Annotated in this window: 52 protein-coding genes; 36 read left to right on the forward strand and 16 right to left on the reverse strand. The window is 46.3% G+C overall.

From position 1 onward, the window contains the following. Positions 1-696: 696 nt before the first annotated feature. Complete coding sequence (gene queG / locus R7D93_RS22540) at positions 697-1,824, reverse strand: tRNA epoxyqueuosine(34) reductase QueG (protein ID WP_225497155.1); 1,128 nt, start codon at positions 1,822-1,824, stop codon at positions 697-699. Between the two features lie 276 nt (positions 1,825-2,100). Here queG and tsaE point away from each other — a divergent pair, with 276 nt between their 5' ends. The 8 genes from tsaE (at position 2,101) to hflC (ending at position 11,248) form a co-directional block, all read left to right on the forward strand. After that, complete coding sequence (gene tsaE, locus R7D93_RS22545; protein WP_005381372.1) at positions 2,101-2,565, forward strand: tRNA (adenosine(37)-N6)-threonylcarbamoyltransferase complex ATPase subunit type 1 TsaE; 465 nt, start codon at positions 2,101-2,103, stop codon at positions 2,563-2,565. Continuing rightward, positions 2,559-4,268 carry an N-acetylmuramoyl-L-alanine amidase gene (locus R7D93_RS22550; RefSeq protein ID WP_005381374.1) on the forward strand — a complete coding sequence of 570 codons (1,710 nt, stop codon included), beginning with the start codon at positions 2,559-2,561 and terminating at the stop codon, positions 4,266-4,268. The genes tsaE and R7D93_RS22550 overlap by 7 nt, the downstream gene beginning before the upstream one ends. An 18-nt stretch (positions 4,269-4,286) precedes the next feature. Then, positions 4,287-6,299 carry a DNA mismatch repair endonuclease MutL gene (gene mutL, locus R7D93_RS22555; RefSeq protein ID WP_017633727.1) on the forward strand — a complete coding sequence of 671 codons (2,013 nt, stop codon included), beginning with the start codon at positions 4,287-4,289 and terminating at the stop codon, positions 6,297-6,299. Then, positions 6,296-7,228: a tRNA (adenosine(37)-N6)-dimethylallyltransferase MiaA gene (gene miaA / locus R7D93_RS22560; RefSeq protein ID WP_005381378.1), complete on the forward strand. Its 933-nt coding sequence runs from the start codon at positions 6,296-6,298 to the stop codon at positions 7,226-7,228. The genes mutL and miaA overlap by 4 nt, the downstream gene beginning before the upstream one ends. A 194-nt stretch (positions 7,229-7,422) precedes the next feature. Beyond that, a complete protein-coding gene (gene hfq / locus R7D93_RS22565; protein WP_005381379.1) occupies positions 7,423-7,686 on the forward strand; it encodes an RNA chaperone Hfq in 264 nt (87 codons plus the stop codon). A 38-nt stretch (positions 7,687-7,724) separates the two neighbouring features. Then, the gene (gene hflX, locus R7D93_RS22570) at positions 7,725-9,014 is read left to right on the forward strand and encodes a ribosome rescue GTPase HflX (protein ID WP_005381380.1); all 1,290 of its coding nucleotides are present in this window, start codon (positions 7,725-7,727) and stop codon (positions 9,012-9,014) included. Between the two features lie 45 nt (positions 9,015-9,059). Further along, a complete protein-coding gene (gene hflK / locus R7D93_RS22575; RefSeq protein WP_005381381.1) occupies positions 9,060-10,265 on the forward strand; it encodes an FtsH protease activity modulator HflK in 1,206 nt (401 codons plus the stop codon). Positions 10,266-10,267: 2 nt separating this feature from the next. After that, positions 10,268-11,248 carry a protease modulator HflC gene (gene hflC / locus R7D93_RS22580; RefSeq protein WP_005381382.1) on the forward strand — a complete coding sequence of 327 codons (981 nt, stop codon included), beginning with the start codon at positions 10,268-10,270 and terminating at the stop codon, positions 11,246-11,248. Between the two features lie 63 nt (positions 11,249-11,311). Here hflC and R7D93_RS22585 read toward each other — a convergent pair whose 3' ends face one another. After that, positions 11,312-11,497 (reverse strand): DUF2065 domain-containing protein, encoded by a 186-nt coding sequence (locus R7D93_RS22585; RefSeq protein ID WP_005381383.1) that lies wholly within the window; start codon positions 11,495-11,497, stop codon positions 11,312-11,314. 172 nt (positions 11,498-11,669) lie between these two features. Here R7D93_RS22585 and R7D93_RS22590 point away from each other — a divergent pair, with 172 nt between their 5' ends. Both R7D93_RS22590 and motX read left to right on the forward strand, forming a co-directional pair. Then, positions 11,670-12,986 (forward strand): adenylosuccinate synthase, encoded by a 1,317-nt coding sequence (locus R7D93_RS22590; protein ID WP_005381385.1) that lies wholly within the window; start codon positions 11,670-11,672, stop codon positions 12,984-12,986. Positions 12,987-13,202: 216 nt separating this feature from the next. Continuing rightward, positions 13,203-13,838 carry a flagellar protein MotX gene (gene motX / locus R7D93_RS22595; RefSeq protein WP_005381388.1) on the forward strand — a complete coding sequence of 212 codons (636 nt, stop codon included), beginning with the start codon at positions 13,203-13,205 and terminating at the stop codon, positions 13,836-13,838. Positions 13,839-13,918: 80 nt separating this feature from the next. On the opposite strand, the gene hmpA is transcribed toward motX, so the two are convergent. Then, entirely contained in the window at positions 13,919-15,103 is a 1,185-nt protein-coding gene (gene hmpA / locus R7D93_RS22600) for an NO-inducible flavohemoprotein (RefSeq protein WP_186584610.1), read from the reverse strand. 157 nt (positions 15,104-15,260) lie between these two features. Here hmpA and nsrR point away from each other — a divergent pair, with 157 nt between their 5' ends. From nsrR to trpS, 5 genes are all read left to right on the forward strand, one after another. Then, positions 15,261-15,686 (forward strand): nitric oxide-sensing transcriptional repressor NsrR, encoded by a 426-nt coding sequence (gene nsrR / locus R7D93_RS22605; protein ID WP_017633731.1) that lies wholly within the window; start codon positions 15,261-15,263, stop codon positions 15,684-15,686. Between the two features lie 115 nt (positions 15,687-15,801). Beyond that, positions 15,802-18,309, forward strand: coding sequence for a ribonuclease R (gene rnr / locus R7D93_RS22610; protein WP_017821742.1), 2,508 nt, complete (start codon positions 15,802-15,804; stop codon positions 18,307-18,309). Between the two features lie 70 nt (positions 18,310-18,379). Further along, the gene (rlmB, locus tag R7D93_RS22615) at positions 18,380-19,123 is read left to right on the forward strand and encodes a 23S rRNA (guanosine(2251)-2'-O)-methyltransferase RlmB (protein WP_017633733.1); all 744 of its coding nucleotides are present in this window, start codon (positions 18,380-18,382) and stop codon (positions 19,121-19,123) included. A 110-nt stretch (positions 19,124-19,233) separates the two neighbouring features. After that, on the forward strand, positions 19,234-19,920 hold the full coding sequence (locus R7D93_RS22620) for a phosphoglycolate phosphatase (RefSeq protein WP_005382834.1): 687 nt from the start codon (positions 19,234-19,236) through the stop codon (positions 19,918-19,920). A gap of 116 nt (positions 19,921-20,036) precedes the next feature. After that, on the forward strand, positions 20,037-21,053 hold the full coding sequence (trpS, locus tag R7D93_RS22625) for a tryptophan--tRNA ligase (RefSeq protein WP_005381398.1): 1,017 nt from the start codon (positions 20,037-20,039) through the stop codon (positions 21,051-21,053). Positions 21,054-21,110: 57 nt separating this feature from the next. Here the strand turns inward: trpS and R7D93_RS22630 are convergent, their stop codons facing one another. After that, a complete protein-coding gene (locus R7D93_RS22630) occupies positions 21,111-21,485 on the reverse strand; it encodes a hypothetical protein (RefSeq protein ID WP_005381401.1) in 375 nt (124 codons plus the stop codon). A 543-nt stretch (positions 21,486-22,028) separates the two neighbouring features. On the opposite strand from R7D93_RS22630, the gene R7D93_RS22635 reads away from it, so the two are divergent. Together R7D93_RS22635 and R7D93_RS22640 are read left to right on the forward strand one after the other, a co-directional pair. Beyond that, positions 22,029-24,983: an ExeM/NucH family extracellular endonuclease gene (locus R7D93_RS22635; RefSeq protein ID WP_213868916.1), complete on the forward strand. Its 2,955-nt coding sequence runs from the start codon at positions 22,029-22,031 to the stop codon at positions 24,981-24,983. A gap of 167 nt (positions 24,984-25,150) precedes the next feature. Next, positions 25,151-26,065 (forward strand): LysR family transcriptional regulator, encoded by a 915-nt coding sequence (locus R7D93_RS22640; RefSeq protein WP_213868918.1) that lies wholly within the window; start codon positions 25,151-25,153, stop codon positions 26,063-26,065. A gap of 6 nt (positions 26,066-26,071) precedes the next feature. Here the strand turns inward: R7D93_RS22640 and R7D93_RS22645 are convergent, their stop codons facing one another. The 4 genes from R7D93_RS22645 to R7D93_RS22660 form a co-directional block, all read right to left on the reverse strand. Next, the gene (locus R7D93_RS22645) at positions 26,072-27,583 is read right to left on the reverse strand and encodes an AbgT family transporter (RefSeq protein WP_213868919.1); all 1,512 of its coding nucleotides are present in this window, start codon (positions 27,581-27,583) and stop codon (positions 26,072-26,074) included. A 52-nt stretch (positions 27,584-27,635) separates the two neighbouring features. Then, positions 27,636-28,808, reverse strand: coding sequence for a M20 aminoacylase family protein (locus R7D93_RS22650; RefSeq protein WP_213868926.1), 1,173 nt, complete (start codon positions 28,806-28,808; stop codon positions 27,636-27,638). Between the two features lie 147 nt (positions 28,809-28,955). Continuing rightward, positions 28,956-29,549 (reverse strand): NAD(P)H-dependent oxidoreductase, encoded by a 594-nt coding sequence (locus tag R7D93_RS22655; RefSeq protein WP_213868920.1) that lies wholly within the window; start codon positions 29,547-29,549, stop codon positions 28,956-28,958. 39 nt (positions 29,550-29,588) lie between these two features. Continuing rightward, positions 29,589-30,461, reverse strand: coding sequence for an EamA family transporter (locus R7D93_RS22660; RefSeq protein ID WP_213868921.1), 873 nt, complete (start codon positions 30,459-30,461; stop codon positions 29,589-29,591). A 121-nt stretch (positions 30,462-30,582) separates the two neighbouring features. Here R7D93_RS22660 and R7D93_RS22665 point away from each other — a divergent pair, with 121 nt between their 5' ends. The 6 genes from R7D93_RS22665 (at position 30,583) to R7D93_RS22690 (ending at position 36,947) form a co-directional block, all read left to right on the forward strand. Further along, the gene (locus R7D93_RS22665) at positions 30,583-31,062 is read left to right on the forward strand and encodes a MarR family winged helix-turn-helix transcriptional regulator (protein WP_213868922.1); all 480 of its coding nucleotides are present in this window, start codon (positions 30,583-30,585) and stop codon (positions 31,060-31,062) included. A 69-nt stretch (positions 31,063-31,131) separates the two neighbouring features. Further along, positions 31,132-31,719, forward strand: a complete 588-nt coding sequence (locus R7D93_RS22670) for an aminodeoxychorismate/anthranilate synthase component II (RefSeq protein ID WP_033907164.1) — start codon at positions 31,132-31,134, stop codon at positions 31,717-31,719. A 361-nt stretch (positions 31,720-32,080) separates the two neighbouring features. After that, positions 32,081-33,292, forward strand: a complete 1,212-nt coding sequence (locus R7D93_RS22675; RefSeq protein ID WP_005381420.1) for an aspartate aminotransferase family protein — start codon at positions 32,081-32,083, stop codon at positions 33,290-33,292. A 109-nt stretch (positions 33,293-33,401) separates the two neighbouring features. After that, on the forward strand, positions 33,402-34,421 hold the full coding sequence (gene astA / locus R7D93_RS22680) for an arginine N-succinyltransferase (RefSeq protein WP_213912456.1): 1,020 nt from the start codon (positions 33,402-33,404) through the stop codon (positions 34,419-34,421). 28 nt (positions 34,422-34,449) lie between these two features. Then, complete coding sequence (gene astD, locus R7D93_RS22685; RefSeq protein ID WP_005381424.1) at positions 34,450-35,907, forward strand: succinylglutamate-semialdehyde dehydrogenase; 1,458 nt, start codon at positions 34,450-34,452, stop codon at positions 35,905-35,907. Between the two features lie 248 nt (positions 35,908-36,155). Next, entirely contained in the window at positions 36,156-36,947 is a 792-nt protein-coding gene (locus R7D93_RS22690) for a DUF1338 domain-containing protein (RefSeq protein ID WP_005381426.1), read from the forward strand. Between the two features lie 136 nt (positions 36,948-37,083). Here R7D93_RS22690 and crp read toward each other — a convergent pair whose 3' ends face one another. The 6 genes from crp to R7D93_RS22720 form a co-directional block, all read right to left on the reverse strand. Beyond that, positions 37,084-37,716: a cAMP-activated global transcriptional regulator CRP gene (gene crp, locus R7D93_RS22695; protein ID WP_005381432.1), complete on the reverse strand. Its 633-nt coding sequence runs from the start codon at positions 37,714-37,716 to the stop codon at positions 37,084-37,086. 240 nt (positions 37,717-37,956) lie between these two features. Further along, positions 37,957-38,826 carry a phosphoribulokinase gene (locus R7D93_RS22700; RefSeq protein ID WP_005381434.1) on the reverse strand — a complete coding sequence of 290 codons (870 nt, stop codon included), beginning with the start codon at positions 38,824-38,826 and terminating at the stop codon, positions 37,957-37,959. A gap of 125 nt (positions 38,827-38,951) precedes the next feature. After that, positions 38,952-39,164: a YheU family protein gene (locus R7D93_RS22705; protein WP_005382815.1), complete on the reverse strand. Its 213-nt coding sequence runs from the start codon at positions 39,162-39,164 to the stop codon at positions 38,952-38,954. A 33-nt stretch (positions 39,165-39,197) separates the two neighbouring features. After that, a complete protein-coding gene (locus tag R7D93_RS22710) occupies positions 39,198-40,208 on the reverse strand; it encodes a hydrolase (protein WP_225497153.1) in 1,011 nt (336 codons plus the stop codon). A gap of 87 nt (positions 40,209-40,295) precedes the next feature. Next, positions 40,296-40,784 (reverse strand): TIGR02444 family protein, encoded by a 489-nt coding sequence (locus tag R7D93_RS22715; RefSeq protein ID WP_033907158.1) that lies wholly within the window; start codon positions 40,782-40,784, stop codon positions 40,296-40,298. After that, entirely contained in the window at positions 40,781-42,700 is a 1,920-nt protein-coding gene (locus tag R7D93_RS22720) for an ABC transporter ATP-binding protein (protein ID WP_225497157.1), read from the reverse strand. The genes R7D93_RS22715 and R7D93_RS22720 overlap by 4 nt, the downstream gene beginning before the upstream one ends. Before the next feature lie 209 nt (positions 42,701-42,909). Between R7D93_RS22720 and kefG the strand changes: the two genes are divergently transcribed. The 5 genes from kefG to R7D93_RS22745 all read left to right on the forward strand — a co-directional run bounded on the left by kefG (position 42,910) and on the right by R7D93_RS22745 (position 47,234). Further along, positions 42,910-43,503 (forward strand): glutathione-regulated potassium-efflux system ancillary protein KefG, encoded by a 594-nt coding sequence (kefG, locus tag R7D93_RS22725; protein ID WP_005381444.1) that lies wholly within the window; start codon positions 42,910-42,912, stop codon positions 43,501-43,503. Then, entirely contained in the window at positions 43,487-45,283 is a 1,797-nt protein-coding gene (gene kefB / locus R7D93_RS22730; protein ID WP_017633740.1) for a glutathione-regulated potassium-efflux system protein KefB, read from the forward strand. Before kefG ends, kefB begins: the two co-directional genes overlap by 17 nt. Positions 45,284-45,316: 33 nt before the next feature. Continuing rightward, positions 45,317-45,517: a YheV family putative zinc ribbon protein gene (locus R7D93_RS22735; RefSeq protein ID WP_005381449.1), complete on the forward strand. Its 201-nt coding sequence runs from the start codon at positions 45,317-45,319 to the stop codon at positions 45,515-45,517. A gap of 92 nt (positions 45,518-45,609) precedes the next feature. Further along, the gene (slyD, locus tag R7D93_RS22740) at positions 45,610-46,161 is read left to right on the forward strand and encodes a peptidylprolyl isomerase (protein ID WP_005381451.1); all 552 of its coding nucleotides are present in this window, start codon (positions 45,610-45,612) and stop codon (positions 46,159-46,161) included. A 131-nt stretch (positions 46,162-46,292) separates the two neighbouring features. Next, the gene (locus R7D93_RS22745) at positions 46,293-47,234 is read left to right on the forward strand and encodes an isoaspartyl peptidase/L-asparaginase family protein (protein WP_115386342.1); all 942 of its coding nucleotides are present in this window, start codon (positions 46,293-46,295) and stop codon (positions 47,232-47,234) included. 83 nt (positions 47,235-47,317) lie between these two features. On the opposite strand, the gene R7D93_RS22750 is transcribed toward R7D93_RS22745, so the two are convergent. Beyond that, on the reverse strand, positions 47,318-47,545 hold the full coding sequence (locus R7D93_RS22750; protein ID WP_005381455.1) for a SlyX family protein: 228 nt from the start codon (positions 47,543-47,545) through the stop codon (positions 47,318-47,320). Then, a complete protein-coding gene (locus R7D93_RS22755; protein ID WP_017633742.1) occupies positions 47,542-48,528 on the reverse strand; it encodes a WD40 repeat domain-containing protein in 987 nt (328 codons plus the stop codon). The genes R7D93_RS22750 and R7D93_RS22755 overlap by 4 nt, the downstream gene beginning before the upstream one ends. A gap of 128 nt (positions 48,529-48,656) precedes the next feature. On the opposite strand from R7D93_RS22755, the gene fkpA reads away from it, so the two are divergent. From fkpA to fusA, 8 genes are all read left to right on the forward strand, one after another. Continuing rightward, positions 48,657-49,439 carry an FKBP-type peptidyl-prolyl cis-trans isomerase gene (gene fkpA, locus R7D93_RS22760; protein ID WP_017821751.1) on the forward strand — a complete coding sequence of 261 codons (783 nt, stop codon included), beginning with the start codon at positions 48,657-48,659 and terminating at the stop codon, positions 49,437-49,439. A gap of 143 nt (positions 49,440-49,582) precedes the next feature. Further along, positions 49,583-50,305 carry a transcriptional regulator gene (locus tag R7D93_RS22765; protein WP_005382804.1) on the forward strand — a complete coding sequence of 241 codons (723 nt, stop codon included), beginning with the start codon at positions 49,583-49,585 and terminating at the stop codon, positions 50,303-50,305. After that, positions 50,302-50,697 (forward strand): sulfurtransferase complex subunit TusD, encoded by a 396-nt coding sequence (gene tusD, locus R7D93_RS22770; RefSeq protein WP_017821752.1) that lies wholly within the window; start codon positions 50,302-50,304, stop codon positions 50,695-50,697. Before R7D93_RS22765 ends, tusD begins: the two co-directional genes overlap by 4 nt. Beyond that, the gene (gene tusC / locus R7D93_RS22775; RefSeq protein WP_054702275.1) at positions 50,694-51,050 is read left to right on the forward strand and encodes a sulfurtransferase complex subunit TusC; all 357 of its coding nucleotides are present in this window, start codon (positions 50,694-50,696) and stop codon (positions 51,048-51,050) included. The genes tusD and tusC overlap by 4 nt, the downstream gene beginning before the upstream one ends. A 7-nt stretch (positions 51,051-51,057) precedes the next feature. Continuing rightward, on the forward strand, positions 51,058-51,333 hold the full coding sequence (gene tusB, locus R7D93_RS22780; RefSeq protein ID WP_115386340.1) for a sulfurtransferase complex subunit TusB: 276 nt from the start codon (positions 51,058-51,060) through the stop codon (positions 51,331-51,333). Positions 51,334-51,510: 177 nt separating this feature from the next. Beyond that, positions 51,511-51,885, forward strand: a complete 375-nt coding sequence (gene rpsL, locus R7D93_RS22785) for a 30S ribosomal protein S12 (protein WP_004399892.1) — start codon at positions 51,511-51,513, stop codon at positions 51,883-51,885. Between the two features lie 101 nt (positions 51,886-51,986). After that, on the forward strand, positions 51,987-52,457 hold the full coding sequence (gene rpsG, locus R7D93_RS22790) for a 30S ribosomal protein S7 (RefSeq protein ID WP_005382796.1): 471 nt from the start codon (positions 51,987-51,989) through the stop codon (positions 52,455-52,457). Positions 52,458-52,532: 75 nt separating this feature from the next. After that, positions 52,533-54,632: an elongation factor G gene (gene fusA, locus R7D93_RS22795; protein WP_005382794.1), complete on the forward strand. Its 2,100-nt coding sequence runs from the start codon at positions 52,533-52,535 to the stop codon at positions 54,630-54,632. Positions 54,633-54,863: the final 231 nt, after the last annotated feature.

The following is a 54,863-nucleotide window of genomic DNA, read 5'->3' on the forward strand; positions in this document are numbered from 1 at the left end:
GCGGGGTGGAGCAGCTTGGTAGCTCGTCGGGCTCATAACCCGAAGGTCGTCGGTTCAAATCCGGCCCCCGCAACCAAATACAAGACGATAGATTGAGTACTTATTTAGTATACAATTGTTAAGTCGTCTACGGATGCGCCGCTTGATTCAACGCCTGCTTCTCGCAACCAATCACATCGCTCTTTTCATAATGCTGCGAAGCATGAATCCCCAAAAGCTAAACTTTTATCCGCATCATATGATGTCGGACGATTTCGTTTGTGTTTAAAACACGATATGAATCGGCTGACGTACAAGTATGATGAGGCTTCGCGTGTTTTATCTACTTTAATTAACAGAGTTATCCACATACGTCGTTCTGTGGATAAGTTGGTTGATAAAGTGTTTTTAGCTTGACTTTTTATGATGGGGAAGAAAGATCTTTTCTCTAAAGTGAAGTGGAAACAACAAAGAAATATCAATTAAATCTTTGTTATATAAAGAAAAAATAAGTTTTTTGTCGGATCGAGTACGTTAAAATACGATCATTAACTGGTGTTTTTTTGATCCTAGTCATTTCTCCGAACTGTGTTTAACTTTTTTCTGCTAGCTTGTTTTTCTTGAATCTCAAATTTTTTTCCACATTACAAAATTGAGAACAAGGTCATGAATTGAACATGCAAAAGTACTTTCAATCTCTTGCATATAGACTACGCTCTATGCGTCTCTCGGCAGTCCCTTCTCGACTGTCCTTATTAAGCGTTGCTTTTTCGTCTCTATAGATGAATTACTCTCAGTGGGGAGTTGATTCAGTTGCTCTGTCAAAGCCCATTTAATGTGCTCATCAAGTAATTTATTTTCACCTTGCCGACTTTCCAGCGCATCTATGATTCGCTGACTATATTCTGCATTACCAAGTGCGACAGCGATGTTACGTAGCCACTGTATATGACCAATACGACGGATAGCGGAGCCTTCCATATTTTTTAGAAAAGTCGCTTCATCCCAGTTAAACATGTCGACGAGGTCAGGGTTTTTGAAACTGTCACGACGGTGGAAATCATCTTGTTCCGTTATGTCGGCGTAGCGGTTCCATGGGCAAACCAATTGACAGTCGTCACAACCATAAATGCGGTTACCCATTGGCTTTCGAAACTCTTCAGGAATCACGCCATCGAACTCGATGGTGAGATAAGAGATACAACGCCGGGCATCGACAACTTTGTCTTCAATGATGGCTTGTGTTGGGCATGATGTAATGCATGCTTTGCATTTACCGCACTGATCAACGCTTGGCTCATCAACGGGTAGTGGTAAGTCGATAAGTAGTTCACCTAAAAAGAACCACGATCCACAGTCTTGATCTAAAATCAGGGAATGTTTCCCGGTCCAACCTAAGCCCGCTTTTTGGGCGAGAGGTCGCTCTAATATTGGTGCGGAATCAACGAAAGGTCGGTAACCATATTGACCAACCTCTTGTTCAATAAGTTTGCCGAGCTTATTTAGCTGCTTTCTGACGAGCTTGTGATAATCGCGCCCTAGTGCGTAGCGGCTAATATAGGCATGACTTTTATTCGCGAGGTTCGAAGCGAATTGAGCCTCTGGTGGCAGATAGTCCATCCGGACGCTGATAACACGAACGGTTCCCGGGAGTAGCTCATGGGGTCTAGCACGCATCATACCGTGACGAGCCATCCAATCCATTGAGCCGTGATAGCCTGCATCAAGCCATTTTTGTAGTGCTGCTTCATGTTCACTCAGATCAACGTCGCAGATCCCAACTTTTTGGAAGCCGAGTTCTTTTCCCCAAACTTTGATTTGTTGTGCGAGTTGTTCGTAGTTCATATTAACCACCGGAATAAAGGGGGGCGGATCTTAACGGATCTCTGGCTTTGGTGCTACCCAGTTAGGTACGTTTTTGATGTTGTGAATACTGCTTATTGAAGTCATTTGCATATATTCTAAATCTAGGTCGATACTAAGATGATTAAGATACCGTTTATTGGATACTTTTTTCGCACATATGACATTTGAAAGCTTGTCTCTCAAAACCAACACGGTTTACTATTCCTGTTCTTTTGATTTTTATATAGTCAACGATCATTAGTTAGAGAAGCATCAATGAGCACGAAACAATTCAATTTAAAAGATGAGCATGAAACGGTTGCACTAGGCACCGCTTTGGCTCAGCTTTGTTCCCAGCAAACCACAATTTATCTGCATGGTGATTTGGGTGCAGGTAAAACAACCTTTAGTCGTGGTTTTGTCCGTGCTCTTGGTCATCAAGGTAACGTGAAAAGTCCAACTTATACTCTAGTCGAACCGTACCAGTTGGATCAGTGGCAAGTATATCACTTCGACCTTTATCGTCTTGCGGATCCTGAAGAGCTTGAGTTTATGGGGATTCGAGACTATTTCACAGACGATGCGATTTGCTTGGTTGAATGGCCTGAAAAAGGGCATGGCTTACTGCCACAACCGGATCTTGATGTAAACATTCGCTACCAAGGTGAGCAACGTGTAGCCGAACTAACAGCTAATAATGATTATGGTGTGCAGTTACTCAGTCGATTGGAGCTATGTTGAGTTTTTCTAATTTTAGAGTAGTGGCGACGTTTGTCGCCACTTTTCTCCTTCTCATCCCCAATTTAGCATTTGCTAACGTCGTTAAGAGTTTTCGAGTTTGGCCTTCACCTGATGAAACACGTGTTGTCATCGATTTAGGCTCGGAAGCTGACTATTCCTATTTCTCTTTATCAGGGCCGGATCGCCTTGTCGTGGATTTAAAAAGCACGACGATGCAGGCCAAACTGCCTGTTACTGTTACGGATAGCCCTGTTTTAAAACTGGTACGAAAAAGCTCGCCTCCAGAGAAGGGCACTTATCGTTTGGTGTTTGAACTAAAAAAGAGCGTTCAAGCGGAATTATTTAAATTAAGCCCAACACCAGGTGGGCAGTATGGTCACCGCTTGGTGATTGATTTACCGCACGGTAAGAAGGCATCGACCTCTAAACCGAGTAAGCCAGCGGCGGCCAGCAAAGACATGAGTTCAGTTCAACGAGCTCAAGAAGTGTTAATTGTTATCGACCCTGGTCACGGTGGGGAAGACCCTGGCTCTATTGGCCCTTCACGTCGTAAGTACGAGAAAGATGCGGTATTGAGTATCTCAAGAAAAATTGCTGCTCAGCTCGATGCGACTCCTGGTATTAAAACGCGCATGACTCGTACGGGAGATTATTTTGTAAACTTAAACCGTCGTGTCGCGATTGCTCGTGAAAATGATGCGCACTTGCTGATCTCCATTCACGCAGATGCGTTTACTTCACCGAAGCCTCGCGGTGGATCGGTCTTCGTACTAAATACTCGTCGTGCAAATACCGAAATTGCTCGTTGGGTCGAGAACCATGAGAAACAGTCTGAGTTATTGGGCGGCTCGGGTAATGCGTTCTTCACGAAGACAAAAGATCGTAACGTGAACCAAACTTTGTTGGACTTGCAGTTTAGTCATTCACAAAAAGAAGGTTATAAGCTGGCAACAGAAATCCTAGGTGAGATGGGACGTGTTGCGCACCTGCATAACACCAAACCGATCAACACCAGCCTTGCGGTTTTACGCTCTCCACAGATTCCGTCTGTGCTAGTGGAAACGGGCTTTATTTCTAACCCAACAGAAGAGCGTTTACTGTTTCAACGAGCGCACCAAGATAAGTTAGCTCAGGCTATCACTAAGGCGGTCGTCAAGTACTTAAAAGATAACCCACCAGAGGGTACGGTGTTCTCGCCTTCAGCGAAGCCAATGGTACATATTGTAAAGCGTGGCGAGTCATTATCGGTGATCGCGAACAAATATGGGCTTAGCTCTAAAGCGCTGATGTCGGCAAACAACTTGAAGTCGACAGGCTTGGCAATTGGTCAGAAGCTCAACATTCCTTCTGCTGGTACGATTAAAGTGCCAAGTAAACCGATTACTGTTGAGACAGAAACCATTACGCACAAGGTTAAGTCTGGTGAGTTCTTAGGTAAGATTGCGAATCACTATAAAGTGAAGGTTTCAGATATCCGCCGAGAGAATAACTTGAAGTCAGATACCTTGTGGGTAGGGCAAAAGTTGAAGATAACGGTCGCGGTAAAAGATAAACCGATTCGTAAGCACAAGGTTTCTCGGGGTGAGTTCCTTGGCAAAATAGCGTCCAAATACGGCGTTAGCGTATCGAGCATTCGTAAAGCGAATAACTTACGCTCTGATCAGCTAGCGGTTGGGCAAGTCCTGATCATTCCAAACAAGTAGGTGAGCTTCTAACTCATTATGACGATTAAAATTTTGCCAGCCAGACTTGCAAACCAAATCGCCGCAGGGGAAGTGGTCGAAAGACCTGCTTCTGTGATTAAAGAACTGGTTGAAAATAGTCTTGATTCTGGCGCAACTCGAATCGATATCGATATCGAGAAAGGAGGCGCAAAGCTGATTCGTGTTCGTGATAACGGAAAAGGTATCGCGAAAGATGAACTTGGCTTAGCGCTCAGTCGTCATGCGACATCTAAGATACATACCTTAGATGATCTCGAAGCCATTATGAGTCTAGGTTTTCGCGGTGAAGCGTTAGCCAGTATTAGCTCAGTCTCGCGTTTGACGCTCACGTCGCGTCCTGCGGCACAAGAAGAAGCCTGGAGTGCCTACTCCGAAGGGCGTGATATGCAGGTGAAGCTTAAGCCAGCAGCGCACCCGATTGGCACGACTGTTGAGGTGTTGGACTTATTTTTTAATACTCCAGCGCGTCGCAAGTTTCTTCGTACGGAGAAAACCGAATTTGCTCATATTGATGAGTTATTGAAACGTATTGCGTTAAGTCGCTTTGATGTCACCATCAATGTGCGTCATAACGGCAAGATCATCCGTCAATATCGCGCGGCGAAAAATCAGCTTCAAACCGAAAAGCGTATTGCTGCTGTCTGCGGTAATGCGTTTGTGCGGCATATGCTCAGAATCGAGCTTGAGCATCAAGGGTTAAAGCTACATGGGTGGATTACCACGCCAGAGGGAGCAAGGCAGCAAAGCGATTTACAATATTGCTATGTGAATGGCCGAATGATGCGTGACAAATTAATCAATCACGCGATTCGTCAAAGCTATGAAATGAGCTTAAAGCCAGATCAGTTTGCTGCGTATGTGCTCTTTATTGAGCTGGATCCGCACCAAGTAGATGTGAATGTTCACCCTGCTAAGCATGAAGTGCGTTTCCACCAAGCTCGTTTGGTGCATGATTTCATCTATCAAGCTTTGACGGATGCACTTGCGCAAAGCGCCGTGATTGATAAACCACAGGTGAATGAATCGGCATTTCATCGCGTGGAACCGACTGAGTCCGAAGAGATTGAGCATTCGCCAGAGCCTGAAAATGTACAAGAGCCAGCATCTTCACCAGTACCAGAGCGGGTTTATCAAGCGATAGAGAGTACACCGGCTTATCCTGGACGCAGTGATTATGAAGTGAAGCCTCGTAATAGCGGTCCTAGTGAAACCTCCGTGCGAGAGGCGCGCGTAGTGGAGTCATTCAAACGTAATGATTGGGTGGAATCCAAACCTGCACCAAAGCCAAGTCACAGTAAAGAGCGCCACGTAGAACCAGCGCCAACTAAACAAGAAGTACGCGCTTATCACGAGCTGTTGAAAACGCCAGAGTTTGAGGCTCAGGCAGTCACTCCAATAGCGCCCCAAACGATAACTTCGCACACATCAATGCCATCGATTACTGCATTAGGCAAAGCGCTGATGGTGGTCGATGAACAATTTGTTTTGATGAGCAGTGACAGTGGGGCGGCGTTAGTCTCGTTACCTAGAGCAGAATTTTATCGTGTAAAAGGCCAGCTTTCTCCAAGCGATGGTGCACTCAAGGCACAACCTCTGCTTGTTCCTCTATCTATTAAGTTAGAGGCCGAATTAGTGAGACTGGCCCAAGATTATCAACAAGATTTGGCATTGCTTGGTATTCAATTGAAAGCGAGAAACGAGCACGCCTTAATGGTGATGGGCGTCCCAGCTCCGCTGCGTCAACAAAACTTACAAAATTTAGTACCAGATCTGTTATCTTACGCGCAATCTTGTGTGAACGAAGGTATAGCAGCGGCTCAGATGCTGTCTGAGTTGATAGATTGGCTCGCATTACAGGTCACGACAGTGAAGAGTCACTATACTTTTTCTGAAGCCATTCAAATTATTGCGGAACTTGAACAGCTAAGACATGGTCAATTGCCATTAGAAGATACAAAATTCGTATCCGCTGTTGATTTCTCTGCCACGATAGCCAAATTAAAACCATGACAGATAAACTACCTTTGGCGCTATTTTTAATGGGGCCAACTGCATCAGGCAAAACTGAGCTGGCGATTCGTCTTCGTCAAAAATTTCCGATTGAGATCATCAGTGTTGATTCTGCTTTGATCTACAAAGGGATGGATATCGGTACGGCGAAACCGGATGAAAAAGAGTTAAGTTTGGCGCCTCATCGCTTGATAGATATTTTGGATCCAAGTGAATCTTACTCTGTCGCCGACTTTCGTCGAGATGCATTGAAAGCGATGGATGATATTGTTGCAGAAGGAAAAATTCCACTTCTTGTGGGTGGAACAATGCTGTATTACAAGGCGTTACTTGAAGGTTTATCACCACTTCCTGCTGCAAATCCTGAAATTCGTCAGCAAATTGAACAAGAGGCATTGACTAAAGGTTGGTCAGTGTTGCACGATGAACTCAAAGAGGTTGATCCTGTGTCAGCCGCGAGAATCCATCCCAATGATCCCCAACGTTTATCTCGGGCATTGGAAGTTTTTCGCATTTCAGGTAAAACTTTGACTGAATTGACTCAAACGAAAGGTGAAAGCCTACCATACCGAGTCAAGCAGTTTGCAATAGCTCCCAAGGATAGGGCAGAACTTCACCGTCGGATTGAACTCCGTTTCGAGAAGATGATGGAAGCGGGCTTTGAAGAAGAAATGAAAGCGTTACATTCGCGAAAAGATCTTCACCCCGATCTTCCTTCCATACGATGCGTCGGTTACCGACAGATGTGGGAGTATTTAGATGGGGAGTGTACACGTGACGAAGCGGTATTTCGTGGCGTATGCGCGACTCGTCAATTGGCCAAGCGTCAAATCACCTGGTTACGCAGCTGGGATGATTTAACTTGGTTGGATAGCGAGAACATTGAACAGGCATTAGAAACGATGTCGGAAGCAATAGCATCTGATTGACATAGCTGTGTATAATGTGATCGTTTTTGCGTGAACGCACTCTCAAAGGATCTGTTGTTGGCAGTTTTTATACTATGCTGCTAATTACTTAGAGTGCATTTTTGATTCGTTTAGCTCAGATGCAAAAGCCGTATCTTTTGCATTGCACCACTAGCTAAATAATTACAACTACAAATTAAATAAGGAAAATAAAAATGGCTAAGGGGCAATCTCTACAAGACCCATTTCTAAACGCGCTACGTCGTGAGCGTATCCCGGTATCTATCTACCTTGTGAATGGTATTAAACTACAAGGTCAGATCGAATCATTCGATCAATTTGTGATCCTGCTGAAGAATACTGTTAACCAAATGGTGTACAAGCACGCGATCTCAACAGTTGTGCCGGCTCGTCCAGTGAGCCATCACAGCGGTGAACGTCCACAAGGTGAGCGTCCACAAGAGAAATCAGAAGATTAATTCTTCATCGAGTATTTTTAAAATAAGGAGTTGATTGCTTGTTTGACCGTTATGAATCCGGTGAGCGAGCCGTACTTGTTCATATCAACTTCACGCAAGAAGGTGAATGGGAAGATCTGGCTGAGTTCGAAATGCTGGTTTCTTCTGCTGGGGTAGAGGCGCTACAAGTGGTAACTGGTAGTCGTCAATCCCCACACCCGAAATACTATGTCGGAGAGGGTAAGGCCCAAGAGATTGCTACAGCGGTACAATCAACGGGTGCCGAAATTGTGATTTTTAATCACGCCCTCTCTCCTGCCCAAGAACGTAACCTCGAAGCACTGTGCCAATGTCGAGTTCTCGACCGCACTGGTCTTATTCTCGATATCTTTGCTCAACGAGCTCGAACACACGAAGGTAAGCTACAGGTAGAGCTGGCTCAACTTCGTCATATCTCTACTCGTTTGATTCGTGGTTGGACGCACCTTGAAAGGCAGAAAGGTGGTATCGGTTTACGTGGCCCGGGTGAAACCCAGCTGGAAACCGACCGTCGCTTATTGCGTGACAGAATCAAAGCCATCCTGCGACGCTTAGACAAAGTAGCGAAGCAGCGTGAACAAGGGCGCCGCGCCCGAAATCGAGCTGAAATCCCAACGGTTTCACTTGTTGGTTACACCAACGCGGGTAAGTCGACACTCTTCAACCGTATTACAGAAGCTGGCGTGTACGCGGCTGATCAATTATTTGCTACTTTGGACCCGACTTTACGTAAGATAGAGTTAGCAGATGTTGGCCCTGCCATCTTGGCAGACACGGTTGGTTTTATTCGACATTTGCCACACGACTTGGTTGCGGCCTTCAAGGCAACCTTGCAGGAAACGCAAGAAGCTGACATTTTGTTACATGTTGTTGATGCCAGTGATGAGCGTTTTCGTGAGAATATTCAAGCTGTTCATGAAGTACTAGAAGAGATCGACGCGCATGAAGTGCCGACTCTGGTTGTCATGAACAAAATCGACAATCTAGATTCGCAGAAACCACGTATAGAACGAGACGAGGAAGGCGTACCTCGCGCAGTTTGGGTTTCAGCAATGGATGGGTTGGGCATTGATGTCCTGTTTGAGGCTCTGACGGAACGTCTGGCGTCACAAATGGTCGAGCATCAGTTGCGAATTCCTCCACAGTATCAAGGACGATTCCGTAGTACCTTCTTCCAAATGAAGTGTATTCAACGTGAGGAATATGACCAGGATGGTAACTTGTTGATCGATATTCGAATGCAGCAAGTAGATTGGTCTAGACTTGAAAAAAGAGAAGGGGCAGTTTTGACTGGCTTTATAGTCACTTAAAGGACTGCTACAGTATAACGTCATATCAAATGATGGAGCTTTCTAATGGCGTGGAATGAGCCTGGAAATAACAACGGCAACAATGGCCGCGATAATGACCCTTGGGGTAATAATAATCGTGGTGGCCAGCGTCCTGGTGGCCGAGATCAAGGTCCGCCAGATTTAGATGAAGTGTTCAACAAACTGAGTCAAAAGCTGGGCGGCAAGTTTGGTAAAAAAGGCGGCGGTGGTTCTCCAATCGGCGGCGGTGGTGGTAGTGCAATTGGCTTTGGCGTGATTGCTCTGATTGCTGTTGCAGTTTGGTTCTTCGCTGGTTTTTACACCATCGGTGAAGCAGAGCGTGGTGTTGTACTGCGTTTAGGTAAATACGATCGCATCGTAGACCCAGGTCTTAACTGGCGTCCTCGCTTTATTGATGAGTACGAAGCGGTAAACGTACAAGCGATTCGTTCACTACGTGCATCTGGTCTAATGCTGACTAAAGATGAAAACGTTGTAACAGTTGCGATGGATGTTCAGTACCGAGTGACTGACCCATACAAATACTTGTACCGTGTAACCAATGCAGACGACAGCTTGCGTCAAGCAACGGATTCTGCACTACGTGCAGTAATTGGTGACTCATTGATGGATAGCATTCTAACCAGTGGTCGTCAGCAAATTCGTCAAACTACGCAAGAAACACTGAACCAAATCATTGATAGCTATGATATGGGTCTGGTACTTGTTGATGTGAACTTCCAGTCTGCTCGTCCACCAGAGCAAGTGAAAGATGCGTTTGATGATGCAATCGCAGCACGTGAGGATGAAGAGCGTTTCATTCGTGAAGCTGAAGCATACAAGAACGAAATCTTGCCTAAGGCAACGGGTCGAGCAGAGCGTTTGAAGAAAGAAGCACAAGGTTACAATGAGCGTGTCACTAACGAGGCTCTTGGTCAGGTAGCACAGTTCGAAAAACTATTACCAGAATACCAAGCAGCGCCTGGTGTAACGCGTGATCGTCTGTACATTGACGCAATGGAAGAGGTGTACTCAAGCACTTCGAAAGTGTTGATTGACTCGGAATCAAGCGGCAATCTTCTTTACCTTCCAATCGATAAGTTGGCGGGACAAGAGGGCAAAGCAGATACCAAACGTAAATCGAAGTCATCTTCAACCTATGATCAAATTCAACTTGAGTCTGATCGTACACAAGAAGACACTTCGAACTCGCAGTCTCGTTCAACAGGTTCACGTCAAGGGAGATACTAAGAATGCGTAAGTTAATGATCCCTGTACTGGTAATCGCACTGGCATTAATGTTGATGTCTTTGTTTGTGATTCCTGAAGGTGAGCGCGGTATCGTGGTTCGATTTGGTCGTGTCTTGAAAGACAATAACGACATCACTCGAATTTACGAGCCTGGTCTGCATTTCAAGATGCCTTTGTTTGACCGTGTGAAACAACTTGATGCACGTATCCAAACAATGGATGGTCGTGCAGACCGTTTCGTAACGTCTGAGAAAAAAGACGTTATCATTGATACCTACGTGAAGTGGCGTATTGAAGATTTTGGTCGCTACTACCTCGCGACAGGCGGTGGTAACTCGCTAACGGCAGAGGCACTACTTGAGCGTAAAGTGACGGACGTGCTTCGTTCTGAAATCGGTGCTCGTGAAATCAAACAGATCGTATCTGGTCCACGTAACGATGATGTGCTACCAGAAGACGCAAGTGCCGATGTTGTCGCAACTGAAGCGGCTCGTGAGGCGCTTGAGATTGATGGTGAACGCGACCTAATCATGTCTGAAGTATTGAAAGACACGCGTGAAAGCGCAATGAAAGACTTGGGTGTTCGTGTCGTTGATTTCCGAATGAAGAAAATCAACCTGCCTGATGAAATCAGTGAGTCTATCTACCGTCGTATGCGTGCGGAGCGTGAGTCCGTTGCTCGTAAGCACCGTTCTCAAGGTCGTGAAAAAGCGGAAGTTATTCGTGCTCAAGCAGAACTAGAAGTAGCAACTATTCTAGCTGAAGCTGATAAAACTGCGCGTGTGACACGAGGTGAGGCGGATGCTGAAGCTGCGAAGATTTATGCTGAAGCATACAACAAAGACCCTGAGTTCTTTAGCTTCCTACGTTCGCTACGTGCGTATGAGAAGTCCTTCAGCTCTAAGAGCGATATTCTGGTGCTTGATCCGAAGAGTGAGTTCTTCCAATACATGAACCAGTCGAAGGGCAGCATGGAGAAATAATCTCCGCGTCTCATTGAAATAAAAGGCTCCTTAGGGAGCCTTTTTTGTATCTGATGCTAAGTGCTAGCTCATCATGATGGCGATGACGGCTCCAGCAACTACTAGGCAGCCACCGATGCGTCGTAGCTGATTGTTGGGTTGTTCACTTAATTGAGCCACCATATTCCGCCAACCGTTAGGAGCAATCAGTGGCCCAATGCCTTCCACGATCAAGACGAGCCCAATCGCCAACCATATGGATTCAGACATAGCGCTTTCCAGTCGAATAGAGAAAGCTAAATACTATCAGTGATATGCTGATTTCAAAATGAACAAAGCGGCAAGATGACATTCTGGTAGCAACTCTGTGAACAAAAAATGACTGCAAGAAGCGTGATTCGGTGCTAGAATCCATTTTTAACTAGCAATCAGACTTGGAAAGATGGGAAATAACGTAGTCGTTCTAGGCACCCAATGGGGTGACGAAGGTAAAGGTAAAATCGTAGACCTTTTAACTGAAGATGCAAAATACGTGGTACGCTACCAAGGCGGTCACAACGCAGGTCACACTCTCGTAATTGACGGTGAAAAAACCGTTCTTCACTTAATTCCATCAGGTATCCTTCGCGATAACGTAAAATGTGTTATCGGTAACGGTGTTGTACTATCACCTGAAGCTCTACTTAAAGAAATGAAGCCTCTTGAAGAGCGCGGTATTCCAGTACGCGAGCGTCTTTTCATTTCTGAAGCATGTCCGCTAATTCTTCCTTACCACGTTGCAATGGACCAAGCTCGCGAAATCGCTCGCGGTAAAAAAGCTATCGGTACTACTGGTCGTGGTATCGGTCCAGCATACGAAGATAAAGTTGCTCGTCGTGGTCTACGCGTTGGCGACCTATTCGATATGGCGACTTTCGCAGAGAAGCTAAAAGAAGTCATGGAGTTCCATAACTTCCAACTAGTTAACTTCTACAAAGCGGAGCCAGTAAGCTACGAAGAAGTACTTGAGCAAGCGAAAGGCTACGCTGAGCTACTAACTTCAATGGTTATCGACGTAACTGACGAACTAGACGCAGCACGTAAGCGCGGCGACAAGATCATGTTCGAAGGCGCACAAGGTACACTACTTGATATCGACCACGGTACTTACCCGTACGTAACGTCTTCTAACACGACAGCTGGTGGTGTTGCTGCAGGTTCTGGTTTTGGTCCTCGTCACATCGGTTACATCTTGGGTATCGCGAAAGCGTACTGTACTCGCGTTGGTGCTGGTCCATTCCCGACTGAACTATACGACGGTTTAGATAAGCAAGATCCAATTGGTAAGCACTTAGGTGAAGTTGGCCACGAGTTCGGTGCGACAACTGGTCGTCTACGTCGTACAGGTTGGTTCGATGCTGTTGCTATGCGTCGTGCAATCCAAATCAACTCTGTATCTGGTTTCTGTCTAACTAAACTAGACGTACTAGATGGTCTAGAAGAGCTAAAAATCTGTACTGGTTACAAGATGGAAGATGGCTCTGTGCTAGAAGTTTCTCCGATGGCTGCTGAAGCATTCGAAAAAGCAACGCCAATCTACGAAACAATGCCAGGTTGGTCTGAGAATACATTTGGTGCTAAGTCACTAGATGCTCTACCACAAGCAGCTCTTGACTACATCAAGCGTATTGAAGAGCTAACTGGCGTTCCAGTAGACATCATCTCTACAGGTCCTGACCGTAACGAAACTATCATCAAAGTTCACCCATTCGAAGCTTAATTGATAGCCGTTAAAGATTGCAAAAGCCGACCTTCTGGTCGGCTTTTTTGTATCTGAACAAAAACAGCGTGACTCTCATATGGCAAGTTTTTGCCGCTTAGCCTAAATCAGAGGCAAAAATTGTCTAAAGCTTAGCTGTTTTTTGCCGATAAGGTTATCAAGCAGAGGAGATCCTTCACCGATCTTTGGTTTCTTAGACACCTTAAGGGTACGTTTATGAAGTTACGAACAGTGGCTGCTTCACTGTTGTTGACCTTGGTTGCTACCACAGTGAAAGCCAATGTTGCTGATGTGGGGGCACCAGTTCCGATCTATACCGAAGCAGAGCTGATAAAGCTTATTGAGCAAAATAAGCACTTACAACGTGTGCGCGCTGATAACTGCCAGCTGGTGGAGGATATCGTAGCTCGTGCGACTCGAATTAACTTACCCGCTTATGAATTTCTGTACGGAGATATGTTGGCTTGGGGTGTGTGTGTCGAGCAAGATGTCGAACTGGGTCTTTACTACATCGAAAATGCAGCGCATCAGGGGTTACCAGCTGCACTAGAGCAGATTGGCCGATACTATTCGCGTGGCACTTTAGTACAGCAAGATAAAGAACGTGCAATTCCATATTTGCGAGAAGCTGCGTCAATGGGAAACCTAAACGCGCGTATTCATCTGGCCGAGTTGCTTTTACGTGATTATGGCAGTCCACTCGATTACGAAGATGCGTATCGTTGGTTATATAACTCTGTCACAGCAGATAAGCGGCAGCATAAGCGCATAACTGTATTGAGAAACGGCCTTGAACAGCGCATGCCACAAAACGTTATTGCTCGAGCTAAACGGCGAGACACCTTTTGGTAACGCTTCAATATTGCAAACAACTTCATACAACAAAGCCCACGTCACGTGGGCTTTGTTGTTTTCCCGATAGTTGGTAGCGCTTAAACCACTTTGTGTGGACCGAAGCATTCGTAATGGAATTGCTCTTCTGGTACGCCAAGTTCTAATAGCTGTTTCGCTACGTGCTGCATAAATCCTACAGGACCACAGAAGTATACCTGCACTTTATCTTGCTTTAATGCAGCTTCAATTTCATACAGATTGACAAAGCCCGTGAAGTGGAAGTCTTCACCTAGCTTGTCTTCTGCCGTTGGTTGGTTATACCAAACGAGCGCGTTCATATTTTCTTTTTCTGCAACGAGTTGGTTTACGTGTTGCTTGAAAGCATGCTGTTGGCCATTTTCTGTTGCATGAACCCAAGTTACAGGTGCTTGATGTGCTGAGAGACTTTCTAGCATTGACAGCGTTGGAGTAAGTCCCACACCAGCAGAAATTAGAACAACGGGTGTTTGTGGTTCGGCATCCATAAAGAAATCACCGGCAGGGGCCGCAAGCTGCACTTTTTCGCCAATGTTCAGGCTATCGTGCAGGTAGTTCGACACTTTTCCGCCTTCTTCACGTTTTACTGAGATACGGTAGGTGTTCTCTTGGACCGCAGAAGACAGGCTATATTGGCGAATTTCTTGGTTTTCTAACTGGTCACTGTTGATGTAGATGCCAAGGTATTGTCCCGGTTTATACGGCGCCACTTTTTGGCCATCGGTTGGCTTGAACACAAAGCTGCAAATGTGTTCGCTCTCAATCTTTTTATCGACTAATTCAAATTCGCGTAGACCGCGCCAGCCGCCTTCCAAAGCTTCATTTTGTTGGTAAATTTGTTCTTCGCGCTGAATAAATACATTCGCAAGTACGCCGTAAGCCTCAGCCCAAGCATCCAACACTTCTTGACCTGGATTAAAAAGCTCATCGATTGTCGCAAGTAAATGCTTACCAACGATTTGGTACTGATCTTCTGTGATCAAAAAGCTCGTGTGCTTATGCGCAATTTTCTCTACTGCGCCAAGCAGAGCTGGCAAATTTTCAATATTGGCAGCATAGGCACAGATAGCGTTGAATAATGCTTCACGCTGATCGCCGTTACGTTGGTTACTCATGTTAAAAATATCTTTCAACTCAGGGTTATGAGTAAACATACGCTCGTAAAAGTGCGCGGTCAGTTTTGGTCCTGTTTCGGCGATGAGTGGTGCAGTCGCTTTGACGATCTCGATAGTTTGATTGCTGAGCATAAGGGCTTCCTACTTTAAGTTGTATTTATAATGCATGTTTAAAGTTGTATCTCAAATGTATCTTTCGATCAAGAAAAGATTTACACTTTTATCGATAGCTCAAGTTTGGGGGTTTAGCATCACCAGCGGGTTATTGAGTCGCACTTTGGGAGAGAATATGCAGTTAACTAGTTTCACTGATTATGCGTTGAGAACCTTAATTTTCTTGGCTTCGTTGCCGGAAGATGAGTTAACCAGCATTACCGAAGTGACGGATTTATTTGGTGTGTCGCGCAACCATATGGTTAAAGTTATCAATCGGTTAGGACAGTTGGGTTATGTCCATACCGTGCGCGGAAAAAACGGTGGTATCCGGCTGATGAAGCCAGCATCTGAAATCACAGTCGGTGGTGTTGTGCGCGATTTAGAGCCGTTAGATTTAGTCAACTGTGGTGTGGATTTTTGCCATATTACCCCTGCTTGCCGCCTCAAAGATAAATTGGCGAAAGCAAAAAGTGCCTTTCTGGCGGAGTTGGATAACTGCACGATTGAATCCTTGCTCAGTGACAATTCTGAACTTTTGATCTTGCTGGCTCGTCCTTAACTCATTTGCATGCCTAGAGTCGATCTCGATCATTCTTTTTTCAAAGCAATTCTGTAGCTTATCGAGAGACTCAGATATACTAGCCATATACCTTCCTTGCTAGATAGGCGTGCCTATGTCAGACAATATTCCAAACGATCCTTTTGCAGATCGTGAATCCAAAAATTACGAAAATCCAATTCCAAGCCGAGAGTTTATCATCGAGTTTCTAGAGCAAGCGGGCGTTCCAATGAATCGTAACGACTTGTTTGAGGCACTAAAGCTTGAGGGCGAAGAGCAATACGAAGGGTTGCGTCGTCGGCTACGTGCGATGGAGCGAGATGGCCAACTGGTGTTTACCCGCCGTCAGTGCTATGCATTGCCTGAAAAACTTGAAATGGTGAAAGGTTACGTGATTGGTCATCGTGATGGCCATGGTTGGGTACGTCCAGAAGGCAGCGTCGGCAAGGATGATGATATTCTGTTACCGCACCATCAGATGAAGAACATCATCCACGGTGATTTTGTCTTAGTGCAACCTACAGACAACAGCAAGCGCGGCCGCCGTGAAGGACGTTTGGTGCGTGTGCTAGAGGAGCGTAATGATCAAATCGTCGGTCGTTTCTTCCTTGAATATGGATACTCCTACGTTGTCCCAGATGACTCGCGTATCAGCCAAGATATCCTGATCCCAAATGAGCACAAAGCGGGTGCACGCATGGGTAACGTAGTCGTAATTGAAATTACTGATCGTGGCTCACGCTCACGCGGCATGATGGGTAAAGTGGTTGAAGTCCTTGGTGAAAATATGGCACCAGGTATGGAAACACAAATTGCGATTCGTACACACCAAATCCCTCACGAATGGCCAGAAGCCGTCGATAAACAAATCGAAAACTTAGGCGAAGAAGTACCAGAAGAAGCGAAAGTTGGTCGTGTGGATCTACGTGATTTGCCACTAGTGACCATTGACGGCGAAGACGCACGAGACTTTGATGATGCGGTTTACTGTGAAAAGAACAAAGAAGGTGGTTGGCGTTTATGGGTAGCGATTGCTGACGTCAGTTACTACGTTCGTCCTGACTCTGCGTTGGACAAAGAAGCGATCAATCGTGGTAACTCAGTATACTTCCCGTCGCAAGTTGTGCCGATGTTGCCAGAAGTACTATCGAACGGCCTATGTTCGCTCAACCCGCAAGTAGATCGCTTGTGTATGGTGTGCGAAATGACCATTTCCGATACAGGTAAGCTGTCTGGTTACAAGCATTACGAGGCGGTGATGAACTCGCACGCTCGTCTCACATATAGCAAAGTGAGCGCGATTCTAGAAGGGGATGAAGAACTACGTGAGCGCTACCAGCCACTTGTTTCTCATCTAGAAGAGTTGCACAAGATGTACAAAGTGCTGAAAGAAGCACGCGATCAACGCGGTGCAATCGAATTTGAAACCGTTGAAACCAAATTTATTTTCAATGCGGAACGTAAAATCGAAAGCATTGAGCCAGTAATTCGTAATGACGCGCATAAGATCATCGAAGAATGTATGATTTTAGCCAACATTGCTTCGGCATCGCTGGTAGAAAAAGCGAAAGAGCCCGCGCTTTATCGTATCCACGAATCTCCAGGTGAATTACGCCTGCAAGGTTTCCGTGACTTCTTAAGTGAACTTGGTCTTGAGCTAAAAGGTGGTTTAGAGCCTTCACCAACGGACTATGCTGATCTCGCACGTCAAATCTCCGGGCGTCAAGATCAAGAGTTGATTCAGACCATGCTGCTACGCTCAATGAAGCAAGCGGTATACAACGCAGATAACGCGGGGCACTTTGGGTTGGCATTGAAACGCTATGCGCACTTTACGTCGCCAATTCGTCGTTACCCTGACTTGTTACTTCACCGTGCAATCAAGTATCTGATTGCTAAAGAAGAAGGTCGTAATCAAGATCGCTGGACACCAACAGGTGGCTATCATTACTCGTTTGACGACATGGATTTTTACGGCGAACAATGTTCGATGACAGAGCGCCGTGCTGATGATGCAACACGTGATGTTGCGGATTGGCTGAAGTGTGAATATATGCAAGACCACGTCGGTGACGAACTAGACGGTGTTATTGCTAATGTCACTAGCTTTGGCTTCTTTGTACGTTTAACGGATTTGCACATCGATGGTTTGGTACATATTTCTACCCTTGCGAACGACTACTATCAATTTGACCCGATTGGTCAACGACTTATTGGTGAAAGTTTCGGTAACATCTACCGCTTAGGTGATGCAGTAAAAGTAAAAGTACTGGCTGTTAACCTCGATGATAAGCAAATTGACTTTGAATTGGTCGAAACAAGTCGTAAGCTACGCGGCGAAGGTAAGACTGCGAAGAAACGCGCAGCGGAAGCAAAACGCAAAGCGAAAGATAAAAAACGCGCTGCGACTCGCTCTTCATCGAAGGAAGGTGGCGCGGCTCGTGCAGTTCCTGCGATAGAGCCAACTAAACGCCCAGAAGAAACGGGCGCAACGAGTAAGCGTAATGGCCCAAAACGTGGTGACGCCGAAGGCAACGAGAAGCCTAAAGTGAAAAAAGCACGTAAAAAGAAGCCGCACAGTAAGCCGAAGAAAACCAAGCGCACTAAAAAAGAAGCGCAGTAGTAGGTTGAAGCGCCAACTTAGTTCAAACTTGGTTGGCGCAGGCAATACGACCAGAACAACAGGTTAAACAATGAGTAACGAATTTATCTACGGCATTCACGCAGTGAAGGCGGTATTGGAGCGCGAACCAGAGCGTTTTATCGAGGCGTACGTTTTAAAAGGTCGTCAAGATGATCGCCTAATGCCAATCCTAAATGATCTTCAGGTTTGTGGTGTTTCTATTCAGCAGATGACACGTAAAACCTTGGATGACAAAGCGCGCGGTGCAAATCACCAAGGCATCATCGCTCGTGTGAAACCAGCGAAGCAGCTGAATGAGAACGATATAGATGACATCCTGGCGCAGCACGAATCACCACTGCTATTAGTGTTAGACGGCGTGACCGATCCACACAATCTTGGTGCGTGTTTACGTAACGCAGATGCGGCAGGTGCTGCGGCGATCATCGTACCGAAAGATCGTTCTGCACCGATGAACGCAACCGTAAGCAAAGTGGCTTGTGGTGCAGCTGAAGTCGTGCCATTGATCCGAGTGACTAACTTGGCTCGTACTATGCGTACACTGCAAGAGCAAGGTATCTGGTTTGTTGGTACGGCGGGCGAAGCAACGCACGACATCTACCAAGCAAAACTGACTGGACCCCTTGCTATCGTAATGGGGGCAGAAGGTGACGGTATGCGTCGTCTGACTCGTGAAACCTGCGACGATTTGATTAAGATCCCAATGGCTGGTAGCGTTTCAAGCTTGAACGTATCTGTGGCATCCGGCATCTGTTTGTTTGAGGCAGTTCGTCAGCGTATTGCTGCAAAGTAACGACGAAACAAACAGTTACTGTCGAATCAGACATAATGATAAAAACAAAGGATGGGGTGCCATCCTTTGTCGTTTTCACCGATTTATAAATAAAAATCCTCAGGGAAGTTATGACTCAACAAGACATTAAATTCATCGCCTTCGATCTAGATGGCACTTTGCTTGATAGCGTGCCAGATCTAGCTGTCGCGGCAGACCAAGCAGTACAGGCGCTTGGCTTTCCATCGGTTTCAGAAGAACAAGTTCGTGATTACGTGGGTAACGGCGCAGACGTGCTTATTGGTCGCTCATTAAGCCAAAGCCTGACCATCAACCCGGAGCTGAGTGAAGAGCTTCGTGCTAAAGCGCGTGTATTGTTTGATGATTACTACGAGCAAAGCGGTCACAAGCTAAGTCATCTTTACCCAACGGTAAAAGAGACACTAGCAGAGCTGCACAAAGCGGGCTTTGTTATGGCGTTGGTGACCAACAAACCTTCAAAGTTTGTGCCTGACGTTTTGGAAAAGCACGACATCGCAAAATACTTCGTTGATGTCCTTGGCGGTGATGCATTCCCAGAGAAAAAACCAAACCCAGTAGCATTGAACTGGCTAATGGAAAAGCACCAAATCCAACCAAGTGAAATGCTGATGGTTGGCGACTCGAAAAACGATATTCTCGCAGCAAAGAATGCAGGCTGTGCCTCATTTGGTCTGACATATGGTTACAACCACGGTGAACCTATTTCAGCATCAAATCCAGATTTCGTCGCTGACAGTTTGGCAGAATTATTGGACGTTGTAGCGGTTTCTGCATAACGGCTACAAAAGAGCTTCCAAAATACTCGTTAATGAGTACACTGAGTAAACCGTGCACCTATTACTGCACGGTTTTTTTCATTTAATTAGATTAAGAAGTCAAAGGAATCATTCTAATGAGCAAACCCATTGTATTGAGTGGTGTTCAACCTTCAGGTGAACTAAGTATCGGTAACTACTTGGGTGCTCTACGTCAATGGCAGCAGATGCAAGACGATTATGATTGCCAATATTGTGTGGTAGATCTTCACGCGATTACGGTTCGTCAGGACCCTAAAGCGCTGCATGAAGCAACTCTAGACGCACTGGCAATTTGTCTGGCAGTTGGTGTTGACCCGAAGAAGAGCACGCTATTTGTTCAGTCACATGTACCAGAGCATGCTCAATTAGGTTGGCTTCTTAACTGCTACACTCAAATGGGTGAGCTGAGCCGTATGACTCAGTTTAAAGACAAATCGGCACGTTACGCGAATGACGTAAACGTCGGTCTATTTGACTACCCGGTGTTGATGGCGGCTGACATTTTGCTTTACGGTGCACACCAAGTACCTGTAGGCAGTGACCAGAAGCAACATCTAGAATTAGCGCGCGATATCGCAACGCGTTTCAACAATATTTACTCGCCAGAGCAGCCAATCTTCCAAGTTCCAGAGCCTTACATTCCGACAGTAAATGCGCGTGTAATGAGCCTTCAAGATGCAACGAAGAAGATGTCTAAATCTGATGACAACCGTAAGAACGTTATCACGCTGCTGGAAGAGCCTAAGTCGATCCTTAAGAAGATCAACAAAGCGCAAACCGATACCGAAACGCCACCAAGTATCCGTCATGATATCGAGAACAAGGCGGGCATTGCTAACCTAATGGGTCTGTACTCCGCGGCGACAGGCATGAGCTTCGAAGAGATTGAAGCGAAGTACCAAGGCGTAGAAATGTATGGCCCATTTAAGAAAGATGTTGGTGAGGCAGTTGTAGCAATGCTTGAGCCAATTCAAGCAGAATATCACCGTATTCGCGCTGATCGTGCTTACATGGACGAGGTAATGCAGCAAGGCGCTGAGAAAGCCTCGGCACGAGCGGCTGAAACGCTTAAGAAAGCATACGAAGCAGTAGGTTTTGTAGCTCGCCCATAGTTGCTAAGAACGAATACGAAAAAGCTCCACTTTGGTGGAGCTTTTTTTATGCCTGTATTACTGAAATGGTGTGTCTTTCATACAGCGTTCCATGTCGTAATATTCAACACGTCCTCGAGCCCCTAGAAAGGCAGACTTCACAACCATGCCTCTATCAATGAAGTAACTAAGCTGTACGCATGATATATCGTAGCTGAGTTCTTTAATTCTCGCTGGAATCCAGTAGGTTCCTGGCGTTCTTAGACGCTGAGTAAAGGTAATAACACCCTCGTCACTGACTTCTAGCTCTTCAATACCATCCAGTTCATTTTTGGCTGATTCGATGATGTCTTGATTCGCCGTAGGTTGAAGTGGCTCACTGGCGGTCAACTGACACCCCGCTATCAAGCCAAGTAGGGAGAGAGCTAGCACACTGCGTTGAATTTTTTTCATTTGTCGTTCCTGGGTTTACAGCTAATGAGATCTTATTGTCTCGCGCAGGTGTTATATCTTTTGTGTATGTTTTTGGCTAGTGAGTAATGAAAAGTTATTGAATAAATCATGAAAACTTTGAAGTATGAGGGGCCTGTATAAGAGAGAACGAAGCGAGTAATAGATTCTTGGGCTTGAACAGTGATACAAGTGAAAATTAAAGCATTCTAAATTAGTGACTAATTATATTTTTTATTTGTAACGGAACGGTTGGGTTAATAAGCAACTCAACAAGTGATGTATTTTCTACTCCTTAACATGAAGTGAAAAAGTAAACTGAGTAATCAATCTAAATTCTGACTTGTTTATCAATAGCGCTCTGTATTTATTACAAAAAATGTTTGAATGGGATGCTCTGGCATATTTTCTTATATTCACATGTGATTCATTTCACGGCTTTAATTACTTATTCTTATTTATTTCATAAATAAACCTGATAGTAGACGCAAATGGCAGGCTCTAACCAGAGCTAAGTTTGCATTTACATAAATATCAGGTATGACAATGGACACGTTAATCAAACCCTCAATACTCGCATTAACCATCGCCAGTGCACTTAGTGCAAACGCGAACGCAGAGATTATTATTTCCCAATACGTAGAAGGCGGCGCTTATAATAAAGCGGTAGAGATCGCTAATACGGGTGATACTGCGGTGACACTCACTGGCTACGAGTTGGCGAAATCATCAAACGGTGGTGGTACTTGGGGCAGCACATTCGACCTTAGCCAAGTGACGATACAAGCTAACCAAGTGTATGTACTGGCGCATGGTGACGCGAGCGATGCCATCAAAGCTGTCGCCGATATCACAGATAAAAGCGTTGCGAACTTTAACGGTGACGACCCGATCGCACTGCTTAAAGATGGTGAAGTGCACGACATCATCGGTATGATGGGTGACGTAGATTTTGGTAAAGACACCACATTAGTTCGTAACAGTGATGCACTAACCCCTTCTGCTACTTATGATGCATCTCAGTGGACGGCATTTGAGAAAGACAACATTGACGGCCTTGGTGAGCTAAATGCGACTGAGCCACCAGCACCATTCGCTTGTGAAGTCGACGGTCAGCAACCTAACTTCACTACCATCCAAGATATTCAAGGTGAAGGCGATACGTCTCCATTCATTGATGGTTACCCATACATTACTGACGAAGATCATTTCGTAACGGGTGTCGTGACTGCTGTTACCACTGGCCTAACCAAAGGTTTCTACCTACAAGCATTAGAAAGCGACAACAACGACAAGACCTCAGAAGGCTTGTTCATTCATACTGACGCGGCAGACACGGCGCTGAAAGCTGGTGACGTTGTTTGTGTGAAAGGTAAAGTTCAAGAGTATTACAGCAATACTCAGCTTGCTTCTGATGCTAACAGCTATGTGAAAACAGGCACCTCTGAAACCTCTCGAGTTACCGATCTTGTTATCAAAGAAGGTGAGACACTACGTGATGCGCTAGAGCGTCATGAAGGGATGCAAGTTGAGTTGACCTCGGCAAGTGACTTGTTTGTAACTCGCAACTTCTCTTACGACTACGATTCACGTCGTAACAATATGATGCTCTCTCATGAAGCGCCATTGTTAAAGCCGACTCAATTACACGCGGCAGAGAGCGATGCAGCCGTTGAGCTAGCAAAAGACAACGCAGCAAACCGCGTATACCTAGAATCAGATGGCAAAGCACCAAACGGCCAAATCCCATACTACCCAGATTTTGCTAAAGATGCAGACCAAGATGGCTCTTCAGAGCAGCACATTCGCCTTGGTTCTCGAGTAGAAGGTCTTCAGGGTGTCGTGGCTTACAGCTACAACGAATACCGCCTGATTGCGACCAATGAAGTCGATAACACCAACTTTGTGACTTCAGGTGAAGGCTTCGATGTGGCTCGTAAAGATGCCCCAGCGATTGCGGACTCAGATTTGCGTATTGCAAGCTTCAACGTACTGAACTACTTCAACTCCGTGGCTGACAGTGGCCATGAAAACCCAACCGGACAAAACCGTGGTGCGACTAACCTAGATGAGTTCCTGATCCAACAAGCGAAAATCGTTGCGGCGATGAACAAGATGGACGCTGACATCATTGGTTTGATGGAAGTGGAAAACAACGGCTTTGGTGATGGCAGTGCTATCCAAAACTTAGTTGATGCCCTAAATGCTGAGATTGATGACGCTGAAGATCATTACACGTATGTCGAAATCGAAGAGCAAGACAAATACCAAGACGAATACTTTGGCAGTGATGCGATCATGGTGGCGATTTTATATCGTGCTAACGCAGTAACGCCAAAAGACGCTGCAAAAGTGATCATCACGCCAGAGCAGCACATTGCAGAAAACACAATTACTCGTAAAGAGGGCACAGAAAGTAACCCTGCTTACGATAAGTACCAACGCCACAGTCTACTTCAGACCTTTACGGTGAAAGAGACGGGTGAAGATTTGTCTATTGTCGTAAACCACTTTAAGTCGAAAGGCTCTGAGTGTATTGAAGAGTGGATTGCTGGTGTAGAAGATTCTGAGCCAGCGGATCTGCAAGGCAACTGTAACAACTTCCGCGTTTCTGCTGCGCACGCAGTGGGTGAAGCGTTGAAAGAGGTGAAAGGCGATGTATTGCTCATGGGCGACCTCAATGCTTATGGCATGGAAGACCCACTTCTGACACTGACTGATTACTCGAAAGAGAAATACGGCCGTGACATTTATACTGCTGCTTACACAACCATTGGTGATGGTGAACTTCAAGTAGAGAAGACCAAAATTGAAAAAGGTTACGGTCTGCACAACTTAAACACGTTGCTGCACGGCACTGATACGTTTTCTTACACCTATTCGGGCGAGCTGGGTAATTTGGACCACGCATTGGCAAGCAGCAGCCTAGCGCAAAAAGTGGTAGCAATTGAAGATTGGCACATCAACTCACTAGAGAGTAACTTGTTCGAATACAGCAGCAAGTACACAGGTGATATGCCGAAGTACAAAGATGCGTTCTCTGCCTCTGACCACGATCCAGTGATCATCGCGATTGATTTACCAGATGATGACATCGATTTACCTAAAGCAGGTGACAACTTAGCCGTCGATGTCCGTTTACCACCAACGGCGGTTGTGGGCGATATTGTTACGGTGAACTTAACGCCATCCACACAAGCGGCTGCGGCAAGCAGCGATACGAAAGCTTACTCGGCTAGCCAAACTTTAGTTCAAGCTGATATTGATGCGCGTAGCGTGAATATTGAGTTTGAACAAACGCCAGAGCAAGGTAATTATCAGTTAGAAGAGAAAGTGACTGACTCGACAGGTAATATCGTGAAGTTTAGCTCTGTTCGTGATGTTTCAATGACGCAAACTGAAGCTGGAACAGAAGGGTCGAAGGATTCAGATGGTGGTTCGTTTGGTTTTGGTGCTCTATTTGCGCTGCTAGGTCTCGGCTTATTCCGCCGTCGCCGCTAAGCGAATTTACTTCCTGACAAACAGTTCCTAAATAACTGTAAAGACCAAAGGCCAGCCTATGCTGGCCTTTATGTTCAGAAAAAATATAGAAATGGATAATCATATTGACGTATTAGTTACCAAGTTTGGGTATACTTTTTCAGCAGAGCAAAGGGTGAGACTACTAAATGGACATCAGCTATCGTCAGCTCAAAGCTTTTATCGCCTTAGCCGAGGAACAAAATTTTACTTACGCCGCTGAAAAGGTGCACATCACCCAGTCTGCGTTGAGCCAGATGATGAAAAAGCTGCCCCAGCAACTTGCCAGCGAACTCTATCAACGCCAAGGCAGAAAAATCATCCTCACTGAAGCGGGCGAGCAGTTGTATCAGGAAGCGCGATTTATCGTCAATCGCTTGGATAAACTGGTGCAGCAGAACAAAGACCGTCAGCACGGCTACAACAAATCGCTGGTGGTATCGTCGCTCTACACACTGTGTGCATCCTTAGCGCCGAAAACCCTCAATGACCTGAAAAAGCGCCATCCAGATTTTACTTTTCGCTTAATTGAAGAACGGGTTGATGACATTACCCACTCAGTACTGCAAGGGCAGGCAGACATCGGCATCAACACCAATCCGAATCATCCAGAATTGAACTTTGATTTGCTGTTTCGCGATTACCTGTGCTTTGTTTGCCGACAAGATCATCCGCTCGCCGAGCATAAGCAAGTCAGCTGGGAACAAGCGCATCAATACGCGTCAATTGGTGTCAGCCCCGGGAACAGTTTACGCACCCTTGCCGACGAAGCGTTTCAACGCATTGGTTTAACCTATGATCCGGAGTTGAGCGCCTCGCATACCTCAACGTTATTAGGGATGATTTCCAGCGGACTAGGTTCGACGATTCTGTCGTCCACCATCGGCGAGTTGAACAACAACGCGGAAGTTCGCTTTATCCCGATTATTCAGCCGGTTCAGTACCGCTCGGTAGGGCTCATTACACGTAAAGAAACTCATCGAGAGTTAGTCGATGAGTTCAGTTTGATTTTGAAAAAGCATGTCAGCGACTGGGGCTTTGCTGAGTTCATCCCCAGTCGTTAAGAGACGTTACATTGGTCCGACGGGTAAACCTGTCAGCATGTAAATCAGGAATAGCCCGCCCCAAACACTAAATAGCACCAGAGCGTATGGCACCATCATCGCGAGGAAAGTACCAAATTTCACTTGCGGGTTATATTTGGCGATCAGCGCCAGTACCATCGGAATATATGGGTTGGTCGGTGAAATGATGTTGGTGGTGGAGTCGGCAATACGGTAGCCCATTTGCGTAACTTGCGGGTCTACGCCAAGCAACATAAACAGTGGGATAAATACCGGTGCCATGATCGCCCATTGCGCCGAGCCACTAAACACAATCATGTTCATCAGGCCAGCAAGAATCATAAACAGCGCCATCATCGCCAGCTTTGGCATTTCGACAGACGAAATCCACTCCGCACCATTGACCGCAATAAAGATGGCTAAGTTAGACCACTTAAACCAAGCAATGAACTGGGCAATCACAAATACCAAAACAATGTAGCCGCCAACGCCCTTGAGCGCTTTGGACATCAAATCAGGAATATCACTGGCTTGTTTGATCGTGCCTGCTTTGACGCCGTAAACCACCGCATTCATAAAGAAGAACGCCATAATGATCGGGATAATCCCTTTTAGGAAAGGAGATGGCACCAAACCGCCGTCTGCATTACGCAGCGGTGAATCGGCTGGCAGCAGGACGGCCAAAAGCAAAGCGATAAACACCAAAGACGCCGCCCCGGCCCATTTCAACGCACTCTTTTGCTGAGCGGTAATTTCAAAGGACTGTTCAGTATCGGCGTGGTTGGTCGCCATTTTATGCGCGAATTTAGGCTCGATGTATTTGTCGGTGATGAGCGTCCCTGTGACGACTAAAATCGGAACGGAAAGCAACATAAAGTACCAGTTTGCTGCCGGGCTGACTTCGACATGCTCGACGATGGCAGACGCTTCGGTTGAAATACCGGAAAGTAATACATCGGTGCCAGCAATAAATAGGTTGGCGGTAAACCCAGCCGCGACCGCGACAAAACCTGTGGCGATGCCGACGATTGGGTTGCGGTTGGTTGCCGCAAAAATCAGACCTGCGAGAGGGGGAACCAAAATGAACGCAGCGTCTGAGGCAAGGTTACCGATGATACCAGTGACAAAAATCGATGCGGTGACAAACTGACGCGGCGCGTTGAGCAATGATTGCTTGATTGCGCTGTCGGCCAAGCCTACTTCTTGCAATAGCCCCACCGCTAGCATCATACATAAGACCAATCCGAGTGGTTTAAACGAGACGAAGTTATTCACCGTCGATTGCAGGATGTAAACCAGACCTTCACCACTGATTAGGCTCTTAACGTGCACTACTTCACCCGTAGATGGATGGGTCACGCCGCCGCCAATAAACGAGAATAGCCAAGAGAGCAGCATGACGCCGAGGCACAGGAAGATAAACAGATAAAAGGGATGAGGGACTTTATCGCCCAGTTGCTCAATGCGGTCGATCATTGACGCGCCTGAACTCGATTTTTGCGTAATTGCAGTCGACATTGTTAGAACACTCCTTTGTGTAAAGAGGGGAGTCACTTCCCCTCATTTGTTGTTATTGCTGTTCAATCAAATTGATAAAGTAAGCGGCGCCAATCGGCAGCAGCCGGTCGTTAAAGTCGTAGGCTTTGTTGTGCAGGCCAACGCTGCATCCTTGCTCCTCAGTGCCGTTGCCGATAAAGCCGTAGCAACCTGGTACTTTGTTGAGGAAAAAGGCGAAGTCTTCGCTGGTCAGCATCGCTTCGCAGCTTGGGTTAACGTGCTCAGCACCAACGGTTTGAGCCGCTGCGCTGATCGCCCGTTGAGTTTCGTTTTCGGTGTTGACCGTTGGTGGGTGAGAAATGGGTCCGAGTTTAAATTCCGCTTGCATCCCGTGCGCTTTGGCGCTGTGAATCACCAGTTGCTCGAGTCGTTCAACCAAGCTGTCTCGTGTTTGTTGCGACAAAGTACGGAACGTACCGCTCATATGAGCTTGGTCGGCGATGGCGTTGGTGGTTTCTCCACAATGCAACTGTGTGACCGAGACCACCAGTGGGTCAAACGGGTCGTAGCTGCGGCTGACCATGCCTTGAATACCTTGGTAAATATGGGTTGCGACCAGTAATGGGTCTTGGGTTGTGTGGGGCAAGCCAGCATGACCACTTTTTCCGTCGACAGTGACAAACAGACGGTCAGAGCTCGCCATTATTGGGCCCGTCTTAAACGCGAAATGCCCTTCAGGGATGCCCGGCATATTGTGCAGTGCGTAGCATTCGTTGATCGGGAAGCGCTCTAACACGCCGTCGGCGATCATGGTCTCGGCGCCACCGCGACCTTCTTCTGCTGGTTGGAATATCAGCACCGCTTTGCCAGCAAAGTTACGCGACTGGGCCAAGTAACGCGCCGCGAGTAGCAACATAGTGGTGTGACCGTCATGGCCACAAGCGTGCATTTTACCGTCGTGGCACGAACGGTGGGCAAATGTGTTGGCTTCATGGATGGGGAGCGCGTCCATGTCGGCGCGCAGACCGATGTTTTTTCCGTCCCCGAGCGAGCCGTGAATCACACCCACCACGCCCGTTTTGGCGAAATCAGTACAGATCTCATCGACGCCGTACTTTTCGAGCTCGGCAACCACTAAAGCTTGGGTGTTATTTTCTTCAAAACCTAATTCTGGTTGTTTATGAATGGCATGACGGATACTAATCGCGTCGGCTAACCAAGGTTCTAAGACTTCAATAATGTTCATACATCTCCCCTTTAATTGAGAGTGATTTAACACTATTGAAACAATTCAAACAAACCGGATTACTACTGAAACTATTAGCGTTGCTAATAGTTGCTTGGCGAGAGGTTAAACTAAAAGCCGCCCAATACTGAGCGGCTTGAATGACGATTACATCCCATAGGTAAATGGTTTACCGAGCGGCAGCATGTCCTGATGCACTGGTGCTAATGCGCTCGCGTAACAGCTGAGCAGTTTCAAGGTGTATTGGCTGCGAGCGACAAAGTCATTGTCATCGCTTTGTGCTTCTTGATCGATGAGCTTATCGCTGTTGCGCACAATGAGGTGGTCAGACAAAAAGCACACGTGGTTATTTTTGCTGCCGGTCATGCGCAATTCGCTGATCGGGTAAACACCGTTGATGCTCACGCTGACACTCACCAATAGTGCTGGTTTATGTGCCAGTTCGTTTGCGGTCGTCAGTAATAGGAAGTTTTTCAGCGCTGGGGTTGCCATCCCGTGCCATTCCGGTGTGATAAAGACAAACGCGTCAGACTCTCTCAGTTTTTGCGCGATTGGTGTCCAAACATCCCACTCTTGGCTACCTTGCCAAACGCCTTCATTCCAAAATGGCAGGTTCAGCTCATGCAGGTCGAGGATCTCCACTTGGTCGAACTCTTGCAAACCGTGCTGTTTGAGAAAACGAGCCACGTTGAGACTCTGTGAATTTGCCCTTTGGCTGCCAGAGACAATCGTTAGTTTCATAATCATTTCCTTTTGAATTTAATCTCTTGTTTATTGGTGTTATGCATTTGCAGTTTTAGGACTATGGGAGGCCAAAAAGATCGAAATCAGTATTGCTCCTGCACCTAACAATTGCAGTGGTGTGAGTATTTCATCTAAAAATACGTAGCCCAACACGCTCGCCGAAACGCTACTCAGAAATCCTAGAAACGCGACGTTTGTTGCAGGAAGACGCTCGATTCCTTTAAACCACAGTGCGTAAGCGAGTACTGCGCCCACTATGGTTAGGTAGCTGTATCCGGCCAAGTTTTTCAGTGAAATGGTCTCTGGTAGACCTTCAAACCATAGCGCTGCAGGTAATAAAAGGATGCCTCCGACGAGGAGTTGCCAGCCAGTGAACGCCAATGTCGACATATTCTCCGGACGTCCCCAGTATTTGGTGAGCACCACACCACTTGCCATGCTTAATGTGCCTAGTACCGCCAGGACAATCCCTTGCGCGCTGATCTGCACTGTTTCGTTGATGACGATAAGCGCCACTCCAAGCACACCGAAGATTGCTGCGATGCAGTGGCTCAAAGCAATCTTACTTTTTAATACCAACCCACTGAGCAACATCACTATGATCGGCTGGCTCGACATGACCAGTGCCGCGGTTCCTCCAGGTAGGTAGCTCGCCGCAAAAAACAGGCAGTAAAAGAACAGTCCAATGTTGAGCACTCCAAGGCAAGCGAGTTTTCCCCACCACTGCTGGTTTGGAAAGCAACGCGTATAAGCGATGAGCAACAATCCCGCCGGCAGTGCGCGTATCGCAGAAGCGAGCAGGGGACTGTCTGCGGGTAGCAACTCAGTAGTGACGATGTAGGTGCTGCCCCAAACGATGGGAGCAATCGCGGTGAGCAGTATTGCTTGAATCCTTTCTGCGCTGGTCATAATGACTCCTGTAAAAGTATCTTTTGTGAAAGATTGTTTTTTAAAAGTAATGGTGTTTTTTCTTTTGGTCAAGTATCTTTTTGAAAAGATTTTAGTTAGTGATGATCGTGAGGATGATGTAATGGACGGTGTAGATAAGATTCTTCAGCAGTGGCAGCAAGCACGACCTGACTTAGATTGTTCTTCGATGGGCGTGGTTGGGCGAATTCGTCGCGCGGCAAACTTCTGGGAACAGGTCCATGGCCAAGTGTGCGGTGATGCTGGGATCAGCGCAATTGAGTTCGATATTCTGGCCACGCTAAGACGTAGCATCGAACCCGTCACGCCGACAACGCTGTACAAAACGTTGATGATTTCGTCTGGTGCGGTAAGTACCCGATTAGAAGGCTTGGTACAAAAAGGTTGGGTGCACCGTGTAGCGAGCGAAAGCGACCGCAGAAGTAATCGAGTGACATTGACGGAAGACGGTGTTGCCTTTTTAGATCAGGTGCTTGAAGCGCATGTCGCGAGCATGGAACAGCACTTAACTTGTCTCGACTCTGAAGAAAGAAATGCGTTGGAAAGCCTGCTGAGTAAGTTCCTGCAAGCCGAGGTGGAATAGCTGATCGTACTTGCGTTTAGATAAAAAGGCGGCACAATACTCGCTTTCAGGTTTCCACGATGTAGTCCCATGCTGTTAATTATCGATAATTATGATTCGTTTACCTACAACCTTTACCAATACTTCTGCGAGCTTGGTGCAGACGTAAAGGTGGTGCGTAACGATGAAATCGATATCCAAGGCATTGAGGCGATCAACCCAACTCATTTGGTGATCTCGCCAGGGCCATGTACGCCGAACGAAGCAGGTATTTCACTGAAAGCGATAGAACACTTCGCTGGTAAGCTTCCAATATTGGGTGTTTGCCTTGGCCATCAAGCGATAGCGCAAGTGTTTGGGGGCGAAGTGGTACGTGCACGACAAGTGATGCACGGTAAGACCTCACCGATTCGTCATAACGGTCGTAGTGTGTTTAAAAATCTGAATAACCCACTCACGGTAACTCGTTATCACTCTCTTGTGGTGAAAAACGGTACTTTACCCGACGTGTTTGAACTGACTGCATGGACAGAACTGCCTGACGGAAGCATGGATGAAATAATGGGTTACCAACATAAAACCTTGCCAATTGATGCGGTGCAGTTCCACCCAGAATCAATCAAAACTGAGCAAGGTCACGAGTTGCTTGCGAACTTTTTAGCGCGCAAAGCGATCTGATCGCGATCACTTTTCTTAACAAATCATTCATCTTTTTGCTGAGGTGAGCGGATTGCAAAACTATGCGGTTCTCTCGAGTCTCTTTGTCTATTCATGTCTTTTTAAACCTTCTATCCCCTGTATTACATAACATTTATAAAAAATCACTTCTCTATTTTACTTTCTTGATGCATAAATAGTCATAAGCAGTGATTAATGGAAGTTGCTTTCGAGAACGAAAAGAATAAATCACTATTGAAATGGTTAATTAAATGTAAATACAATGCCGCAATAGCTTAAATGCAAAACATTATTTGCTGGCAAAGAGAGCCGGTTAAATTCGCTTATCTGCTACGCATGCGGTATCAAGAAGGAATGTGCAATGACAACGGAAATTAAAGTAGAGCGCGGTTTATTCGATGAGGTAATGGTACCTTGCTATAACCCGATGGAAATGATCCCTGTTAAAGGTGAAGGTTCACGTGTTTGGGATCAGGAAGGTAATGAATACATCGACTTTGCTGGTGGTATTGCAGTGAGCTGTCTTGGCCATTGTCATCCAGTAATGGTAAACGCACTAACAGAGCAAGCTAACAAGCTTTGGCACTTAAGTAACGTTATGACGAACGAACCAGCCCTTCGTCTGGCGAAAAAGCTAACAGAAGTGAGTTTTGCTGAGCGTGTGTTCTTTGCTAACTCTGGCGCAGAAGCAAACGAAGCCGCTTTGAAGCTGGCACGTCGTTATGCAGCAGACGTTCATGGCACTGAGAAATCTGAAATCATTGCATTCAAACAAGGTTTCCACGGTCGTACATTCTTTACCGTAACGGTTGGTGGCCAAGCGGCATACTCTGACGGCTTCGGTCCTAAGCCAGGCGACGTGACACACCTTCCTTACAACGATATCGAAGCTTTACAAGCGCACATGTCTGATCGTACTTGTGCGGTCATGATGGAGCCACTACAAGGTGAAGGCGGCATCGTGCCACCAACGCCTGAGTTCGCTCAAGCGGTTCGCGAGCTGTGTGACAAACACAACGCCTTACTGATCTTCGATGAAGTGCAAACTGGTAATGGCCGTACAGGTAACTTCTACGCTTACCAAGGTTTAGGTATCACGCCAGATATTCTAAGTACTGCGAAATCACTTGGTGGCGGTTTCCCAATCGGTGCAATGCTAACGACAGCAAAATTGGCAGAGCACATGAAAGTGGGCACTCACGGTTCTACATATGGCGGTAACCCACTAGCGTGTGCGGTTGCAGAAGCGGTTGTAAATGAAGTTACTAAGCCAGAGGTGTTGGCTGGTGTACTAGAACGCGAAGCAATGTTCCGTGAAGGTCTAGAGAAGATCAACGCGAAGTACAACATCTTCTCAGAAGTGCGCGGTCAAGGCCTATTACTTGGCGCTGCACTAAATGAAGAATGGCAAGGCCGTGCGCGTGACGTGCTAGTTGCTGCAGGTAAACAAGGTCTCATGGTATTGGTTGCGGGTGCCAATGTCGTACGTTTCACACCATCACTCGTTATCACACAACAAGAAATTGAAGAAGGCTTGGCGAAACTGGATAAAGCGATCGCGACTTTAGTTTAAGCGCGATATCAGTTTAAACGTCAACGCAGACACCCCCGTCAAGGATCTCTGATGGGGGAATTGTTCCTACAATATAGTTAGGATCTTCTTGCATCTGGAGGGAGTATTGATGCTAGTAGTTCGCCCTATCGCGATGTCGGATTACGACGCACTGCACACTTGTGCGGTGGAGTCTGGTCACGGATTTACATCTCTACCGGTTAACGAAGAACTGTTAACCAATCGAATCAAACATTCAGAGTACAGCTTTGGTAAGCCAGATGTGGCAGAACCAGGCGATGAAGGCTACCTGATGGTTGGCTTTGACTCTGAAACGGGTGAGGTTGCGGGTACCACCGGAATCGAAGCATCTATCGGCTGGGATGTCCCATTTTACTCATATCACATTAGTAAAGTTGTGCACTCGTCGCCAAAGCTTGGCGTTAACAACGTCGTTAAACTGCTTACTTTTGGTAATAACTACACGGGTAACAGCGAAATTTGTACCTTGTTCTTGCGTGAGAAATTCCGCCAAGGTCTGAATGGTCGTCTAATGTCGAAGTGTCGTTTCCTAATGATGGCAGAGCACCCAGAGCGTTTCTCTGAAACGATCTTTGCGGAGATGCGTGGCGTTTCAGACGACGAGGGTAATTCACCATTCTGGCAATGGCTCCAAGAGCATTTCTTCTCTATCGATTTCACGCTTGCAGATTACCTAACAGGTATCGGCAAGAAAGGCTTTATCGCCGACTTGATGCCGAAACTGCCTATTTACATCAATCTGCTCAGCCCAGAAGCGCAAGCCGTGATTGGTCAAGTACATGACAACACGCGTCCAGCGCTGAAGCTGCTTGAGCGTGAAGGTTTTACCAACCGAGGCTACGTCGACATCTTCGACGGTGGTCCAACGGTTGAGTGTGATCTGCGTAATATTGAGTCGGTACGTCATTCATTCCGTGCGCAAGTCAAAACCTCTGAACATTCCAGCACACAAGACTTCTTGATGTGTAATTCATCTTTCGAGAACTTCCGTGCGACAGTCACTAAAGCGGCGTATGACGCAGAAACACAAAGCGTGATGATTGCACCAGACGTTGCGGATGCACTTTCGGTTGAAGAAGGGGATTTCGTTCGCCTTCTTCCGCAGTAACAGACGACAGAATTTAAGGATAGAAACAATGACACATTGGATTGCAGGTGAATGGGTACAAGGTCAGGGTGAAGCATTTACGTCTCTGTCGCCGTACAACCAAGAAGTGATCTGGCAAGGCAAAGGTGCAACGGCAGAGCAGGTGAACCAGGCGGTATCTGCAGCGCGTGAAGCGTTTATTGACTGGAAAAAGCGCCCATTTTCAGAGCGTGAGGCAATCGTGTTGGCTTTTGCGGAGAAAGTAAAAGAGAACAGCGAAAAAATCGCCGAAGTCATTGCCAAAGAAACTGGTAAGCCAATTTGGGAAACGCGCACTGAAGCTGCAGCCATGGCAGGTAAAATTGCCATTTCGATTCGCGCTTATCATGACCGCACTGGTGAGGCGAGCCGTGAAGCAGCAGGCAACCAAATCGTATTGCGCCACCGCCCATTGGGCGTGATGGCGGTGTTTGGTCCTTACAACTTCCCAGGCCACCTACCAAATGGTCACATTGTGCCTGCGCTACTGGCTGGTAACACGGTAGTCTTCAAACCGTCTGAGCAAACGCCATGGACGGGTGAATTGGCAATGAAGCTATGGGAAGAAGCCGGTCTACCGAAAGGCGTGATTAACCTTGTTCAAGGCGCGAAAGAAACTGGTATCGCGCTCGCTGACGCAAAAGGCATCGATGGCGTACTGTTTACGGGTAGCGCAAATACGGGGCATGTATTACACCGTCAATTTGCGGGTCAACCGGGCAAGATGCTCGCACTAGAAATGGGTGGTAATAACCCGATGGTGATCTCTGATAAATATGGTGATTTGGATGCCACGGTTTATACCATCATCCAGTCAGCGTTTATCAGTGCTGGGCAGCGTTGTACGTGTGCTCGTCGTTTGTATGTGCCATTGGGTGAAAAAGGCGATGCGCTTATCACCAAGCTCGTTGAAGCGACACGCAATATTCGCGTAGACCAACCATTTGCAGAACCTGCGCCATTTATGGGACCGCAAATTTCGGTCGCGGCAGCCAAGTTTATTCTTGATGCACAAGCTAATCTACAGTCTCTTGGCGGTGAAAGCTTGATTGAAGCGAAAGCAGGAGAGGCGGCGTTTGTTTCTCCTGGCATCATTGATGTAACGAACATTGCTGAGTTACCAGATGAAGAATACTTCGGCCCACTTCTGCAAGTGGTGCGTTACGAAGGGTTAGACAAAGCCGTGGCGCTAGCAAACGATACGCGCTTTGGCTTATCTGCTGGTTTGGTCTCAACCGACGACCAAGAATGGGAATACTTCGTTGACCACATTCGTGCAGGTATCGTGAACCGTAACCGCCAGCTCACTGGTGCAAGCGGTGATGCGCCATTTGGTGGTCCGGGGGCGTCGGGTAACTTGCGCCCAAGCGCTTACTACGCAGCAGATTACTGTGCGTACCCAATGGCATCAATGGAAGGTCAAGAGACTGTCTTGCCTGCAACATTGAGTCCAGGTGTAGCGCTATAAGTTTTAATAATAGAGTCGCAACTATGCATTGCGGCTCACCTTGCCGGCGCATCATTTAGGTATGGGTTGTAGTGATCGTTGGCAGAACACGAAAAGTGAGCAAAGACTCGGAAAAGCGTGTTGACTGACTGGCATTTACCGTCACAGGTTGATGGTTGCTCGTTCATTATTCTGGACAACTTTTGTTGTGAACGAGCAGCCAACTTCCGCTTACCTTTAAACTCTACATCTCGTAACAAGGAGTCGTTATGACGCCCGATGTGTTATTTGAATCGCTATGGCAAGATTACATTCAACGTCTTTGCCCTTCGGCTGCTAAAGTGCATCAGCTGCTTCAAGAAGATGAGCCTCTGATTAATGATCATATAGCTTTACGTACCTTCAATATCGCGCCTCTTGGTATTGAAACTCTAGCTAAGCCATTTGTAGCTATTGGTTACAAGGCGTGTGGTGATTACGTTTTCGAAAGCAAAAAGCTGGTTGCTAAGCACTATGAGCACCCAGATCCGAAGCAACCTAAAGTATTTATTAGTGAGCTAAAAGTTGAAGAGTGCTCGTCTGAGCTACAAGAGATTGTGAAAAATTTGGTGGCACAAGTCGATGCTGACAAGCTGAACGATAGCGCATTCTTACATGGTGGACGCTTGTGGGATTTAAGCTTTGCTGATTACCAAACGTTGGCTAAAGAAAGTGAGTACGCATCTTGGCTTGCGGCGCATGGTTACGGAGCAAACCACTTCACGGTGAGCGTTAACCAGCTCAATGAATATGAAGAAGTGAAGCAGGTAAACGATCATCTGCGTACCGCTGGGTTTACCATTAATGAAAATGGTGGTGAAGTGAAGGGCACTCCTGAGGTGTTGCTAGAGCAGTCATCGACCATGGCAGATAAAGTAGCGGTTCGTTTTAGCGAAGGCACTGAAATTATCCCTGGCGGGTTTTATGAATTTGCTAAGCGCTATCCGATGGAAAATGGTGATTTGTACCCAGGTTTCGTGGCCGCTTCAGCTGACAAAATCTTTGAAAGTACGAATGGCTAAGTTTTAGGGTTAACCTGTTAAGCTTACTCATTAGTGTTCGCTGCACCCTATCTCATTTGGTCATGAGTAAATAAAAAGCCACCAATGTTGCCATTGGTGGCTTTTATAATTTTGTTCGTGTCACTCTAGTTCGAGATTAACGAGTACCGTAAACCACGATGGTTTTACCGTGAGCAGAGATTAGGTTCTGCTCTTCTAGCATCTTCAAGATACGACCTACTGTCTCACGAGAACAGCCAACAATTTGACCGATTTCTTGACGAGTGATCTTGATTTGCATGCCGTCTGGGTGAGTCATTGCGTCTGGTTGTTTTGCAAGGTTCAGAAGCGTCTGAGCGATACGACCAGTTACGTCTAGGAACGCCAGGTCACCCACTTTTTGGCTAGTTACTTGAAGACGACGAGCCATCTGCGCAGAAAGACGCATTAGGATGTCTGGGTTTACTTGGATAAGCTGACGGAACTTCTTGAAAGAAATTTCAGCAACTTCACAAGGAGATTTAGCACGAACCCAAGCTGTGCGCTCTTGGTCTTCCTCGAATAGACCAAGTTCACCAATAAAGTCTCCTTGGTTTAGGTAAGAAAGGATCATCTCCTTACCTTCTTCGTCTTTGATAAGAACCGCAACAGAACCTTTAACGATGTAGTACAAAGTTTCTGCCTTTTCGCCCGCGTGAATTAGCGTGCTCTTTGAAGGGTACTTATGAATATGACAGTGTGAAAGAAACCACTCTAATGTTGGGTCGGTTTGAGGTTTACCTAGAACCATAATATCTCACTTCCTCTGCAGGGTACGCTTGCGCTATCCATATTTTAGCTAAGCCTGAATTAGGCCTACTAGAATAAGAGCACTTTTTATATGCTGCAAGCTCTCTTGTGTTTCGGTAAGAAATAGTATCCTTTTTCGAAAACGATTTCTTGATTTTAATCGTGCCATGATTGAGATTTTGTAAGCAAAACTGTGCACATGATCACGGTATGAAAAGTAAACATCTTCGCAGGCAGGTTTTTAGCCAATTTTCCCTGTTTCGATGAGCTGTTGTAGGATAGGCCGAACTATGAGCTCCATTGCAAAGCTCATCTTACCGCCGGGTACGACAATCGTGTTGTGGCGTGACATGAATGAGCCATCAATCATGGCCAGCAGATATGGGAAGTCGACATTCTTGATACCGCGTAGGCGAATCACCACAAAACTCTCATCCAAACTAGGGATGCCTTTTGCATTAAGTGGGTTGGAAGTATCAACGGTCGGTACGCGCTGGAAGTTGATGTGAGTACGAGAAAACTGCGGAGTGATATAGTTGAGGTAATCGTCCATGGATCGCACGATTGAGTCCATTACCGCTTCACGCGAATGGCCGCGATCGCGAGTGTCACGTACGAATTTTTGTATCCACTCTAAGTTCACAATCGGCACCATGCCGATTAAGAAATCCACATGTTGAGCAACATTAACATCGCCATCGACCACGCCACCATGTAACCCTTCATAAAACAGCACGTCGCTGTTTTCGGGTAAGTCTTGCCACGGTGTAAACGTGCCTGGCATTTGATTGTAGGGAACCGCTTCGTCAAACGTGTGCAGATAACGGCGCACGCTGCCAGTGCCGTCATGCCCGAACTTACGGAAAAACTCTTCTAATCCCGGGAAGTCATTAGCTTGTGGGCCAAAGTAGCTAATGTGTCGACCTTGCTCGCGGGCTTTGCGAATTTCGATGTCCATTTCTGGGCGAGTAAAGCGATGGAAGCTATCGCCTTCAACCCATGCGGGTTTAACGTTCATCATATTGAACATTTTACGGAAGGCTTCAGATGTAGTGGTCGTGCCGGCACCGGACGAACCAGTAACCGCAATAATTGGGTGTTTAGCTGACATGACAAACCTTGTCGAAAATTACTTACCTGTAATGTGCAGTAGAGTTACTACTGCACGGTCGATATCCCACTATAGCACGTAACAATACCTTGTCATCGAGTGGGATACGGTAAAATGTGAAGGGTCTAAAATTTTGTTTTATGCTGAATATCGACGGTTTCGTGTAGCTCAGAGAACACGATAACCGCTTCACCTTTTTCCAATTGAGCTTTAACTTGATCAATTTTGTCTTGCAAAGAAACCTCGACGGTTCCGTAATCCGTTCCTTCGCGTAAGACGAATTCACGAATTAAGTTTTCCAATGTTTCCGGCGCAATGTCTTGCCATGGAATGATCATAAATACCTCTAACTTTTATGATGAGCGGCTAGTTTACTGCGTTCGTTGCTTGGATACAGCAGAAAGGTAATCTGCGGCGATACTTTCGTAATACGCGGGCAGCGCTTCCTCCAACCAAAACTTAGGTTTTAACGCCGTTCCTGTCAGGAAACCAACATGGCCACCGTGTTCAAAGAGACGGTAATCAATGTTATCTGGCAGAACAAATTTCGGGATCACATCGTCGGTCATGAATGGATCGTCTTTGGCGTGAATGATCAGTGTCGGTAGCGTGATCTGTTGTAATTTACTTAAGCCAGAACATTGATCGTAATAATCTTGTGCGTCTTTAAAACCGTGCAGTGGTGCCGTGATCAAATCATCGAATTCATACAGCCGTGTGACACGTTTTATTGAGTTGTAGGACAGCGCAAGCTCACCATGCAGTAGATGATGCTTTTGTAACGCGTTACGTTTCAGTGAAGAAAGCAGGTAACGGCGATACACTTTTGAAAAGCCTTGTTCTATACGGTTCGCACACGCCGCTAGGTCTAAAGGCGCTGAGATAATAGTCGCTGCATTCAAAATAGGGTGGTCTTTATATTGGGCTAAATAATTCGCCAACATGTTACCGCCAAGAGAAATACCAACTGCAACTTTGGGATTATCAGGAAAACGTTGTTCAAGGTGCTCTAGGAAGTAACGAGCATCCGTCACTTCTCCCGAGTGATAAGCTCGTGCTTTTTTGTTTGGTTTACCGCTGCAGCCACGAAAATGCATCATCACCGACAGCCATCCAGATTGAGCAAATGCATTCATTAGCCCATTGGCATAAGGGCTATAGAAGCACCCCTCTAACCCATGAAATAAAACAAAAATCGGCTTTTTTTGTGCAGGCTGCTCTTGGGTTGGGTCCTCGCTCCACGCGAGATCGAGAAAGTCGCCATCGGATGTATCGAGGGTTTGCCAAATCGGCGTAAATAACGCTTTTTTGCGAATAAAACGCGGCAAAAGCGTTTGGAGATGCGGGTTTTTGATCCCGGCGGCTGCGAAAAATTGTGTCATACCTAACTGCTCTTATGCGGTCCTTCGGTGTCCGTTGAAGAACTTATTAATATAATCCTTTATAAAGATTATAGGTATTCTACAGATTTATGGGCGTTTTGGTGGTTGAATGTTTGGCACCGGAATAGCAAAGGCTTGCTGCAAATGCTCCCCACCGAGTTGACGACAGTATCTCAACGTCAGTGGGTCACCATCATTTTTGAGTAGTGCAAGTGAGTTAATGCAGTCCACCAAATCCGCTTGTTGCTGCTTTTCTAGTTGCAGCTCAAACTGCAAGGTCTCACGATACAAAGCGTCATTGACTTGAGACTTAAGGTGGCGACGAAGGTCGCGAAAGGAGTGAAGTAAAGTTTCGCTCCTACCTAGACAGTCTTGCACCAAGGGCCAGTCTTTTTCTTGGAAAATGAGTTGCTGCTCATCGAGCCATCTGAGCAGCAGGAGTAGGTTCACGTTACCGTGATAATTGTTCTGTAATGATAAACACGCCTCTTTCACTTCTCGCACACCATAAAATTGCAGACTAAACTGCCAAAGGTGTTCTAGGGTGAGTGTGTATTCAGCGTGTTGATTACTCATTGATTAAACTCTAGCTCCATCTGCTCCAACGTTTCTTGAGCAGACATCCATTCCATTTCAATTTCTTCGAGCTCAGCTTTACTGGAAGCTTGAAGTGCCAGCACTTGGTTAAGTTTAGCTTTATTTTCGGCCGCATACAGTGAGTTGTCCGCCAATTGTTCTTCAGCTTCGGCCAGTGCAGCACCTAACTTATCCATTTTATTTTCTAGTTGTGTCAGCGTTTTGCGAATTGGCGCTGTCTGTTTTCGAAACTCTGCATCGCGACGTTTTTGCTCTTTCTTCGCAGCTGCGCTGTTGGCCGTATCTTTGCTTGGCTGCGCAGCCTGCGCTTCTTTGCGTTCCGCTCTTTGTTGTTCGGTTAACCATTTGTAATAGTCATTTAAGTCACCGTCGAACGGAGCAACTTGTCTATCATGCACTAAATACAAGTCATCGGTCGTAGCGCGCAGTAAATAGCGGTCGTGCGAAACAATCACCATCGCACCTTCGAATGTTTGCAGTGCCATCGTCAATGCTTGGCGCATGTCCAAGTCTAAGTGGTTGGTCGGTTCATCAAGTAGCAACAGGTTTGGCTTTTGCCACACAATTAAAGCCAATACCAAACGGGCTTTTTCGCCACCAGAAAACGGCGCAACTTTTTCTAGTGCTTTGTCACCTTGGAAGCCAAAGCTACCTAGGTAATCACGTAGCTGCTGTTCGGTTTGATCGGGTGCGATTTGCATCATGTGTTGCAGCGGCGTTTCTTCAGGATGAAGCGTTTCTAACTGGTGCTGAGCGAAGTAACCAATTTTCACGCCTTGTGAGTAAGTTAGGTCACCACCTTGCGCGTTAAGTTCACCAGAGAGCAGCTTGATTAAGGTCGATTTACCCGCACCATTACGGCCGAGTAAACCAATACGACTGCCAGGAACCAAGTTCAAGCGGATCTTCTCTAAGATGAGGTTGTCACCGTAACCTGCAGCTACTTCATCCATCATCATGATTGGGTTTGGCAGCGCAGCTGGCTCACGGAATTGGAAGCTAAATGGGTTATCGAATTGAGCTGGCAGTACTTTTTCCATGCGCTCCAAAGCTTTGATACGGCTTTGGGCTTGGCGTGCTTTTGATGCTTTGTAACGGAAGCGGTCGATGTAGCTTTGCATGTGCGACATCTGCTTCTGTTGCTTTTCAAACATCGCTTGTTGTAACACCATCTTTTGTGCGCGTTGGTTTTCGAATGACGAGTAGTTACCCGTGTATTCGTTCAGCTGCTGATTCTCGATGTGAATGATGCGACCAACGATTGGATCAAGGAAGTCTCGGTCGTGCGAGATCAGAATCAGCGTGCCAGGGTAGTTTTGTAGCCAACGCTCTAACCACATTACCGCGTCCAAATCCAAGTGGTTGGTTGGCTCATCGAGTAGCAATAAGTCAGAACGGCACAATAGCGCTTGAGCCAAGTTAAGACGCATACGCCAACCACCCGAGAATTGGGTCAAACTCCAACTCATTTGCTCTTGGCTGAACCCTAAACCATCGAGCAGTTCTGCCGCGCGAGCGCGAATGCTGTAACCACCAATGGTTTCAATTTTACCGTGTATCTCGGCAACTAGGGTTCCGTTGTCTTGTGTTTCTGCTTCAGCTAACTGCTTTTCGAGAGCGCGGTATTCGCGATCACCATCAATGACGTATTCCAGTGCAGTGCGCTCTAGCGCAGGCGTTTCCTGTGCGACCCAGGCCAACTCCCAATGTTGAGGTTGGCTAAATGAGCCTGCATCAATTGACAGTTCATCTTTCAGTAGGGCAAACAGCGTTGATTTACCGCAGCCGTTTTTGCCCACAAGACCGACTTTATCGCCAGGGTGAATAGTCGCAGAAGCTTGGTCTAAAAGAGGTTTACCGCCACGCAGTAACTGAATATCAGAGAAGGTAATCATAAAGTTTTCATTCACTTTGCGCAGTGCGCGTTGCTTGGTTACATAGCGAAGTGGTTTCAATCGTTTTTAAAGCCACTTGGGTATATATCTAGCGGTGAATAGTAGGGGTATTGACCGGAAAAGTCGATTGATTCGCTTTAATTGCATTATGCTGTACAAAAAAGTATAACAATTTGATAACGGATAAAAATAACCACAAGGACGACCATTTGGCTGTTGCACCGTCTATTCTCCCAAAAGTTCTGGTCATTTATGCTCATCCAGAGCCACATAACTCGATTGCCAATCAAGTGATGATAAAAAAAGCTCAGTCGCTTGATCACGTCACTGTGCACGATCTTTACGGTGTTTACCCCGATTTCTTTATTGATGTGAATTATGAACATGAGTTGTTGCTCGCTCACGATGTGATCGTATTTCACCACCCACTTTATATGTATTCATGTCCAGCCCTATTAAAAGAGTGGCTAGACCGAGTGTTAGGTAAAGGCTTTGCGTTTGGCGGAGGTGCGGCGCTAGAAGGAAAATACTGGCGCAGTGTCATTACAACAGGTGGTAAAGAAGAAGCCTTCAGCGCGAAGGGGTACAACAAATACCCACTTGAGCAAATCTTGCAACCGTTTGAACTGACGGCAGCCCTATGCCAGATGCACTGGATTGAACCACTGGTGTTGTATTGGTCAAGAAATGTTTCAGATATTGAACGCTACGAACATGCCGAGTTATACCGTGGATGGCTGAGTAACCCACTTGAAAACTGGCAAGCGGCAGATCGAGGAGGTCAGTATGGCGATCACCAGTGAGTTTCTTCAAAGCAGTGTGGTCTTTCTTTCGGCTGCGGTTATTGCGGTGCCGATTGCTCAGCGCCTTGGGCTTGGCTCGGTTTTAGGTTATTTACTCGCTGGTGTGTTGATTGGCCCATGGGGGCTTGGCTTAATTAGCGACGTTGATGCCATTTTGCATTTTGCCGAGCTTGGGGTTGTGTTGTTACTGTTTTTGATAGGGCTGGAATTAAACCCTAAAAAATTGTGGCAGATGCGAGGGCCGATTTTAGGTTTAGGCGGTGCGCAGGTTGTGGTCACGACCGCCGTGATTGGTAGTGTCGTCAGTATGTTTGGCGTAAGCATGCAAGTGAGTTTAGTGATCGGGATGGGGTTGGCGCTGTCCTCGACGGCGATTGCGCTTAAAGTCATTGAAGAGCAAGGGCTTAATGGTACCGAAACGGGGCAATCTGGTTTTGCGGTGCTGCTCTTTCAAGATATTGCAGTGATCCCGATGCTGGCGATGTTGCCCTTGCTAGCAGGCGGGCATAGTGGTGGAAGTTGGTTGGATGTCTTCACTATTTTAGGCAGTGTGGTAGCACTGTTGATTGGTGGTCACTTTTTACTACGTCCGCTATTTCGTTTTGTCGTGATGAGCGGCGTTCGTGAACTCTTTACCGTTGCTGCACTTTTAGTCGTGCTTGGCATTTCGGTCGTGATGCAAAAGCTCGGCCTTTCGATGGCATTGGGGACTTTTTTAGCAGGCGTTTTGCTGGCAGAGAGTGAGTATCGCCATGAGTTGGAAATCGCTATCGAGCCATTTAAAGGTCTGTTGTTGGGGTTATTCTTTATTGCGGTGGGCATGGCGGTAAACTTGGGGTTATTGGCATTACATCCTTTAGAGATTCTCGGTGCGGTGGTGGCTTTGGTCGTGGTTAAGGGTTTGGTTTTGTATGCATTGGCGAGAGCTGCCCGTGTCGGAGCCAAAGCGAGAAGCCGTATGGCTGCAATTTTGAGCCAAGGCGGTGAGTTTGCCTTTGTTATATTTACCGCGGCGAGCCAAGAGGGCATTTTGTCCAAAGAGCAAGTGGCGTTTCTGTTGGTGGTGGTCAGTCTATCCATGGTGACGACTCCTCTTTTGCTGATGGGACAAAAGAAGTGGTTTGCTCATACCCTGAATCAAGAAGAAGAGGGCATGACCACGAAAGTCGTGGATCGCCGACCACGCGTTATCATTGCAGGCTTTGGACGTTTCGGTCAGATCGTCGGACGTTTAATGTATGCCAATAAAATCAAAGTGACAGTATTAGAAAGTGATGCCAGCCAAATCCACCTATTACGTAAGTATGGTTACAAAGTGTTTTATGGCGATGCTACACAAATTGACCTATTGAGGGCTGCTGGCGCTGATAAAGCGGAAGCATTGATTATTTGTACTGATTCACCTGATGAGGTGATGGCTATCGTGGACATTTGTCGCGTGCACTTCCCGAAACTTAAGTTGTTAGCCCGAGCAAGAAGCCGTGTCGAGGCTTACCAGTTAATGAGTCATGGTGTAGAGAATTACTCTCGTGAAACATTTTTAGGGGCGCTAGATCTCGGTCGCCAAGCGCTCGTAGAACTGGGTATGCATCCTTATCAAGCAAAGCGGGCAGAAGCACATTTTCGCAAGTTGGATAATGCTATGCTTAAGGACTTATTGCCTCAACACAATGAAGATAAGAAATTAGCTCAAAGGGCGAAAGAGGCACGCAAAGAGCTAGAAGAAATATTTGGTCGTGAAATGGAGAGCGACCATCAGTCACCTAATCATTGGAAGTAGTACTTGAGCCAAGACTCAAGCTAAGGAAATAGCGTGAAAATCAAGAAACGTTTTATTGCCGGCGCTAGCTGCCCAAATTGCAGCCAGCAAGATACCCTGCGCTGGTGGATTGAAAATAACATCGAGTTAGTTGAGTGTGTCGAGTGTGAGTTTACAGAGCAGCGTAAACCACAATCTGTAGAGAAAAATAAACACTCAGATCAGGAAATGATCGGAATTTTTAAGCCGGAGTAATTGAACTTCGATAATTGATCCCCATAATACACCCAGATATCTCAGTACTTAACCCCATTCAGGTTAAGTCAATTAATCTCCCTGGAGTTAGTATGAAAATTGAAAAGAACGTTGTTGCAAGCCTTGCATACAAAGTAATGATGGAAGACGGTGTCGTTGTTGATCAATCAACAGCAGAAGCACCTCTAGATTACCTTCACGGTCACAACAACCTAATCACAGGTCTTGAAAAAGAACTTGAAGGTAAAGTGGCTGGCGACAAGTTCTCAGTAACGGTAGCTCCTGAAGAAGCTTACGGTGAGCACAACGATGCGCTAGTACAGCGCGTTCCTGCGGACGTGTTCCAAGGCGTTGAGCAAATCGAAGTGGGCATGCGCTTCCTAGCTGACACTGACCAAGGTCCAATCCCTGTTGAAGTAACAGAAGTTGACGGCAACGAAGTGGTTGTTGACGGTAACCATATGTTAGCTGGTCAAACACTAACTTTCGAAGTAGAAGTTATGTCTACACGTGAAGCAACAGCAGAAGAGATCGAACACGGTCACATCCATCAAGGTGGTGGCTGTTGTGGTGGTCACGATCATGACCACGATCACGAAGAAGAAGGCGGCTGCTGTGGCGGCGGTAGCTGTGGTTCTCACTAATCATAAGCGCCTTCACTAGATAATCTTATCTAGCAAAGCTTTGAAAAGCGCAAGTTGAGTTTTCAACTTGCGCTTTTTGTTTATCTAAGGTGTAGTGCCAACCATACAAGGAATAACAGTTGGACAAAGCGATGACGAAACCTTTCTCGATTGCCATTCATGGCGGTGCAGGCACCATCTTGCGTGAACAGATGAGCGATGAGCTGCAACAATCCATCTTGGCGGATTTAGAAGCTGCGGTAAAAGCGGGAGATCAAATTCTAGAAACGGGCGGTGAAGCCTTAGATGCCGTCGTAGCGGCAGTGAAAGTATTGGAAGACTCTCCTAACTTTAATGCGGGTAAAGGCTCAGTGCTGACCAACAACGAAATGGTAGAAATGGACGCTTCTGTGATGGATGGGCGAAACCTTGCAGCAGGTGCGGTCGCTGGGGTTCGTCATATCAGAAACCCAATTGAGCTCGCTCGTGACGTGATGCGAAACAGCAATCATGTGTTGTTGGTGGGTGAGGGCGCAGAGAAGTTTGCTTTTGAGCAAGGTCATGAGTATACCGAGCAAGATTACTTCTTTACTGATCGCCGTTATGAGCAGTTACTGTCTATGCGTGAGAAAGGACTGTTTGCTTTGTCGGAATCTCGTTACCCAGATGACCGTAAGCACGGTACGGTTGGTGCGGTGGCATTGGACCAACAAGGCAACTTAGCCGCTGCCACCAGTACGGGTGGCGTGACGAATAAGAAATACAACCGAGTCGGAGATTCTGCTCTTATTGGTTGTGGTACGGTGGCCGAAAATGGCGTCGTGGCAGTTTCCACTACGGGTGTCGGCGAGTTCTTTATTCGTAAACGTGTTGCGGAAGACGTTGCAGCACGTATGCGTTACTTACAAGAAGATATTCATACGGCTTGTGAACACATTATCCAAGGTGATCTCAAACAGATGGGCGGAGAGGGCGGTTTGATTGCCATTGATGCTAAAGGTGAGATGCACTTTGCGATGAACAGTTCTGGCATGTACCGAGCAGGCATTAATACGCAAGGCGAGCTGAGCGTTAAAATCTACGCCGACGAATAGCTTCCTCTTGAGTACCTTCTTAAGTAATTAATACAACAAAGCCCAGAACATGTTCTGGGCTTTATGCTATTTGAGCCTGCATTTTAATAATGCGGTGGTGGGGTTTCTTCTGACGGATCGGCTAAATTCGACGAGTCCATATTTTTTACTTTACCTACCACATATTTCATCTGATCGAGCATCTTGGTAATTTGCAGTTGTTGCTGCGATAAAGCTCCGTTCAGATCTTCAATAGTCTGTTCTTGGAACGCAAGCTGACATTCTAAGTCATTAATGCGTGCTTCCAATTGCTGAATGATTTTTTCTGTCATGATCCGTTCTCTAACTGCCAAGCTTGGGCAATACCTGCTGAAGTAGCAGTAATTACGCGTTGTTTTGAATCAAAGGCTGCATCATACACGACCGCACGGGGAGGGCGAGTGTCTTTTTTGGGCTCCACTTCAAATCCACTCATTCGTTTTCCGGTTTGAGTATCCCATATCGACACACGGCCAGAAGGGCTTCCTGTGACTAGTTGAGTCCCGTCGTCAGAAAATCGTGCGGTAGAGAAAATTAATTGGCGTGACCAACTGCTCAACTGTGTGACTTCTTGTCCAGTTTTTAAATTCCAAACAATCGCTTGGTTTCCGCCATCAGATGTCATTGCTAATTTTCCATCTCTTTGCAGGGCCACGCGAACAATTCGTTGTTCATGTTCGAAGGTTCGTAGTACTTGTCCGGTTTCGGTATCCCACAGATACGCTTTATAGTCATTACCTCCGGTTAGGGCGAAGCGACCATTAGGAGAAATGGCCACGGAATTGACTTTTTCACGATGCGCAAGGAACTCCATGCGACGCCCGGTGACTAAGTTGACATAAATTGCTTTACCGTTGGATAACCCAAGCAGAACTTGTTCACCATTACTGGTGATATCAACGTCGCGAATGAGCGCATCAGAGATAGACCAAAGGCCTTCGGATTGCGTCCAGCCTAGGTCCCAAACTGCGAAGTTCATTTGGCTTGCTGTAATTGCGTAGCGACCATTGTCAGATATGCGGATATGGGAAACCACATTGGCATCGGCATCGAGTTCACCCAGGTTGGCTAGTTGTTCATTTTGCTCTAGGTCCCACAACATCAAATGACGTTGTTGAGAATAGAGCAGAGCAAACCGTCCATCTCTGCTAAGTGCGAAGCTCGTCGCACCTTGAGGTTCTATCGGCCAACGCTGCACTTCACGCTCGGCGAAAAAGCAACCATTTAACGTGGTGATGACAATTAAATATAGGAATAAATGAAAAATTCTTTGCATCACATCTAATAATCCGGTTTGTGTCTTAAGACATATAGCTAGTATATTGGTATAACGATTGTCTTCACTAGTCTCATAGAAGATTTGTGCACAACAACCAATGGCAGAGCCATTATTGGGAGAATTTAATGAAATCAGTTTTAAAAGTGTCGCTACTTGCTGCAACAGTTATGCTAGCGGTAGGTTGTCAGAAAGAAGAAACTAAAACAGAAACCGCACCTCAAGCAGAACAAGTTCAAGCAGAAACCGGTAAAGCGGTTCACTTTAAAACCGACGACGACAAAGCGGCATACGCAATCGGTGTTTCATTTGCTAACTACCTAAGCACAAGCATCGACAAGCCAAGCGAAATCGGCATTAATCTTAACAAAGATTTGGTACTAAAAGGTATCGAAGACGTCTTCAAAGGCAATGCTGAATTGAATGAAGAAGAAACACGTGCAGCACTAGAATCTCTAGACAAGCGTGTTGCAGAAAAGATGCAAGCACAAGCGGCTGAGAAAGCAGCTGAAGCGAAAAAAGCTGGCGATGATTTCCGAGCTGAGTTTGAGAAGCAAGAAGGCGTAGTGAAGACAGATACAGGTCTTCTATACCAAGTAATGACACCAGCTGAAGGTGAGAAGCCAAAAGACACTGATACGGTTCAAGTACACTACAAAGGTACTCTGATCGACGGTACTCAGTTCGACAGCTCATACGATCGTGGTGAACCTGCAACGTTCCCACTTAACCGTGTAATCCCAGGTTGGACAGAGGGTGTTCAGCTAATGCCTGTGGGTTCTAAATTCAAATTCGTTATCCCGCCAGAGCTAGCATACGGTGACCAAGACACACCAAGCATTCCTGCTAACTCAACGCTAGTATTTGAAGTTGAGCTGCTAAAAGTTGAGAACGACAACGCAGAGCAATAACAATAAGCTGCGATAAGTTATTGAAAAAGGTCCGTTTAACGGGCCTTTTTTGTTCTAGGTCACTAGTTGGTGAGTTTGCTAGGTTGCTTTTCAAATTTTCTGATAAACTTACACCAATTTGTTGATTTTTCGCTCGAAGGCTTATGACAACTACAGAAACAATAAACGCGGAGATGTTGCTCGAAATGGAATCCGTTAACGTGATGCCGTTTACCGAGCACGACAAAATCATTTTAAGATCTTATGAGGCGGTCGTGGATGGTATCGCCAGCCTGATAGGTCCATTTTGTGAAATCGTTCTTCACTCTCTAGAAGACTTAAATACCTCTGCAATTAAAATCGCTAACGGTGAAAACACGGGGCGCCAAGTCGGCTCACCAATCACTGATTTAGCGCTTAAGATGCTAAAAGACATCGAAGGCTCGGAGCGCAACTTCTCACGTTCGTACTTTACCCGTGCAAAAGGTGGCGTGTTGATGAAGTCGATTACTGTCGCCATTCGTAATGGCGAAAATCGCGTGATTGGTTTGTTGTGTATCAACGTCAACTTGGATGCGCCTTTCTCGCAAGTTCTTCAGTCTTTCATGCCGACGCAAGAAGCGAAAGAAGCGGCTTCCTCGGTCAACTTTGCTAGTGACGTAGAAGAGCTGGTGGACCAAACTGTTGAACGCACCATCGAAGAGATCAATGCGGATAAATCCGTGTCTAACAACACCAAAAATCGCCAGATCGTGATGGAGTTGTACGACAAAGGTATCTTCGATATTAAAGATGCCATCAACCGTGTCGCGGATCGCCTTAATATTTCAAAACACACCGTTTACTTGTACATTCGTCAACGTAAAACCGAGGATGATGAAAGGTGAGTAAACTGACTTACACGTTAGTGGTGAATGGTCCCGTTTATGGCAGCCAGTCAGCGCGCAGTGCTTATCAGTTCGCCAAAGCGGTGATAGAGCAAGGCCATCAGCTAGTGAGCGTCTTCTTTTATCAAGATGGTGTGACTAATGGTACTGCTTTGAGTGTGCCAGCCAACGATGAATTTGATCTCAATAAGGCGTGGCAGTCTTTGGCTAAAGAGCATGGTGTTCGCCTAGAAACTTGTGTCGCGGCCGCTTTGCGTCGCGGGATTGTAAGTGAAGAAGAAGCGAATCAACATGGTTTGGTTCAGAACAATCTAGCCGATGGTTTTGAACAAGCAGGCTTAGGTAGCCTAGCTGAAGCGATGTTAACCCAAGACAGAGTGGTACAGTTTTGAGTCAGTTAACTTATCTATTTCGTAGTGCGCCACATGGCTGTGCAGCTGGTCGTGAAGGTGTGGATGCACTGTTAGCCGCGTCGGCTTACTGTGAAGATATCAGCGTCATTTTCATGGGTGACGGGGTATACCAGCTTCTACTCGGGCAAGACCCCAACAATATTTTGAGTAAAGATTACGCGCCGATGTTAAAGCTTTTCGATTTATACGACATCGAACAAGTCTTTGTGTGTTCAGAGTCGTTAACCCAGCGAGGTTTGGCGCAAGCGGATTTAGTCATTGAAGCCCAAGCGTTAAGCTCAGAACAGCTCAAAGATAAGTTACAACACGCTGGCAAGCTACTGTCTTTTTGAGGAAGTTATGTTACACATCATAAAAACAGTCTCTGCTCTAGAAGACGCCATGCCCTTATGCAGTGAACAGGATAACATCTTACTTATAGAAGATGCAGTGTACGCTGCTAACTCGCAACATAAAGCATTTTCCCATCTAAAAAACCGCAGCGTATTTGTGTTAGAGAGCGATGCGCAAGCTCGCGGTATTGCAAATCGTATCAGTCCATCGCTGACGATTGTGAATTACTCAGGCTTCGTTGAACTAACAGCAAAACAGGATAAATCCCTAACTTGGGATTGAACAAGATTTGCTGTCGACAAAGCTTTACGGATGAATTGTTCTAATTGAACAAAAAAGATCCGTATATTTCTTGACACACCTCTCACTGCTGCATAGAATTTTGCGTCCCTAACTGCATTGGCAGTTGGGGATAGATTTTTCACAAAGCTTACTTTCAAGTAAATCAGGAGCTAGTTAATGGCAACTATTAACCAGTTGGTACGTAAGCCACGTGCAAAGCAAGTTGTTAAAAGCAACGTGCCTGCACTAGAAGCGTGCCCACAAAAACGTGGTGTATGTACTCGTGTTTACACTACTACACCTAAAAAACCTAACTCAGCACTTCGTAAAGTTTGTCGTGTACGTCTGACAAACGGCTTCGAAGTTACATCGTACATCGGCGGTGAAGGTCACAACCTTCAAGAGCACTCAGTTGTTCTAATCCGTGGTGGTCGTGTTAAAGACCTTCCAGGTGTGCGTTACCACACTGTTCGCGGCGCACTAGACTGTGCTGGCGTAAATGACCGTAAACAAGGTCGTTCTAAGTACGGTGTGAAGCGTCCTAAGTCTTAATGGATTCCGTTAAGTAAGGCCAAACACTAAATTATTTTTAATTTTTTGAAAAAACTGAAAAGTTTTGGATAAAACCTGAAGAAGACAACGGAGATAAATCCATGCCACGTCGTCGCGTCATTGGTCAGCGTAAGATCCTTCCAGATCCAAAATTCAAATCTGAATTGCTGGCAAAATTCGTTAACATCCTAATGGTTGACGGTAAAAAATCTACTGCAGAGAAAATCGTTTACACTGCACTAGATGCTATGGCTGAAAAGTCTGGTAAAGACCACTTAGCTATTTTTGAAGAAGCTCTTGAAAACGTTCGCCCAGCGGTAGAGGTTAAATCTCGCCGTGTTGGTGGTTCAACTTACCAAGTACCTGTAGAAGTACGTCCGGTTCGCCGTAACGCACTTGCTATGCGTTGGTTGGTTGAAGCTGCGCGCAAGCGTGGTGAAAAATCTATGGCTCAACGCCTAGCTGCTGAAATGCTAGACGCGTCTGAGAACAAAGGTACTGCGGTTAAGAAACGTGAAGACGTTCACCGCATGGCTGACGCAAACAAAGCGTTCGCTCATTACCGTTGGTAATACCTTCTGTGCTGCGAGGTTCTCTCGCAGCACTTTTCTATACTCTAAGGTACACCTTAGTAAGAGGATACAATCGTGGCTCGTAAAACTCCTATTGAGCTATACCGTAATATCGGTATCTGTGCTCACGTAGATGCAGGAAAAACAACCACAACTGAGCGTATTCTGTTCTACACTGGCCTTTCTCACAAAATCGGCGAAGTTCACGATGGTGCAGCAACCATGGACTGGATGGAGCAGGAGCAGGAGCGTGGTATCACTATCACATCCGCTGCGACTACTACATTCTGGCGTGGTATGGAAGCACAGTTCCCTGAGCATCGCGTAAACATCATTGATACCCCTGGACACGTTGACTTTACTATCGAAGTAGAGCGTTCTCTTCGTGTACTTGATGGTGCTGTGGTTGTGTTCTGTGGCTCATCTGGTGTTGAACCTCAGTCTGAAACTGTATGGCGTCAAGCAGACAAATACCACGTTCCACGTTTGGTATTTGTAAACAAGATGGACCGTGCGGGCGCAGACTTCCTACGCGTTGTGAACCAAATTAAGAATCGTCTTGGTGCGACTCCTGTTCCAATCCAGCTGAACGTTGGTGCGGAAGATGAGTTCAGAGGTGTCATCGACCTTATCAAGATGAAAATGATCAACTGGAATGATGCCGATCAAGGCACTTCGTTTACTTACGAAGACATCCCAGCTGACATGATTGAACTTGCTGAAGAGTGGCGCAACCACATGGTTGAATCCGCTGCTGAAGCTAGCGAAGAGCTGATGGACAAGTACCTTGAAGAAGGTGAATTGACTGAAGCTGAGCTCAAACAAGCTTTACGTACTCGCACACTAAATAACGAAATCGTACTGGCTACTTGTGGTAGTGCGTTTAAGAACAAAGGTGTTCAAGCGGTACTGGATGCAGTAGTTGAGTTCTTGCCATCGCCAGTTGACGTACCTGCAATTAAAGGTGTCGACGAAAGAGAAAATGAAGTTGAGCGTCATGCTGACGACAACGAACCTTTCTCTGCGCTAGCGTTTAAGATTGCGACTGACCCATTCGTGGGCACGTTAACTTTCATGCGTGTTTACTCCGGTGTTGTAAACTCGGGTGACGCTGTTTACAACTCAGTAAAAGAGAAGAAAGAGCGTTTCGGTCGTATCGTTCAGATGCATGCGAATAAGCGTGAAGAAGTGAAAGAAGTTCGCGCTGGTGATATTGCAGCTGCTATCGGTCTGAAAGATGTAACAACAGGTGACACACTGTGTGATCAGAACCACAAAGTGATTCTAGAACGCATGGAGTTCCCTGAACCAGTTATTCAGATTGCTGTAGAGCCTCGTTCTAAGGCAGACCAAGAGAAAATGGCTATCGCGCTAGGTAAACTAGCAGCGGAAGATCCATCATTCCGCGTGGAAACGGACGACGAATCAGGTCAGACTCTGATCTCAGGTATGGGTGAACTTCACCTAGACATTATCGTTGATCGTATGAAGCGTGAATTCAGCGTTGATTGTAACGTTGGTAAACCTCAGGTTGCTTACCGTGAAACCATTCGTGGTAAAGCGGAAGTTGAAGGTAAGTTTGTTCGTCAATCAGGTGGTCGTGGTCAATACGGTCATGTTTGGGTCAAACTTGAGCCTTCTGAGCCTGGTGAAGGTTTCGTATTCGTAGACGAAATCGTGGGCGGTGTGATTCCTAAGGAATACATCAGTTCGGTATCGAAAGGTATCGAAGAGCAAATGAATAGTGGTGTTCTAGCGGGTTACCCTGTACTAGATATTAAAGCTACACTATTTGATGGTTCTTACCACGATGTAGACTCAAGCGAGATGGCGTTTAAGATCGCTGGCTCGATGGCATTCAAGAAAGGTGCACTAGAAGCACAACCTGTGATTCTAGAACCTATGATGAATGTCGAAGTAACCACTCCGGAAGACTGGATGGGTGACGTTGTTGGTGACCTAAACCGTCGTCGCGGTATCATTGAAGGCATGGACGAAGGTGTGGCTGGTCTTAAGATCATCCGTGCTCAAGTACCACTATCCGAAATGTTCGGTTACGCAACTGATCTACGTTCTGCAACTCAAGGCCGTGCGTCTTACTCTATGGAGTTTCACGAGTACGCTGAAGTGCCGAAAAACTTCGCAGATAAAATTATTGCAGAGCGTGGTTACTAATTGACGATTGAACTGCAAAAAGTTTACGACTTTTTGCGAGATCAGGGCGTCCAAATATTGCGCTAACGGGCGTTGGCGCATAAAATAACAATTTCTGGCGCGTCGTCGATCAATAATGATCACGACGAATCATAACTAGGAAGGAACACGATCGTGTCTAAAGAAAAATTTGAACGTACGAAACCGCACGTTAACGTTGGTACTATCGGCCACGTTGACCACGGTAAAACA

The organism is Vibrio sp. YT-15, from assembly GCF_033337445.1.
Lineage (GTDB): Bacteria > Pseudomonadota > Gammaproteobacteria > Enterobacterales > Vibrionaceae > Vibrio > Vibrio alginolyticus.

What these genes read in the sequence shown, in the direction of transcription:
- R7D93_RS22635 (WP_213868916.1), top strand. Translation starts at nt 22,029, where the DNA reads ATGGACACGTTAATCAAACCCTCAATACTCGCATTAACCATCGCCAGT.
- tsaE (WP_005381372.1), top strand. Translation starts at nt 2,101, where the DNA reads ATGAGCACGAAACAATTCAATTTAAAAGATGAGCATGAAACGGTTGCA.
- R7D93_RS22590 (WP_005381385.1), top strand. Translation starts at nt 11,670, where the DNA reads ATGGGAAATAACGTAGTCGTTCTAGGCACCCAATGGGGTGACGAAGGT.
- rpsG (WP_005382796.1), top strand. Translation starts at nt 51,987, where the DNA reads ATGCCACGTCGTCGCGTCATTGGTCAGCGTAAGATCCTTCCAGATCCA.
- slyD (WP_005381451.1), top strand. Translation starts at nt 45,610, where the DNA reads ATGAAAATTGAAAAGAACGTTGTTGCAAGCCTTGCATACAAAGTAATG.
- kefB (WP_017633740.1), top strand. Translation starts at nt 43,487, where the DNA reads ATGGCGATCACCAGTGAGTTTCTTCAAAGCAGTGTGGTCTTTCTTTCG.
- hflC (WP_005381382.1), top strand. Translation starts at nt 10,268, where the DNA reads ATGCGTAAGTTAATGATCCCTGTACTGGTAATCGCACTGGCATTAATG.
- R7D93_RS22705 (WP_005382815.1), bottom strand. Translation starts at nt 39,164, where the DNA reads ATGATCATTCCATGGCAAGACATTGCGCCGGAAACATTGGAAAACTTA.
- R7D93_RS22745 (WP_115386342.1), top strand. Translation starts at nt 46,293, where the DNA reads ATGACGAAACCTTTCTCGATTGCCATTCATGGCGGTGCAGGCACCATC.
- rlmB (WP_017633733.1), top strand. Translation starts at nt 18,380, where the DNA reads ATGAGTAACGAATTTATCTACGGCATTCACGCAGTGAAGGCGGTATTG.
- R7D93_RS22650 (WP_213868926.1), bottom strand. Translation starts at nt 28,808, where the DNA reads ATGAACATTATTGAAGTCTTAGAACCTTGGTTAGCCGACGCGATTAGT.
- R7D93_RS22620 (WP_005382834.1), top strand. Translation starts at nt 19,234, where the DNA reads ATGACTCAACAAGACATTAAATTCATCGCCTTCGATCTAGATGGCACT.
- R7D93_RS22585 (WP_005381383.1), bottom strand. Translation starts at nt 11,497, where the DNA reads ATGTCTGAATCCATATGGTTGGCGATTGGGCTCGTCTTGATCGTGGAA.
- R7D93_RS22630 (WP_005381401.1), bottom strand. Translation starts at nt 21,485, where the DNA reads ATGAAAAAAATTCAACGCAGTGTGCTAGCTCTCTCCCTACTTGGCTTG.
- R7D93_RS22640 (WP_213868918.1), top strand. Translation starts at nt 25,151, where the DNA reads ATGGACATCAGCTATCGTCAGCTCAAAGCTTTTATCGCCTTAGCCGAG.
- R7D93_RS22715 (WP_033907158.1), bottom strand. Translation starts at nt 40,784, where the DNA reads ATGAGTAATCAACACGCTGAATACACACTCACCCTAGAACACCTTTGG.
- R7D93_RS22675 (WP_005381420.1), top strand. Translation starts at nt 32,081, where the DNA reads ATGACAACGGAAATTAAAGTAGAGCGCGGTTTATTCGATGAGGTAATG.
- crp (WP_005381432.1), bottom strand. Translation starts at nt 37,716, where the DNA reads ATGGTTCTAGGTAAACCTCAAACCGACCCAACATTAGAGTGGTTTCTT.
- R7D93_RS22660 (WP_213868921.1), bottom strand. Translation starts at nt 30,461, where the DNA reads ATGACCAGCGCAGAAAGGATTCAAGCAATACTGCTCACCGCGATTGCT.
- R7D93_RS22700 (WP_005381434.1), bottom strand. Translation starts at nt 38,826, where the DNA reads ATGTCAGCTAAACACCCAATTATTGCGGTTACTGGTTCGTCCGGTGCC.
- R7D93_RS22690 (WP_005381426.1), top strand. Translation starts at nt 36,156, where the DNA reads ATGACGCCCGATGTGTTATTTGAATCGCTATGGCAAGATTACATTCAA.
- trpS (WP_005381398.1), top strand. Translation starts at nt 20,037, where the DNA reads ATGAGCAAACCCATTGTATTGAGTGGTGTTCAACCTTCAGGTGAACTA.
- nsrR (WP_017633731.1), top strand. Translation starts at nt 15,261, where the DNA reads ATGCAGTTAACTAGTTTCACTGATTATGCGTTGAGAACCTTAATTTTC.
- tusB (WP_115386340.1), top strand. Translation starts at nt 51,058, where the DNA reads ATGTTACACATCATAAAAACAGTCTCTGCTCTAGAAGACGCCATGCCC.
- R7D93_RS22755 (WP_017633742.1), bottom strand. Translation starts at nt 48,528, where the DNA reads ATGCAAAGAATTTTTCATTTATTCCTATATTTAATTGTCATCACCACG.
- R7D93_RS22710 (WP_225497153.1), bottom strand. Translation starts at nt 40,208, where the DNA reads ATGACACAATTTTTCGCAGCCGCCGGGATCAAAAACCCGCATCTCCAA.
- R7D93_RS22665 (WP_213868922.1), top strand. Translation starts at nt 30,583, where the DNA reads ATGGACGGTGTAGATAAGATTCTTCAGCAGTGGCAGCAAGCACGACCT.
- astA (WP_213912456.1), top strand. Translation starts at nt 33,402, where the DNA reads ATGCTAGTAGTTCGCCCTATCGCGATGTCGGATTACGACGCACTGCAC.
- mutL (WP_017633727.1), top strand. Translation starts at nt 4,287, where the DNA reads ATGACGATTAAAATTTTGCCAGCCAGACTTGCAAACCAAATCGCCGCA.
- astD (WP_005381424.1), top strand. Translation starts at nt 34,450, where the DNA reads ATGACACATTGGATTGCAGGTGAATGGGTACAAGGTCAGGGTGAAGCA.
- hmpA (WP_186584610.1), bottom strand. Translation starts at nt 15,103, where the DNA reads ATGCTCAGCAATCAAACTATCGAGATCGTCAAAGCGACTGCACCACTC.
- R7D93_RS22655 (WP_213868920.1), bottom strand. Translation starts at nt 29,549, where the DNA reads ATGAAACTAACGATTGTCTCTGGCAGCCAAAGGGCAAATTCACAGAGT.
- R7D93_RS22720 (WP_225497157.1), bottom strand. Translation starts at nt 42,700, where the DNA reads ATGATTACCTTCTCTGATATTCAGTTACTGCGTGGCGGTAAACCTCTT.
- R7D93_RS22550 (WP_005381374.1), top strand. Translation starts at nt 2,559, where the DNA reads ATGTTGAGTTTTTCTAATTTTAGAGTAGTGGCGACGTTTGTCGCCACT.
- rnr (WP_017821742.1), top strand. Translation starts at nt 15,802, where the DNA reads ATGTCAGACAATATTCCAAACGATCCTTTTGCAGATCGTGAATCCAAA.
- queG (WP_225497155.1), bottom strand. Translation starts at nt 1,824, where the DNA reads ATGAACTACGAACAACTCGCACAACAAATCAAAGTTTGGGGAAAAGAA.
- R7D93_RS22750 (WP_005381455.1), bottom strand. Translation starts at nt 47,545, where the DNA reads ATGACAGAAAAAATCATTCAGCAATTGGAAGCACGCATTAATGACTTA.
- R7D93_RS22765 (WP_005382804.1), top strand. Translation starts at nt 49,583, where the DNA reads ATGACAACTACAGAAACAATAAACGCGGAGATGTTGCTCGAAATGGAA.
- R7D93_RS22670 (WP_033907164.1), top strand. Translation starts at nt 31,132, where the DNA reads ATGCTGTTAATTATCGATAATTATGATTCGTTTACCTACAACCTTTAC.
- hfq (WP_005381379.1), top strand. Translation starts at nt 7,423, where the DNA reads ATGGCTAAGGGGCAATCTCTACAAGACCCATTTCTAAACGCGCTACGT.
- rpsL (WP_004399892.1), top strand. Translation starts at nt 51,511, where the DNA reads ATGGCAACTATTAACCAGTTGGTACGTAAGCCACGTGCAAAGCAAGTT.
- motX (WP_005381388.1), top strand. Translation starts at nt 13,203, where the DNA reads ATGAAGTTACGAACAGTGGCTGCTTCACTGTTGTTGACCTTGGTTGCT.
- fkpA (WP_017821751.1), top strand. Translation starts at nt 48,657, where the DNA reads ATGAAATCAGTTTTAAAAGTGTCGCTACTTGCTGCAACAGTTATGCTA.
- miaA (WP_005381378.1), top strand. Translation starts at nt 6,296, where the DNA reads ATGACAGATAAACTACCTTTGGCGCTATTTTTAATGGGGCCAACTGCA.
- hflK (WP_005381381.1), top strand. Translation starts at nt 9,060, where the DNA reads ATGGCGTGGAATGAGCCTGGAAATAACAACGGCAACAATGGCCGCGAT.
- R7D93_RS22645 (WP_213868919.1), bottom strand. Translation starts at nt 27,583, where the DNA reads ATGTCGACTGCAATTACGCAAAAATCGAGTTCAGGCGCGTCAATGATC.